The sequence below is a fragment of the Blautia sp. AF14-40 genome (assembly GCF_003479665.1).
GTDB classification, from domain to species: Bacteria; Bacillota; Clostridia; order Lachnospirales; family Lachnospiraceae; genus Fusicatenibacter; species Fusicatenibacter saccharivorans.
Genome location: NZ_QUHK01000001.1, coordinates 351,742 through 409,412, shown reverse-complemented (window position 1 = coordinate 409,412; position 57,671 = coordinate 351,742). Strand labels below are relative to the sequence as shown.

General features: G+C 45.9%; 45 protein-coding genes and 1 pseudogene (2 of these 46 only partly in view). 5 read left to right on the top strand and 41 right to left on the bottom strand.

What is annotated here, in order from left to right:
• The 22 genes from DWW13_RS01910 to DWW13_RS01795 form a co-directional block, all read right to left on the bottom strand.
• On the bottom strand, nucleotides 1–153 hold the beginning of the coding sequence (locus tag DWW13_RS01910) for a HipA protein (protein ID WP_118719058.1). It extends 1,029 nt beyond the left edge of the window; the window shows 153 of its 1,182 coding nt (coding positions 1–153); its start codon is at nucleotides 151–153; its stop codon lies beyond the left edge, outside the window.
• Nucleotides 154–239: 86 nt separating this feature from the next.
• Complete coding sequence (locus DWW13_RS01905; RefSeq protein ID WP_330425584.1) at nucleotides 240–6,221, bottom strand: DUF3849 domain-containing protein; 5,982 nt, start codon at nucleotides 6,219–6,221, stop codon at nucleotides 240–242.
• Between the two features lie 15 nt (nucleotides 6,222–6,236).
• The gene (locus tag DWW13_RS01895; RefSeq protein WP_158579733.1) at nucleotides 6,237–8,981 is read right to left on the bottom strand and encodes a C40 family peptidase; all 2,745 of its coding nucleotides are present in this window, start codon (nucleotides 8,979–8,981) and stop codon (nucleotides 6,237–6,239) included.
• Between the two features lie 83 nt (nucleotides 8,982–9,064).
• Entirely contained in the window at nucleotides 9,065–11,812 is a 2,748-nt protein-coding gene (locus DWW13_RS01890) for a VirB4-like conjugal transfer ATPase, CD1110 family (protein ID WP_118719052.1), read from the bottom strand.
• A gap of 51 nt (nucleotides 11,813–11,863) precedes the next feature.
• Nucleotides 11,864–12,202 carry a PrgI family mobile element protein gene (locus DWW13_RS01885; RefSeq protein WP_117805197.1) on the bottom strand — a complete coding sequence of 113 codons (339 nt, stop codon included), beginning with the start codon at nucleotides 12,200–12,202 and terminating at the stop codon, nucleotides 11,864–11,866.
• A 20-nt stretch (nucleotides 12,203–12,222) separates the two neighbouring features.
• Nucleotides 12,223–13,083, bottom strand: coding sequence for a hypothetical protein (locus DWW13_RS01880; protein WP_117805198.1), 861 nt, complete (start codon nucleotides 13,081–13,083; stop codon nucleotides 12,223–12,225).
• A gap of 42 nt (nucleotides 13,084–13,125) precedes the next feature.
• On the bottom strand, nucleotides 13,126–13,461 hold the full coding sequence (locus DWW13_RS01875; protein WP_117805199.1) for a hypothetical protein: 336 nt from the start codon (nucleotides 13,459–13,461) through the stop codon (nucleotides 13,126–13,128).
• A 202-nt stretch (nucleotides 13,462–13,663) separates the two neighbouring features.
• A complete protein-coding gene (locus tag DWW13_RS01870; RefSeq protein WP_117805200.1) occupies nucleotides 13,664–14,053 on the bottom strand; it encodes a single-stranded DNA-binding protein in 390 nt (129 codons plus the stop codon).
• 11 nt (nucleotides 14,054–14,064) lie between these two features.
• Complete coding sequence (locus tag DWW13_RS01865) at nucleotides 14,065–14,697, bottom strand: hypothetical protein (protein ID WP_117812932.1); 633 nt, start codon at nucleotides 14,695–14,697, stop codon at nucleotides 14,065–14,067.
• 12 nt (nucleotides 14,698–14,709) lie between these two features.
• The gene (locus DWW13_RS01860; protein ID WP_118719050.1) at nucleotides 14,710–15,855 is read right to left on the bottom strand and encodes a hypothetical protein; all 1,146 of its coding nucleotides are present in this window, start codon (nucleotides 15,853–15,855) and stop codon (nucleotides 14,710–14,712) included.
• Nucleotides 15,837–16,781: a hypothetical protein gene (locus DWW13_RS01855; RefSeq protein WP_147398306.1), complete on the bottom strand. Its 945-nt coding sequence runs from the start codon at nucleotides 16,779–16,781 to the stop codon at nucleotides 15,837–15,839. The genes DWW13_RS01860 and DWW13_RS01855 overlap by 19 nt, the downstream gene beginning before the upstream one ends.
• Nucleotides 16,782–16,806: 25 nt before the next feature.
• On the bottom strand, nucleotides 16,807–17,604 hold the full coding sequence (gene srtB, locus DWW13_RS01850) for a class B sortase (RefSeq protein ID WP_118640426.1): 798 nt from the start codon (nucleotides 17,602–17,604) through the stop codon (nucleotides 16,807–16,809).
• Nucleotides 17,605–17,677: 73 nt separating this feature from the next.
• Nucleotides 17,678–20,347 carry a SpaA isopeptide-forming pilin-related protein gene (locus DWW13_RS01845; RefSeq protein ID WP_118719046.1) on the bottom strand — a complete coding sequence of 890 codons (2,670 nt, stop codon included), beginning with the start codon at nucleotides 20,345–20,347 and terminating at the stop codon, nucleotides 17,678–17,680.
• Complete coding sequence (locus DWW13_RS01840; protein WP_118719044.1) at nucleotides 20,344–21,753, bottom strand: hypothetical protein; 1,410 nt, start codon at nucleotides 21,751–21,753, stop codon at nucleotides 20,344–20,346. The genes DWW13_RS01845 and DWW13_RS01840 overlap by 4 nt, the downstream gene beginning before the upstream one ends.
• Complete coding sequence (locus DWW13_RS01835; RefSeq protein ID WP_022461030.1) at nucleotides 21,753–22,283, bottom strand: hypothetical protein; 531 nt, start codon at nucleotides 22,281–22,283, stop codon at nucleotides 21,753–21,755. The genes DWW13_RS01840 and DWW13_RS01835 overlap by 1 nt, the downstream gene beginning before the upstream one ends.
• Before the next feature lie 63 nt (nucleotides 22,284–22,346).
• Nucleotides 22,347–23,147: a TasA family protein gene (locus DWW13_RS01830; protein WP_022461031.1), complete on the bottom strand. Its 801-nt coding sequence runs from the start codon at nucleotides 23,145–23,147 to the stop codon at nucleotides 22,347–22,349.
• On the bottom strand, nucleotides 23,144–23,650 hold the full coding sequence (locus DWW13_RS01825; protein ID WP_118594771.1) for a signal peptidase I: 507 nt from the start codon (nucleotides 23,648–23,650) through the stop codon (nucleotides 23,144–23,146). The genes DWW13_RS01830 and DWW13_RS01825 overlap by 4 nt, the downstream gene beginning before the upstream one ends.
• 928 nt (nucleotides 23,651–24,578) lie before the next feature.
• Nucleotides 24,579–26,765 carry an Ig-like domain-containing protein gene (locus DWW13_RS01815; RefSeq protein WP_158579732.1) on the bottom strand — a complete coding sequence of 729 codons (2,187 nt, stop codon included), beginning with the start codon at nucleotides 26,763–26,765 and terminating at the stop codon, nucleotides 24,579–24,581.
• 99 nt (nucleotides 26,766–26,864) lie between these two features.
• Nucleotides 26,865–27,194, bottom strand: a complete 330-nt coding sequence (locus DWW13_RS01810; RefSeq protein WP_117812925.1) for a hypothetical protein — start codon at nucleotides 27,192–27,194, stop codon at nucleotides 26,865–26,867.
• 114 nt (nucleotides 27,195–27,308) lie between these two features.
• Nucleotides 27,309–28,565: a leucine-rich repeat protein gene (locus DWW13_RS01805; RefSeq protein ID WP_158579731.1), complete on the bottom strand. Its 1,257-nt coding sequence runs from the start codon at nucleotides 28,563–28,565 to the stop codon at nucleotides 27,309–27,311.
• A 113-nt stretch (nucleotides 28,566–28,678) separates the two neighbouring features.
• Nucleotides 28,679–28,951, bottom strand: coding sequence for a DUF6017 domain-containing protein (locus DWW13_RS01800; protein WP_118719038.1), 273 nt, complete (start codon nucleotides 28,949–28,951; stop codon nucleotides 28,679–28,681).
• A gap of 463 nt (nucleotides 28,952–29,414) precedes the next feature.
• Nucleotides 29,415–30,704 carry a transposase gene (locus DWW13_RS01795; protein WP_226906315.1) on the bottom strand — a complete coding sequence of 430 codons (1,290 nt, stop codon included), beginning with the start codon at nucleotides 30,702–30,704 and terminating at the stop codon, nucleotides 29,415–29,417.
• Between the two features lie 203 nt (nucleotides 30,705–30,907).
• Here DWW13_RS01795 and DWW13_RS19705 point away from each other — a divergent pair, with 203 nt between their 5' ends.
• A complete protein-coding gene (locus DWW13_RS19705) occupies nucleotides 30,908–31,033 on the top strand; it encodes a hypothetical protein (RefSeq protein ID WP_256359687.1) in 126 nt (41 codons plus the stop codon).
• A gap of 59 nt (nucleotides 31,034–31,092) precedes the next feature.
• Nucleotides 31,093–31,539 (top strand): hypothetical protein, encoded by a 447-nt coding sequence (locus DWW13_RS01790; protein WP_117760316.1) that lies wholly within the window; start codon nucleotides 31,093–31,095, stop codon nucleotides 31,537–31,539.
• A gap of 88 nt (nucleotides 31,540–31,627) precedes the next feature.
• Here DWW13_RS01790 and DWW13_RS01785 read toward each other — a convergent pair whose 3' ends face one another.
• The 5 genes from DWW13_RS01785 to pfkB all read right to left on the bottom strand — a co-directional run bounded on the left by DWW13_RS01785 (nucleotide 31,628) and on the right by pfkB (nucleotide 37,453).
• Entirely contained in the window at nucleotides 31,628–32,383 is a 756-nt protein-coding gene (locus DWW13_RS01785; protein ID WP_055265168.1) for a DeoR/GlpR family DNA-binding transcription regulator, read from the bottom strand.
• Nucleotides 32,377–34,026, bottom strand: coding sequence for a phosphoenolpyruvate--protein phosphotransferase (gene ptsP / locus DWW13_RS01780; protein ID WP_118719036.1), 1,650 nt, complete (start codon nucleotides 34,024–34,026; stop codon nucleotides 32,377–32,379). Before ptsP ends, DWW13_RS01785 begins: the two co-directional genes overlap by 7 nt.
• 263 nt (nucleotides 34,027–34,289) lie before the next feature.
• Entirely contained in the window at nucleotides 34,290–34,547 is a 258-nt protein-coding gene (locus DWW13_RS01775) for an HPr family phosphocarrier protein (protein ID WP_022463097.1), read from the bottom strand.
• Nucleotides 34,548–34,615: 68 nt separating this feature from the next.
• Nucleotides 34,616–36,529, bottom strand: coding sequence for a PTS fructose transporter subunit IIABC (locus DWW13_RS01770; RefSeq protein ID WP_118719034.1), 1,914 nt, complete (start codon nucleotides 36,527–36,529; stop codon nucleotides 34,616–34,618).
• A gap of 15 nt (nucleotides 36,530–36,544) precedes the next feature.
• The gene (gene pfkB, locus DWW13_RS01765) at nucleotides 36,545–37,453 is read right to left on the bottom strand and encodes a 1-phosphofructokinase (protein WP_118666254.1); all 909 of its coding nucleotides are present in this window, start codon (nucleotides 37,451–37,453) and stop codon (nucleotides 36,545–36,547) included.
• A gap of 354 nt (nucleotides 37,454–37,807) precedes the next feature.
• Between pfkB and DWW13_RS01760 the strand changes: the two genes are divergently transcribed.
• Nucleotides 37,808–38,599 (top strand): hypothetical protein, encoded by a 792-nt coding sequence (locus DWW13_RS01760; RefSeq protein ID WP_118719032.1) that lies wholly within the window; start codon nucleotides 37,808–37,810, stop codon nucleotides 38,597–38,599.
• 96 nt (nucleotides 38,600–38,695) lie between these two features.
• Here DWW13_RS01760 and feoB read toward each other — a convergent pair whose 3' ends face one another.
• Together feoB and DWW13_RS01750 are read right to left on the bottom strand one after the other, a co-directional pair.
• Complete coding sequence (gene feoB, locus DWW13_RS01755) at nucleotides 38,696–41,041, bottom strand: ferrous iron transport protein B (protein WP_118719030.1); 2,346 nt, start codon at nucleotides 41,039–41,041, stop codon at nucleotides 38,696–38,698.
• 76 nt (nucleotides 41,042–41,117) lie between these two features.
• Nucleotides 41,118–42,647 carry an ASKHA domain-containing protein gene (locus DWW13_RS01750; RefSeq protein ID WP_117508985.1) on the bottom strand — a complete coding sequence of 510 codons (1,530 nt, stop codon included), beginning with the start codon at nucleotides 42,645–42,647 and terminating at the stop codon, nucleotides 41,118–41,120.
• Between the two features lie 213 nt (nucleotides 42,648–42,860).
• Between DWW13_RS01750 and DWW13_RS01745 the strand changes: the two genes are divergently transcribed.
• Nucleotides 42,861–44,339: a S1C family serine protease gene (locus DWW13_RS01745; protein ID WP_118594762.1), complete on the top strand. Its 1,479-nt coding sequence runs from the start codon at nucleotides 42,861–42,863 to the stop codon at nucleotides 44,337–44,339.
• Nucleotides 44,340–44,457: 118 nt separating this feature from the next.
• Here DWW13_RS01745 and DWW13_RS01740 read toward each other — a convergent pair whose 3' ends face one another.
• Nucleotides 44,458–46,119 (bottom strand): Na/Pi cotransporter family protein, encoded by a 1,662-nt coding sequence (locus tag DWW13_RS01740; protein WP_055265183.1) that lies wholly within the window; start codon nucleotides 46,117–46,119, stop codon nucleotides 44,458–44,460.
• Between the two features lie 313 nt (nucleotides 46,120–46,432).
• Between DWW13_RS01740 and DWW13_RS01735 the strand changes: the two genes are divergently transcribed.
• Nucleotides 46,433–47,848: an NCS2 family permease gene (locus tag DWW13_RS01735; RefSeq protein WP_117509154.1), complete on the top strand. Its 1,416-nt coding sequence runs from the start codon at nucleotides 46,433–46,435 to the stop codon at nucleotides 47,846–47,848.
• 101 nt (nucleotides 47,849–47,949) lie between these two features.
• Here the strand turns inward: DWW13_RS01735 and hisI are convergent.
• The 11 genes and pseudogenes from hisI to DWW13_RS01680 form a co-directional block, all read right to left on the bottom strand.
• A pseudogene (gene hisI, locus DWW13_RS01730) lies at nucleotides 47,950–48,261 on the bottom strand (phosphoribosyl-AMP cyclohydrolase); the annotation flags it as partial.
• A 55-nt stretch (nucleotides 48,262–48,316) separates the two neighbouring features.
• Entirely contained in the window at nucleotides 48,317–48,853 is a 537-nt protein-coding gene (gene hisB / locus DWW13_RS01725) for an imidazoleglycerol-phosphate dehydratase HisB (RefSeq protein ID WP_055218350.1), read from the bottom strand.
• Between the two features lie 54 nt (nucleotides 48,854–48,907).
• On the bottom strand, nucleotides 48,908–50,206 hold the full coding sequence (gene hisD / locus DWW13_RS01720) for a histidinol dehydrogenase (protein WP_055226357.1): 1,299 nt from the start codon (nucleotides 50,204–50,206) through the stop codon (nucleotides 48,908–48,910).
• The gene (gene hisG / locus DWW13_RS01715) at nucleotides 50,203–50,841 is read right to left on the bottom strand and encodes an ATP phosphoribosyltransferase (protein WP_022461875.1); all 639 of its coding nucleotides are present in this window, start codon (nucleotides 50,839–50,841) and stop codon (nucleotides 50,203–50,205) included. Before hisG ends, hisD begins: the two co-directional genes overlap by 4 nt.
• A gap of 21 nt (nucleotides 50,842–50,862) precedes the next feature.
• Complete coding sequence (hisZ, locus tag DWW13_RS01710; RefSeq protein WP_055226358.1) at nucleotides 50,863–52,104, bottom strand: ATP phosphoribosyltransferase regulatory subunit; 1,242 nt, start codon at nucleotides 52,102–52,104, stop codon at nucleotides 50,863–50,865.
• Between the two features lie 107 nt (nucleotides 52,105–52,211).
• Entirely contained in the window at nucleotides 52,212–52,760 is a 549-nt protein-coding gene (locus DWW13_RS01705; protein ID WP_117509155.1) for a Holliday junction resolvase RecU, read from the bottom strand.
• 25 nt (nucleotides 52,761–52,785) lie between these two features.
• Nucleotides 52,786–53,364: a signal peptidase I gene (gene lepB, locus DWW13_RS01700; protein WP_022461878.1), complete on the bottom strand. Its 579-nt coding sequence runs from the start codon at nucleotides 53,362–53,364 to the stop codon at nucleotides 52,786–52,788.
• Nucleotides 53,361–54,347 carry an RluA family pseudouridine synthase gene (locus DWW13_RS01695; RefSeq protein WP_055218012.1) on the bottom strand — a complete coding sequence of 329 codons (987 nt, stop codon included), beginning with the start codon at nucleotides 54,345–54,347 and terminating at the stop codon, nucleotides 53,361–53,363. Before DWW13_RS01695 ends, lepB begins: the two co-directional genes overlap by 4 nt.
• Nucleotides 54,348–54,359: 12 nt before the next feature.
• Nucleotides 54,360–54,977 (bottom strand): DUF4191 family protein, encoded by a 618-nt coding sequence (locus DWW13_RS01690; RefSeq protein WP_022461880.1) that lies wholly within the window; start codon nucleotides 54,975–54,977, stop codon nucleotides 54,360–54,362.
• A gap of 51 nt (nucleotides 54,978–55,028) precedes the next feature.
• Nucleotides 55,029–56,972 carry a YgiQ family radical SAM protein gene (locus tag DWW13_RS01685; RefSeq protein ID WP_118699854.1) on the bottom strand — a complete coding sequence of 648 codons (1,944 nt, stop codon included), beginning with the start codon at nucleotides 56,970–56,972 and terminating at the stop codon, nucleotides 55,029–55,031.
• Nucleotides 56,973–56,975: 3 nt separating this feature from the next.
• Nucleotides 56,976–57,671, bottom strand: the 3' portion of a protein-coding gene (locus DWW13_RS01680) for a pseudouridine synthase (protein WP_117801045.1). The gene runs 63 nt beyond the window's last position; 696 of the gene's 759 nt are visible here — the last part of the coding sequence; its start codon lies off the right edge, out of view; the stop codon is at nucleotides 56,976–56,978.

The following is a 57,671-nucleotide window of genomic DNA, read 5'->3' as shown; positions in this document are numbered from 1 at the left end:
AAATGTTTTGAAACCAATTGGTAATTGTGAAAATATATGATGAATTTCAAAATATAAGTCATTAAATTCATCTCTTGTACAGCTTACAGTTGCAACAATATTATCTTTATTCATTAATTCATATTCGTTTGTATTAAAATATGATACTGACATTTTTAAATCACCTCCGTAGTAATGGAACTATATTAATTTTATCATTTTCCTCAAAATAAAACAACAACTGTAAATGTGGAAGAAAGCTATTTATTATTTTTTTTCTGTGAAGCTTTATGCAGCTGTTCTATTTTACGCTGTAATATTTTCATGCTGTCAATATCTGATTGTGCAGCAAGTGTTCGAAGATCTTCTAAGGTCCACTCTTCTGTTCCTGCTGCATCGAGAAAAAGCGCAGCCTGTTCTTCAGAATGGGATGGATCATAAATGTATTCCTTTGCAAGTCTCTCACGTTCAGCCTGTTCTTGAATGTCTAGTTCTTCTTTGCGTTTTATTTTAGAGTCATGAAAAAAAGATGACCAGCTTATTCGACGTTTAACGGGAATCTGTTCAAGCTGCTTCTCTTCTTCCTGGGCAATTTCATTTTCTTTAGCTTGATATACTTCCAACTGCTTTTCAAGTAATGTATTGTTACCGTATAAAATATGGGCTATTGCATTTTTCTGGTGCGGCTTTAATTCAATATCTGGCGTCATGCCAGGAAATGTCAAATGAGAGCCTTCATATTCCCGTGGACGAACAGAATTGAATAGTTCGTTATACGTTTCTACAATCGTATGTCTTCGTTCCAGATCACGGAATATCCAGTCTTTAAACGCTTCTTTTATGTTTTCCTGCTTTTGACTTGCAATAGTCGTTTCTTCCTTATTCAGTACCCTCCTTTCATCAAAGGTATCATAAATTTTTATGTCTTTCAAATTTAAGGTATCTTCCAGCAACTTATACGCAGTTACTCTTGTGGTTCCAAATGTGGTATTTGCAAAAGAGCGGGAAGTTTCAGCATTTTTTCCGGCAATGTTCCATGTACTTGTTATATTCGAAAAACTTGTTTTTACAGCACCAGGATCTAATAGATAATGTGGTGTTTGAAAGACTTCCCCCATGAAGTCATCTATATACTTCGGATCAATCCATGTGGCACCAATCCTGATCTCTATCTCTGAGGCATCGAGATTTTGGGGCTGTATCTGTTTAAGTGCCTGCACATTAATGCTAAACTCAGGTTTTGTTTCTGCGTAAGATATTGCAATTTTGAGTTTTTCCCGGACATTACCGCTTAAATATTCATCTGCAGTCTCCCATTTTCCGGTGATTGGGTCTTCAAATATGACACCGCGAAGTTCTTCCACAATTTCTTTGGTATCTTTTCCGGAAAGTTCACTCATATACGGAAGATCAACAACAGCCTTTTCTGAAAGAGATACGGTCAATGCTTCACTGGCTGTGTCAACGCTTGTAACAACTTTCTCCTGCTTAATTGTACGCTTTTGGAATATAGCAGCCTTTTCCTTGAAATTTCCTTCTTCATCAAGGTTTTCTAATGAGCAAATCAGAGAATAACTGGAATCCTGATCAAATGCGATTCTGTTTGCACGCGAATTCAGTATACCGAATTTTGCTGTATATCCATCATACAACGCACTCAGTTCTTCCTGCTTTTGTTTAATGTCTGCATCGGAATACTCATTCAGCTGCAAATTAATTAACGCACGAGTACAATCCCGGATGCCGATCATTCCCTTGATCCGCTCTTTTGCTGTGGCCGAAACGTCAACAGGACGCATAACAGAATTTTCCCGGTAATAAATTTCCTTTCCAACAACCGTAAAGCTATAATTTTTGACGTTCGGATCTGCAGAAAGTAGCTCTTCTAAGTCCTCCGTAAGAATCTCTTCCGGATCAATCGCATCAAATTCTCCATTGATATTTTGCAGAGACTCCTGTAATTGTTCTTCAAACGGTTGCGAATCATCTGCTGTGCAGGTACTTTCCATTCCATAAGGACCGGATACCATTTCCATTTTTCCAACAATTTGTTCTGGATGTTCAACAAAATAATTGTTCATGGTAATGTCTGATCCATCTTTTCCAAGATAGACCCAATCCGGATCAGAAACAATCATATGATCCCGTTTTTTCAAAAACAAAATATCGGATGTTACTTCTGTTCCTGCATTCGATTTAAAGGCTTTATTTGGAAGCCTGACAGCACCAAGTAACTCGGCCCGTTGTGCCAGGTATTTCCGCACTTCCGGATTGGACTTGTCCAGTGTTCCTTTGCTTGTGATAAAGGCAACAATACCACCGGGACGTACTTTATCCAGTGTTTTTGCAAAGAAGTAATCATGGATCAGGAATTTGTTCCGATCGTATTTCTTATCTACCACCTTGTATTGTCCAAACGGAACATTTCCAATGGCAAGATCAAAAAAGTTATCTGGATATGTAGTTTTTTCAAAACCACATATCTGTATGTTGGCATGTGGATACAGCTGTTTGGCAATCCGTCCGGAAATACTGTCCAGTTCAACTCCATATAAGTTGCTTTCTTTCATGGAGTCCGGCATCATGCCCAAAAAGTTTCCAACTCCCATTGCCGGTTCCAGAACGTTTCCTTTGGAAAAACCCATTCGTTCCAAAGCACTGTAAATTTGCCGGATAATCACTGGACTGGTATAATGTGCGTTTAAAGTGCTTTCCCTGGCCATACGGTATTCATCCGGCGATAATGCAGCCTTTAATTGCTGATATTCTTCAGACCAGTTTGGTTTGCTTTCGTCAAAGGCATCCGCCAGTCCACCCCATCCAATATATTGACTGAGAACCTGCTGTTCTTCTGCTGTAGCGTATCTGTTTTCCGATTCGATCCGGTTAAGCAGCACAATGGCAGCAAGATTCCTTCTGAATTTCTCTTTTGGAGATCCTTCCCCCAAATGGTCATCACTGATCTGAAAATTGGAAGCTGCACTTTTATCCGGTGCAGCTTTACTTTCTTCTTGTTTTTCTTCGGTATCTGGCGTCGTTTCGTCTGGAATAGAATTTTCAATGTCTCTTCCATCTGCAGCAAGTTCATCGGCCCATGCCATGGCATCTTCCAAAGATTCAAAAGTTTCCAATGGCGGATAACCTTCTGCATCATAAATGGAATATACGGCATTTCCTTTGTTGATCCACAAAAAGACATCCGAAAAAAGCCTTGCGCTCCATTTTGTTGGATTTCCAAACGCATCATCTGCCTCATGTACCACCTGCCAGGATAACCGTTGCAGTTCTTCCCCATCAAGTTTGGCACCAACTTCCGCTTCATGTCGATCAATGTCTTCTTCAGCAAGAATGTCGATATAATAGTCCTCTACTTCAACTTTATCTGGCTTATGGTCAAATTCAAAGACTCGATTTTTACACTGAACATAATAAAAGTCCGGATCATCAACACAATTTCCGATCAGATATTTAACGTTTCCAGATTCCCACTGGTTAATCAGAATGCAGAGATGGCCATCCAGTGTAAGCTGTTCCTGTACTACCTGTTCTTTTTCATGCTGCAGGTTTCTGACTTGGTTTGTAAATCCATCCAAAATAGTTGGGTGGGTGTTTAAGATCAGTGTATTGCTCCATTCTCCTTCTGTAAGGATGGAACTCGCCCATTCTTTGTTTCTTAGAGAAAACCGACCTTCCTTCCATGCCTGCACAATGGTATTGGCCAAAACAAATTGTACACAGTCTATGCCGTATTTTTCTACAATTTCAGATACCGTATTTTGTGGAACGGAAAATCCATTGTATTTTTCGGCAATCTGTTTTTCGATCTCCTGTTTGCACTCTAACCGGATTCCGTTATTCAGCCGGGTAATTTCGGCTTCTTTTGCCTTTTTTTCCTGTTCTTTTTTATAATTCTTATACTCTTCTTTTTCCTGTGGTGAAAAGTATTTGTCTGCATAAATCAGCTCGCAGATTCTTTCTTCTACGACATTCCAATTTAAAAGGACTTTTGTATATGGATTTAAAAGGCTTCCTTTCTCCAGGAGAATACCTTTCGCATCATGTTCACTGTTGGAACTACTATTGCCAGGTAACGCACCGGATTGGCCACCAATCCCATATTCTTTTTTCAGAAAGTCTGCATTTTCTTTCTGGTTATGCAGGTCCATGAAATATTCGTAGATTCGAAATTTTCCATCTGCAAAACCACTTCCAATGCAAAGGGCATAGTCGATTTCGTCCTGTGTGATGAAATCTTCCTGTCTGACATCTACCGTATCATGAAGTGGAAAATGAATTCTCTCCCTGTCAAGATCCGCGATTTCGGATAATAGATATCCTGGAGATTTCACAGTTTTCGGCTTTAATTCTCCATAGGAAATCCGTGCATCGACATCTTCCAAAAAGCTTTCCAGCTGTTCTCTTCCTTCATGCGTAGAAAGAAGAGTTTCTATTTTTTCTATACTGTTAAGTTCTTCCGGTACATCATCTATCCAATCACGGAGAAAATAGCCGATCTGATAAGATACCCTCTCCATCTCTGTTTTGTCTACGAGTGCTGCCTCGTTCGCATCCATATACAAGCCATACGTAATCATGGCGTGAATGTACTTTTCGATTTGATCCCAGCTTAATGTTGTAACTACAGATTCCGCTGCCTGCATACCATAACCGGCAGTCATTCCGTTTTCATCAAACCATACAGATATTGGATGACCGTGTAATTCAAAACCTTTGCCGACCTGACTATATTCTTTTTTCAGGAAAGCAATTATTTCATCGGTACTTTTTCCTTCGGTATATTTGGCGTAAATCCGTTTCCGGCTATCTTTTTGCCCGCCACCACTTCGGATGATTACTTCAAGATCGGTTTCCGGCAAATAGAAAGCAGCGGGCATAGTATATTTTTTACTTGCTTCCGCTGCTGTAATTGATCCTCTCTGTTCCTCTGCTGATGGAAACAGACTTAATTGTGTGTATGATTCCTCTGGTTTTACAAAATTGGTCGGCTGTAAATCAGTTCTTTCAGTACGACTTCCTCCGCCCGGCTCTGGATGCTGTTCATCTTCTTCACCCAAAGCATCTGATCCTGTGCTTTGAGCTGTTCGTTTACTCCTTCTTTCTCCGCCATCTGGGATGTCAGGACTTCCATCCTCTCTCTTGCCTGTTCCTGAATCTCGAGAAGATGTGCTTTCAGCGTTCCTTCCAGAAACATTGCTGTTCTCGCCCCATCGTATCTCTCCCTCAGAAATTTGTCCCTCAGAAGTCCGTATTTCGTTACCATTCCCTCCGGTTCCGGATTTGCTTTCAGTTTCGGAATCAGATAATCTCCCATCTGTTCGTATTCCAGGTCCATTTTGTTTTCCTCCTTCAATATTATCTTTATCTTTGGAATTACCCTCTTGCAAACTTTCACGCTTTAAAGCATTATATCGCGGTTGTGGTGCATTTGCAAGTTCTTTTTTGGAGATTTCTTTTTCCTGTTCTTTCTCGCGAAGTTTATCATAAATGCGTACTGTTTTTCCGATTTCTGCAAGAACACCTCTGGCAGAATCATTAATTTTTGTTCCTAATACTGACAATGTTTTAATAGAAACAAACTGATTGATATAATCAAATGAAAATTCATGATCGGAAATTTCTATTTCACAGGCCGATAAAATTGTAAAAGAAACACTTTCCGATATAAGTTTTTTTAAGCAAAGAGCAAAGTCCTGTTCGCTCAGTTTATCAAATCCTATCCTATCCTGTAAATCCGGATAATCAATTTGAAGTTCTGTATAGGCATCCGCCGCGAGCTGATCTGAAATTTCAATAATTCTTTCTTCAAAGGGTTTTGTGCTGTCTGTACTGCCATATATTTGTTCGAGCCTATGCAGTACATCACTTTTATGTTCTTCCCGCAGTTTCCACGCCTTCGGATAACGTCCATTTGGCTTTACAGCATGAACATTCGAAACATCAAATACATATTTAAGCTTATGACCGTATGTTGCAGTATCATCCGGAAGTGCAATTCCTGAAGATCCTTTATTTACCCAGCAGTTCATACGTTTATTCCATATCTCGATGGAAGCACACGCTGTTGCATCCGGATTCTGTGCATAAATCAGAAGCTGTTCTTTAAACGGATATTTATAAATCCGTGCAGCGGAGGTCAGGAACTTCATCCAGGATTCCCGGTTCTGTGAAACCCTTTTAGCTGTTTTTTCTGCAAGATTCACTATGTATTCATATTTATCCATCTTATTTTCCTTCTACTATTGTGGCCGACAATATAATTGCGGCGAAAGATTTGATTGTGACATTGCCTGTTTACATACCCCTCTGGATTCATCTGCAGCATGAACCATTTCACCATTTCCAAGATATATGGCAACATGGGATATATTCCTGTATTTTCCGTTGGCCGAATAAGAATAAAAGATCAAGTCTCCCGGCTGCAGTTCACCATAGCTGACAGTCATTCCTTTGTTTACCAGGCATTCTGCTTCGCTTGCTGCATCCATTCCATTCAGATAAGTAATACCAGCTGCAGCATAACTCCGGTAAACCAGGGAAGAACAATCATACCATCCCGGATCATCTCTTCTGCTTTGGGAATAACCACTTCCTACAGCATTCAGAGCTGCCTGCACGGCAGCATTTCCGGACTCTCCGGCACCTATGCTTTTTTTCCAGGACCAGTCAATCCCACCGGCACCATTTTCGGATGGTGCATAAATGTCAAGCGTCCCATCAAGCTGCGCCAGGCAATCCGCTTTCTCATAGCTCCACCTGGATACGTTCGGTCTGCGGGCGATCATGGCATCATATGCCCTTTCAATAATTTCCCGGTCCGTTGATGCAGATGTTGTTCCATCAAAATATCTTTTCAGGCTTACAACATATTTTCCATCTCTGTTGCCAAAAGAAAGAACGCAGCCTTTCAAAGCATCAGACGCGTTTGTAAAATCAAAACCATAATATTCTGTCAGTGATGTAAGAAGTGGCTGCAGTGTTTGTGTATAGACGTATTCGCACTGGGCTGCCTCAAATGCAATCTTATGTTCTATGCAGATCGAATGCCATGCCCCGTAAAATCCGGCGTTATTTTTTAGTTCTGTGGTCATGCCAAGATATGGTTCAAACGGACCATATGTAGTTGGATCTTTTTCATAGCACCACCGAACAAACGGCCCAAGCTCATAACGATTGTCGAACTGAAATTCACCACATGCATTTCCGCCATCGCCACCAACCTGATCCGGGTTTCCGCCGGATTCATATTTTGCCGCCAGATAACAGGCTCCATCATAAGCGGAAGAAGCACTTTGACGTTCAGCCTTTACCCCAAGAAACAGAAGACTCAAAAGAAGAAAAAGCGAAATAATAGGAAGCAGCAACAAAACATTGGATGCTATAATTTTAATGATGCCTGCGGATATTTTCGCCGTATTAATGACTCCATGCCGAAGTAGCATCCGCTGTTGATAATCAGCCCTTTTTTTTATCTCTTCTTCGTTCCCGGATAACCGGAGGGATTGAACGGTTGTATGGAAGTTCTTTGTTCTCCGAAACCATTTTAAGGATGCTCTAATTTTTCCCTCTTTACGAGAACTTTTTTCATCCTTTTTTCTTTTGCGGTCATTAGAATCTTTTTCATTCTTTCCTGACTTTTCTGTATCACTTTCTTTCCGATTTTTCTTTTTGGCTTTCCGTTTTTTACTTCCGGAATCATCCTCTGAGTCCTCTTCCTCAGCATGATCCATTTCTTTATTCCATTCCTCTACCGCCTGGGACGGTTTTATTTCCTGCCTATCTTTATCTTCTGCCGGATTTTTTTCAGATGTTTTTTCTGTATGTTCCTTATTTTTTATTTCCTTCTTCTGATTGGACGTTTTCTCCTCATCTTCACCAAGAGTTTCCTTTTTCTCTTCTGTTGAAGATTCTTCTGAAATTTCACTATCTTCCGAAGTATTTTTACTCGTGATTTTTTCTTTTTTTCGATTCTTTTTTAATTTTGTCAGATATATAAGTGTTTTTGATTTTTTTAAATCATTCTGGGAGTCCGGCTCATCATCTTCAACCTCTTTTTCTACATTCGCTGCTGTCATACCATGCAGCATGGATGCAGTATTCAAACTTTGATGCTGCTGTCTGAAAGTTTTACTCTGGTTGGATGATAATTCTTCCCCTTTAGAATCTTGTACTGTGGATGATTGTATCCTGCCAATCGTATATTTTCGGCTGAAATCCTTCTTTTTTTCTCTCTCATCCGTATTACTTTCTTCCTCTTCTTGTTGAAAAAGTGTCGGTTTTCCAGACAACGGATTTCCGTTTCGCTTCTCCTCTATTCCAATGCCCTGTGTGTTTTCTGTATCTTGCCGCCGCAGATATTTCCACATGGCCAGACGCATACTTTGTCGTTTTTCTTCTTTTATGTCATTATTTTCCGACATTTCCAGCTGTTCAGTATTCGGGATGGAAGCTCTCATCTTGGCTGCAGCATATTTTTTACCGTGATTTTCCTGAATCCGATTCTCTGATGCAGCCTCAATATTATCTTCCCGTTCTGAACCTGTACTTTTTAAAATAAAATGGGTTGTTTGTTGCTTCTCTTCTGCATGGGAACGTCCCGCTTCTGTTTGCACATATTTCTGTGTTGCCAGTCGTATACTTTTCAACTGCTGTTCCCGGGCAACTTGTCTGTCCGGTTTTTCTGGTATTTTATACGTCTCTGAAACAGGTGCATGGAACTGTGCAGCTTTCGCCTCATATTTTTCACTGGAGCCATTATATACAGGCTGTTCCGTATGTCCAGTGTTTTCCGGCAAGATACTTTGTGTATTTACTTGATTTTCCGGCTGCAAATATTTCTGCGTCGCCAGACGCATATTTTGCAGCTGTTGTTCCCGCGTAATATGGTTTCCTGTTATTTCCTGCGTTTCAGAGTGGCTCATAACAGATCGTATCTCTGACGCAGTATAGATTGCAGAAGTAGCACTGTGTACCGTCTTTTCCACAGATCCTGTTTTAACTTCCCGCTGTTTTGCCTGCCATGCAACTTCCGTGTGCTTGTCTTTTGGTGTCATGCGTTATCCTTCCTTTAGTTTTCCGGCATACGGTAACAACCTTGGATCTTTTCGATATATCCTTTTTTCACAAGAGATTCCAGTATCTCTTCTGCCTGTTTATTGGAAACACCGCATAAAATTCCGGCACCATAGCAATCCAGCCATTCATCACATTCGTCAGCTTCTTCTACTTTATGGTACATGAACAGCTCTTCTTCACTGATTGGCTCTTCTACTTCGCCATTTAAAAGCTCAACAGACTCTTTGTCTGGATCAGTGTCAAATGTTGACACCGAGTCTCTGTTTTCATCCGTGTCAATCTTTGACACGGATTCCAGATCATCTTCATGTTCATCTTGATCCGCTTCCTGGCTGTAAAATACGTTCCGATTTTCGGCAGCGGCTTCATGGAAGTTTGTACTGTAGAAATGATACAGCGGATTGTCCCGGCTAATCGTCGAATCACACTGCAAAATATGCCCGCCCCAGACAATCAAACTCTGGCCCGGTGTCGGATCAGAAAGCGCTTCAAACTCTTTCTGTGATAACTCCATAATCTGCAGCAATTCGTTCCGATCATCACCGGCTTGGTCAAGCAGCACCTTGAAATCGGAGTTTGATACAATCTCCATAATTTTCCGGTTGGCCGTTGCTGCTGAAACGTTCTGCAGACAGATCGTACAGATACCACCAAGTTTACGGTACGTCAGATACGCCTTTTCCAGCTCATTACAACTTGTCTCATGGCGGCAGACATATTGAGCCTCGTCAACGATAAAATGCGTTGCCCTTTGCTGTTCAACGTTGTAGGAAAAACGCTGCGTTAAAACATGCATGATTGTTATCATCAGCGGTTCCCACATCAATTCAGGGATATTTTTCATTCCAAATGCAACAAACCGGCTGCTGGTAGACAGTGTACTTTGTCCTTCCAATGTCAAAAAGCTATGCTTTGTATAAGCCTCCAGTGATCCATACAAATCACGCGCTTCCGGTTCCCGCTGTTTCTGGAAAATTGCTTCCAAATCAGAAAGCACCGGGGATATCGGTTTCTTTTTTGAAAACGTATTCTGATATAATTCCTCAACGCACCGGTAAATCAACGATTTATGGATACCGTTTGGACGTATACCGGTCATGATACTGTACAGAAATGCTTCCATATACTGCAGCTGGGAAAGGATATATTCTTCACGGCCCTTTGCATTCTTTTGCAGCAAAGATTCCGGAATCTCAAGAGGGTTCAGGCGCAGATCCGGATCAGAAAGATCAAAATACTGACCGCGGAATCTCTGGGTGATTCCCTTCATCTCATTCTGCGGATCAATCAGGAAAATATCATCTGTACTGTTAATCAATGTTTGTCCGATTTCCGTAATTTTCAGCAGCATGGACTTTCCAGAACCAGTGTGGCCAAAAATAACACCATTACTGTTTTTCAATGTCTTTCGGTTTCCAATGATCGGATTTCTGGTTTTTTTATTTATACCATACCATGTTCCGCCAGGCTGGATCAGATCCCAGGAATAGAATGGCTGGAATGCCAGATAAGAACTTGTCAGGACGGAACGCATATTATTTACACGCCTCGCTCCGATCGGAAGCAACGTATTCAGTGCCTGAATTTGCTGATCGTAGTAAGGAACAATCTGTATAGAATGTTTCCGGCAGCGGCGTCTGACTTCTGCCGTGTTTGCATCCAGTTCCTCTTTATTTGCTCCACGCACTGCCAACAGGATTCCTACATAGAAGCCATTTTCATCATCTTCCTCGATCTGATCCATATATTTTTTCAGATTGGCCTGCTTCTTTTTCTTTGCATAGGACGGCTCACTATAGAAGTTACCCATACTTGCATTGGCCTGTACTTCCTGCCCGATCGCATTTTCATTGTAGAAATTCGTGTTGCTGATTTTTCCACGTAACACTTCCCGTGGGATATATGCCGTATCTATGGTAAGGCAGGTATAAAACGGAAAATCTGTCAGTTCAAAAATCAACTTTTCTTCATTCAATCTGGTTGGCAGAACCGCAGCAAAAAGAATCCGCATACACTCTTCATCAAATTCCATGTAGCTTTTGTGATTCCGCACAGAATGTGGAAGGATTGAATTGCGAAAATCTCTTCCGGCCTGTACCATATCCTGAAACGGGAGAATAAAACTTTCCTCTCCATCATCTGTGAAAAAGTAATTTCTGATTTTCTGAAACCGCTGCACAGCGTTTAAAGGAACCAATTCCGAACCCATTGCATAAAAGATTGGAAGTGCTGTATGCTCGAATGTATCAAACCATCCTTCCGCTTCTTCTATTGACCGGCAATTTGCACTCACAGTCAAATAACGCTGTTTTCGAACGTTTTCCTGTCCCTTTTCAAGAGATTTTTTAATCATTTCGTTATTGTAGCGGGCCAGCTCTGGATACTCACTTTTATTTTCATCCTGCAACAGAGATTTCTGGAAATTTGTTACGTCCCGTGGTTCACACTGTATTGTGATCTTGAAATCTGTGTCCATGGAATTTAGAAATTTCCGTAGTTGAAACAGGATGCCGTCTTTTTGCTGCTTGTCCTGATCCACATAGTTTAAGTCTGAAAAAGAATACACACGATCAAATTTTCTCCGCTTTTTCCCTGCCCCGTTATTCGGTTCTATTTCAAATATTCCATTTTCGTGTACACCTGCAATATCCAGCATTTGTTGAATACTGGCCGGTGTCTGGTAAACTGGCTGTGTACATTTTTTATATCGGATAAATTCCTCATTCGAAAAAAATCCCATTCTGTTCCATCCTTTCCAAGTATATAAAAAAGTCGGGATTTTTCCCGATCATTATTTTTCTTTTTTCAAATAATTTTTTCTTGCCTGGTTATATTCGTCACTTTTCCAAACAAGTTTGGCTGTGGACTTTCTGTATTTTCTTGCCCGGTAAAACTCTATTGCAGAAAGCCCGCTACGTGACTTCCATACCTGACTGAAAATGATAGCTGCAGCAACAGCAGTTCCAATCAAAAATGATATATATAAGTTCCATCCAAGTATAAAATACAACAAGATAATGATAATACCACAGGAGACAGCAGAAACGGCCATCACACCTAACTCTCTTGCTGTAAGTCCTTTCCAGATGCTATCCTTATATGCACCAAAATCTTCATTCATGTTTACCATAAGCTATGTCCTTCCTACTATTAAAATCCAAATGCTCTTCGAACCATCGCATCCGTACCAGATACTGATCCCGTTATAATAAGGATACCAAGAATAGCTTGAAGTCCTTCCCATCCTTGTGATCCCAACATTCCGCCCAATATATCTTCTGATGCAGTAGGGAACAGCCCACCAGCATTTATTAAAATTGTTCCAAGTCGCATCATTAGCATGATTCCTGTCATTTCAAACAATGCACAAAGAAATGTACGGACCCAGCTTGATCCGGTATGTCCAATTTCATGTGGGCCTGCATAAGTGGAAAGTGCAAGTGGTGCAACAGCCATATAAAAAAACAATTTAAGGAAAACCCTATAAACCGTCCATAATGTAATAACTGCGCCACCCAGGCAGATAAACAAAAACACAAGGCCAAACAGATTTCCAAAAATAAGTCCGGATCCACTCATTTCCCAGTCATCCCCTACTCTTATAACCAGTGAAGCGGCATCTTCCGGAACAATAATCCCAAAAAATGCTTGTTCAATTTCAATCAAAAAAACGAGTATATTCGTGAGATTTAAAAAAACAGCATCCACAAGTGCCAGCTTGATAAAAAACTGGATGCTTGCTTCCATGGTCATTCCGTGTTTAATATCCGTTGTTTCTTTGAAAAAATTAATCATAAAGAAAACACTTACAAGTGTCGCACCTAGAATCTGTAGTGCCAGGAAAATCCGGTATGCTTCATCCCAAAGTTCACCATCTGCCAAACTTTTTGGATTCGTTTGCAGCATATCAAACGCATATGCAATTAATGAATTCCAAACATTGCACCCAAGGGAAAAGAAACCACTTCCCGAAAAAACCGTTTTGAAAAAATCTAATATCTCATTTATCATATTTTCTCCATAAGAAAAAGGAGGATATTCCCTCCCTTTTCATTATCCCTTCAGAGCAGTTGTAATTACCGGAGCAACCAGCATAACTAACGCACCGCCAACCCCTTTTAAAGATCTTGTAATAGCACCTCCGCCTTCCTGTGCCTGCATGGAAGCTCCAAATTCAAATGCGTGCCATAATAAAATAACACCACCCACAGATTGTACCACAGCGCTGATCAGATTCCATAAAATTTCAAATTTCGCATTTATTGCGGCCGTTGCATCTGCAAAAACCATTGGCGCACCTACTCCCTGCAGGAACATCAAAAACGCAAAGCAAGCCGTATATTCCGTGACTTTTTTCAGTTTCTTTTTTACTTCGATTGGCTTTTTCATATCTTTTACCTCTTTTTGATCTAAAAATAGCCCGCACCAAATTTTGGTGCAGGTCTTATTTTCGTTTGTTCTTTCGTGTCAATCCTTCACACGACATTTTTTAATCGTCATCATCATCATGTTTGTGAAATCTTCCAATTAAAAATGCAATAACACATCCTACCACCGCTATAATCGGGATAATATACTGAATCGGCATTCTCTATTTTCCTCCTTTTTCTTCCTGTTTCAGAACCGGAAACTGGGGCAATCCAGTACACAATTCCAGTCCATTAAATTCTTGTTTTTCAATTATCTGCTGATAATCTACCGTCACAGTAACGAAATATACTTTTTGATTGTTGGCATCCCGGCCTTCCTCTGTATGAAGATGTCCCTGGACAAACACTGTCGTTCCTTTTTTTATTTTCTGAAATGCTATCATTGCCCGTTCTCCAAAGGCAACACAGTACATGTAATCGGAGTAAGAACTTTTCGGTCGCTGCACGGCCAGGATGTACCGGCATGTTGGAACTGATCTCCCTCTCCTGTCTTTTTCATAGGAAAATTGTGGGACGCAGGTGCAAACACCCTGGATTTTAATCTGATTCATGTTTGCCCTCCTTATACCAGATTACCAGTTGTATTTTCTTGACGGTAAGGCAGCCTCCGGTATCGCAGAACTTCCATCCGCAGTAAATCATCCCGCAGGGTTTCTGCATCCATGCCCTCAAATAAAATGTCAAGGGTTGTCTCAAAATCCCGGTAACGACTGCGCTGGCTGTACATAAGTGCCTTTTCAATCCTTTCCAGAATCGGACCATTTTCATAAAGTTCCTGCAATTCTAAAAGGGATTGCTGCAGTGTGTCTTTTCGCCGGAAATGTTCTATCATCCGGCTTTTAAATTCTGCCACATCAGCCGGGTTTAACACTTCCGGTTCCGTGTCAATGTTTGACACGGGAACTTCTTCTTTATCATTCGGAAGTTCTTCCGGCGCATTTTCCGTTTTTTCCTCTTCTATGACAGGTATATTCTTTTTTCGTTTTAAATCTGGAACATTTAAAACATTTTTCAGCTTTTTGGTATCAACCCCAAGCTTTTTTTCCAACGGCTCTTCTTGAGTTTCTTCCTTTTTCTGTTTTCGCTCTTGTATTAAACTGATTACAGCTGTTGCTGCAAAACCAAACGCTGCGATCGCAAGCACCGCGGTCATCAAGTAATATGGATTTCCCAAAAATGACTTTATACTTTCCATGGCCGATCTCCTTTACTTGAAATTCCGTGATGCATCTACCGCAAGTTCTACCAGCTCCTCTGCCGAGATTCTTCTGTCATACCATCCGGTCAGAACTGCCGCTTTTTCGTATTCATCATAAGATGCCTTATATTCCGGCATTTCTGCGTTCATCTGGTAGATGACTTCTTTTAAGTTCTTGGTTTCGCGGCGTGGAACACTGATTTCATAGCATGGAAGGGAATCAAAGCGGAAATGATAATTCTTTTCGCCACATACCGCATCTACAATAATTCCATCCGTATTATGGCGGGTTGTCACATTTTCGAACTCTGGCAGTGTCAGCAAGTAATTCTGCAGTTCTTCTGCACTTAAATCGTGGCTTTCCGGCTGATTACTGTTTTCTTCCAGCTGTCTCTGTAATTCTTCCTTGTCTTTTGCCTGATCATCCAGATCTCTCCGCAAAGATTTTACCTGCTTATTTAGTTCAATGACTTTTCCTTGGAGTTCTCCATTCCGTTTTCGCAACTTTTCTTCTACTTCCGGATCAGTGCTGCTATCCTCTGCTTTTAACTGCAGGTTCGCAAGTTCAGCTTCCTTTGCATCAAAATCTTTCTGTAATTTTTCCATCTGTTCCGTTTTGGAATCACGTTCTTTTTCTGCCATGGAAAGACGGCTCTGCAATGTTTCAATTTTCGCCTGCAGTTCTGTTTCCTTATCCGTTGGAAGTGACATATCCGGATACAGTTTTAAATTTTCCTGCATCATCTTGAGGTTATCCCTCTCTGCCTGCAGCTCAATACTTAAGTTCTGTGCCTGCAGCTTTTCCATTTGCAGTTCCTGCCGTTTCTTAATCAGCTCATTTTCCTGTTCCTGCTTTGCTTTCGCCAGGGATTCCTTTGTTTCCTGTTCCCAGTTTTTTAAAGCAGTTTCCTGTTTTTCCATGTCCTCTACTTTAGCTGCAAGAGCATCCTGGATCTGGTCCAGTTCTTTTTCCCGGTTATCCAGATCTGTTGCTTTCTGTTCCTGGCTATTTTTCTGCTTTTCCAATGCATTTGCAAGAGACTGCAGCTGCTTGGAACGGTCATCGAACAGCTTTTCACGTTTTTTATATTGCTCTTCTCGTTCCTGATACAGCTGATTCATTTTTTCGGCCATACTTAATGTATTTTCATCCATGACGTATCCTTTCTTCGGGCGCTTAGCCCAATATCTTTCTTACTCTTTTTTCGTATTGCAGTAAGAAACATCAATACACTCCAACTGCCGATAAAAAAAACGGCAAAAAAACAGATATGATTCCTATCTGCCGTATCCACCGGATCAGCCTTTAAAATCATACCTTCTGTATCTGTGTCAATGTTTGACACCTGTTTTGTGGTTTCCATATCGGTGTCAACGTTTGACACCGCTTGTGGCTTTTCCGTACTCGTGTCAACGTTTGACACCGCTTGTGGCTTTTCCGTACTCGTGTCAACGTTTGACACCGCTTGTGGCTTTTCCGTACTCGTGTCAACGTTTGACACCGCTTGTGGCTTTTCCGTACTCGTGTCAACGTTTGACACCGCTTGTGGCTTTTCCGTACTCGTGTCAACGTTTGACACCGCTTGTGGCTTTTCCGTACTCGTGTCAACGTTTGACACCGCTTGTGGCTTTTCCGTACTCGTGTCAACGTTTGACACCGCTTGTGGCTTTTCCGTACTCGTGTCAACGTTTGACACCGCTTGTGGCTTTTCCGTACTCGTGTCAACGTTTGACACCGCTTGTGGCTTTTCCGTACTCGTGTCAACGTTTGACACCGCTTGTGGCTTTTCCGTACTCGTGTCAACGTTTGACACCGCTTGTGGCTTTTCCGTACTCGTGTCAACGTTTGACACCGCTTGTGGCTTTTCCGTACTCGTGTCAACGTTTGACACCGCTTGTGGCTTTTCCGTACTCGTGTCAACGTTTGACACCGCTTGTGGCTTTTCCGTACTCGTGTCAACGTTTGACACCGTTTTGCTGCTTTTCTGTCCCGTGTCAATGTTTGACACGGATTTTTCAGCCCGTTTTCCATTCCATAAGGAAACTCCGGTTCCGCAGAGCAGCAGGCAAGCCAAAATCATACAAATTCTGGCTCTTACTTTTGCTTTAAGACGCTTCCTTTTCCGCATTCGCGACCTCTTTCTGGGCAACCGTAACGGCGTGTATAACCAATCTGTAAGGATTGGAGCCATCACCTACGCAGGTGGATAAAGTAAAAACTTTCTCCTTTCCGGTCGGGGCAATATTACAGTCATATTCCGCATTCTGTACGGTTTCTGCAATCCATTGTTTCCATTCCTCGCTGTCACCTTTATATCCCAGTGTAAAAACATCACTGTCATACCGGGTGCTGTATACGCTGTATATCGCACAGGTATAAGTAGTTTCCGGTGTATAAACATATACATAAGGATAAGTGTTCCGGAAGTCCTTATCATGGTACTTTTTCAGGCTTCCAAACATTTTCCCGGATGCCATGTTATGCCCATATAAAATAATGTGGCTTTCTTCGAAATCTGTTCCGGCAGTTGCAAAAATGGAACCAAGAATATTGCTTTCTCCTGTTACGGTATGGTTCAGGTAATAACTGTTGTCCTCTCCTAAAGCAACCGGATAATCAATGGGTGTTCCGGGAACTGTGATCCATGCCAAAATCTCAGGATTGATCTGCTGTAAATTCTGAAAATCAACTATTCTTTCCATATTCGGATCTGTTTCCTCTTCCGGCTCATCTGTAGTTGATTCTGTGTTTTCTTCATCTGTTGTATCCGGATTTTGGATATAGCCACTGATAAGGTTCTGCTGTTCCCGGTCGGTTTGTGCTTCCTGCAAAATCCGTGGAAGATAAGACGCACCCAGCAGACATAAAATTGCCAGCAGGACACACCCAGCAGCTTTTCGCATTTTCACACCTCCCTGTTCTTTAATGAAATACCCGTGTCAAACATTGACACGGGTATAAATCCGGTTTTGCTGGTTACTTTAACGGAATGATGTTCTTAACAGAAGTATCATGCGTTGTAGTTCCCCAGTCATCTTTCTGGTTTTCAAATGTGATGGATGTACCGGTTGGTTTCGCCTTTAAATTTGCATGTACGGAGAAAATTTTATCCGGAGCAACGCCCTTCGCCGGTTCCTGTAATTTTGAAATCTTTACATTCTCTGTTCCGGTAACGTTCACCAGATGATACCGCAGCACATCCTGTTCTGTTACTGTGTAGTCTTCTCCTACCGGGATTTTGTTCCAGGTGACAGAAAGTTCTACATATCCCTGTCCATCGGTATGTGAATTTACGTAATTTTCCGTGAACTCTACATAATTCTGGAAGGTACGGTCTTTTCCATTAATATCTTTTCCTTTTACGGTGAAGATAAAGGTTGGGTTTCCATGCGCCCAGGTAATATCGCTTGCTTTAATTTTCTTTACTATGGTAAGGTCTGCATAGCGCATATCCTTCATGGTGATAGTCTGCGTATCTGCTTTGCTTTCCAGCGTAAAGGTAATTGGATCAGCAAGTTTATAATGATCCGGGGCCTGATCCTCACGTAAAGTATACTGACCCGGTTTCAGTTTTTCGATCCGGTGCGGTGTGCTTCCGGATGTCCAGCTTTCTACCAGACGGCCATTGCTATCCAGAAGAGAAAGTTTCGCTCCGGAAATGTTCTCTCCGGTACCGGAATCTACTTTTGCAAGATCCAGTTTTGTATAATCATTTTCTACCGTGATTGTCAGGTTTGACTGCCCATTGACTTTTCCGTCGGATACTGTGAAATCTTTCACTGCATTATCCAGTACGTATCCATCTTTGGTTGCCGTTTCCTGGTAATGCCAGGTTCCATCCTTCACACCATCAATCGTGATCCGTCCATTGCTATCTGTTTTCTGCGTTTTATCATAGCTCTTGTCATCATTCCAGATATGGAACGTAACACCTTCCATGACTGTGCCATCGTTTTTGCTTACTTTCTGCAGAACAAGCGCATTTTTCTGGTTCTGTACAGCTACATTGACGCTGGTATGGCTATCATCCAGGGTAACTGCATGTTCTGTAGTATCCAGGACGTATCCATCCGGGGCTGTTATTTCTTTGACAATGTACTGACCAAGTTCCAGCTGTTTGCTGGCTGCTGATCCATTGCCATCTGTAGTTACGGTATCAACTACCGTATTGGCAGCAACCAGGGTTGTGCCTCCGGCTGTCTTAATATCCTTTGCAGCTTTGATTTCAAATACCGCACCGGAAAGTTTTTTATTATTCTCACCGGTTTTTGTGATTGTGATCTGACCGGTTTTTCTGGCATTTGTCGCATCCAGTGTTAAAGTAACAACACCTTCTTTTTCTGCTGTAAACTCATGTTCCCAAGTTCCGGTATATCCTGCAGGATTTTTTGTTTCCACTACTTTGAAACTACGATTCTCTGTATCCGTTTCTTTAAGATTCAGTGCCATATATTCTTTATACTGATCGTTCCATGTTGCCTTTGTATATGTAACCCATTGGCCACCTTGCATCTTATAAACAGTGAACTCTGCACCTTTCAAAGCTTCTCCTGTTGTTTCATCTTTCTTTTTGATAACAAGATCTACATTTCTAGTCTGTCCCATAACCATTTCTGATGTATAACCAAACTCAGAAGTATTCCATACGTGCCAATCTGTTGCCTCGGTCCGGCTTGATCCTTTCCATCCATTAAATATGGCATCCTTACCAGTAAATGTAAAGTCTTTTGGATATGATTGCACTGTGGTAAGTCCCTTACCTGGACCGTCCACATTTTGTATGGTTCCTCCATTATAAAAGACCATAGTCTGAGAATCGCCTTCATATGTGTAAGTAACCCATCCTTCCGGGTTATCCGGTGAAGTACCATCATCTGCATTTGAACCCTTTTTTGCTGACCAGATTGCATCCGTTCTTGCATCATAGATTAGACGATCATCAGCTTCCTTCGTGACATAAATGCCATCGACTTTTCCATCAATATAAAATCCCTGGGAATAGTCCAGATCAGATAAAGTGAAATGTCCCTTAACCTTAAGTGGATTTCCATTTTCATCGTAATATGAAAATCTTACCTTAATCCATTTTAAGCCTTTAATATCAATGACAGGAGTTGCACCGCCTTTTGTATTGTCTACAGAAACAACAACATTGTCTACATCTTCATATCCCGGATACCCGCTGATATCAGTATTCTGCCAGTCCAAAAACCAGATTCGCATGGTAACTGGTAAGCCATTGGCATTACCCACATTGGTGTACTCTGCATACATCTTTCCTTTTAAGTTCTCATATGGAACAAAGGAACGTATATTTGACCACCTCGATGTATCAGCCAGTTTCCACCACGAAGAGCATGCTTTCGCATATCTTTCTGCATTTTGGCAAAAATAGTTATCCCATGATCCACTTCTATCACTGCATCCAAATGTAATTTTTGTTTCTGATCCAATGACTGGTGTAAAGTTATAAGACCCATCAATAACAGAATCTTTGTTTACAATTTTTCCAATACCAGAATTAACTACAGATGGTAACCCATCCATGCCTGTGCTGACAGCAAAAACATTTTCCGGGAAAGAAATTCCAGTTACCATCAAGGCTGCCATAAGCAGCCCTGACAGTGCCTTTTTCCATCGTTTCACAGTTTTTTCCTCCTCTCTTTCTTCTCTTTACGGGACAGTTTCACGGTTCCAAGAGCCGTTACCGCCGCAATTCCAAGAGGAACAAAAACGTATGGATCTGCAAGACCGGTTTTTGGTGCCGTAGTCTGCGAAATGGCAGGGGACGGTTCGTTTTTGCCCGGTTCTTCAGCACCCTGTACACGGAAAATCCAGTTTACCATGCTTTCCCGTTTTGCATATGCATTTTTCAGTTCTGCCGGTAACTGCAGCGTAAACTGTACCCGCGAATTTTTCCCTGTTTCCAGTGTTCCAAGACTGATTTCCTGATTCAGGGATGCAGCCTGCAAATCACCGTTATACAGGGTTTTTCCGTTTTGCGTGATCGTCAATTTAAACTGTTTTAAAAGGTCAAGTTCTTCATCCGTTAAATTTCTAGGCGTTTCCGTATGGAAGAAAAATTCGGCACTGGTTGCTGTCGTATTGGAAAGCTGAAAACTATCACTGATCGTATCGCCAGGCATTGCCGTCTGTAAATTTCTAAAGAAATCTTCCGGCGCAGCCACCAGCTTTCTGGCAGCCCCTTCATAAGTGACGGACATAGCGGTATACTGTTTTGTCACTTCTGTGATGCTGTTATCCGTCTCATGTACGCACTGTTCAATTTCCGTATCGCCCCATGGGGATTCCGAATTAAAATCCGGTGTAAAGTTTGCTGCCTGCACCGCTTCTGCGGTCACAGTAAGTCCAAGAACCCTGTCCTGTGCTTTTGATGTCCACGCTGCAGGAATCGTTACGTTCTGGAAAAAGTCTGCGGATTCTCCGTTTTTCAACGGCTGCGTATAGTAATAATACTCACCCTGTTTTACCCATTCATCGGAAATTCCATCCAGTTCTTCATCACTCAGAACATACTCCGCAGGCGTTTCCTTATCCTGATCCACCGAAGGTGTTTCTGTAGGTTCAGGCGTTATTTCCGGTTTTTCTGGCTCTTCCGGTGCTGGTGTTACTTCCGTTTCGGCATTTTCTGTCGTTTCCTGTGCTGTCTCTTCTGTTGCTTCCGGCGTTTCATTCGGATCTGCATCCGTTTTGGAATCTTCCTCTGGCTTTTCCGTGTCAACGTTTGACACGGAATCCGATGCCTCTCCGGAATAAGTGGTTTTCACCCGGATATAGCAGGTTTCTGCGTAATTTGTGATTCTCGGAATTTTCGAAATGGTCTGGGAAGGAAGAACAATTCCCTCTTTCGGTCCTGCATAAACTTTTTCCGTATCACCATCTTTTTCGTATTCCTGGATTCCAATGTTTACATCACCGGTACTGATGTGGTTTGTAACGGTAACGCTGTCCTGATAGTAAGCATATGATCCACTGATGGTACTTACTGCCGTGACCAGAATTCCGGCTGCTATTGCAATTTTCCTTTTCATTACTGGCCACCTCCTCCAAACCGTTTCCATGCGTCCTGATAAGAAGTGTATTCCTTCTGACCATCTGTTGTCTGAACGGATTCCTCGTAAACTGTTACTTCCAGGTTATCCTGCTCATATTCATCTGCAACAGTAACCCCCGTAAACAGATAAGTTGTTGTTCCTCCAACCGGAACAGCTTTTTTATAATAGTAATAGCCATCATTTCCCTTGACCCAGTTTGTGGTATCAAGTCCCGTGAACTCTTTTACAGGTTCACTGCATGTAATATATGCCCGGACATAGCAAGGTACATCTCCTGTATTTTTTGCCCTGACTTTTTTTACTACTGATCCGCTGGATGGAACCGGTGTCGGTGTCGGAAAATCCTCATCCGGAATAATGGTGTTATTTCCGGTTCTGATAATGTTTACTACTTCATCATGGTCCGTCTGGTAAGCAGAAGATCCCGATATTGCGGTGGCTGCTGCAAGAAAACCGCAGCAGCACATTCCGGCAATGGACAGCATTCGTTTTTTCTTTTTTTTCATGCTGTTTTCCCTTCTTTTTCAGAATAGTCCGGATGGCTTTCCGGACTGTTCTGAAAAGTATTCTTATGATAAAGTGTTGTTTCCATCCTGTTCCGGCTCAACCTGAACATCATCTGGGGTATTTGTTTTGTTTTCATCCGATGCTGCATTTCCGTTTCCATCAACGGTTGTAACCCCATTATTTCCGCTTTCGTCAGACTGCGGAGTCGTGATCTGTCCTGCCTGGCCCTGGTTCTGCAGTTCATATTTTTTCCATGCGGAAGCTGCTTTCTGTGGAATCGTGGTTCCTTCTCCGGTGTTGAGTTCCTGGATTGCATAGTAATGTACCGGCACATTCAGATCTTTTCCATCCAGCTGTCCCTCTACAATATTGGCAGCTGTCAGGCTTGTAAAGATCGGATCTGTTGTTTTTCCCGGTGCAAGTATTTCGTTATAGCTGTAGGTGTAAACCATATTATCTCCTACACGCTTGTTGTACATCAGAGTCCATTTCTTAGAAACATTGTTCATGGAGAACAGCTCTGTATCTTTTGCAACGCCTCCATTCAAACGGTTACCTGCAGCATTAACAGTAATCACCTTTGCAATCGGGATAGAAACATCCAGATATACATAAGCATCATTTTTTCCAACATTTTCGATCTGCGGGTCTTTTTTGATCACCTGGGTCGGAACGATATTGTTGGTTTTTCCATCATTATCCGGTGTGTAGTTCGGCTCATGGCCAACGATGTCTACTTTACCTACAGAAAATTTGTTGGTTACAGAATCATGATCTGTCAGATATGCCATGGATGATCCAACGGCCAGTGCGCCGCATAGTGCTGCTGCTGTAAAAAATGCTGCTACTTTTTTCTTTGTCATAATCGTAATTCTCCTTTTTTTCTTTTTGTTTTTTTTACCTGTTCCCGTTCCTTTGGTTCAGGTCTTTTCTCCGGAAAACAGAAAACCAGAAGCATGAACAGCGCCAGAAAACCTACGGTAAGAAACATGTGATTTTTCGCCCACATAAATCCGTATCCAAGATGTGGAATGCAGAACAGGTATGTTCCACGTATATTTTCTGCCGGAATGGTTCCGGAATCCGGATCTGTGTTTGCATCCCCTTTTGTCTGGTATCCCTCTTCTGTTTTTGACAGAATCCGGTGAGTCACCAGATCCCCGTGCCTCTCAAACGTAGCAATATTTCCTGGACGTACATCCCTCTTCGATGAATCCACAACTGCCACTGATCCTGTGGGAATCACAGGTTCCATAGAACCTGACAGAATCACATAACCCCTTAAATCACGGCACTGATAACAGGTAATACCAAGCACCATACAAACCAGAATCCATAGGAATGCGTGTATTACTTTTGTTTTCATTTTTCCTCTCTCTCCTTTTTTACTTTTTGTTGCCACTTCTTCCGGGCAACGGCGTCACCCCCTAAAAATGGGCATAAAAAATGCACCAGCCCATGAAAACCATGTTCTGATGCATGAAAGCCCATATTCCTTTTTTTCGTGTCAATCATTGACACGAGCAATTGAAAGATTTTTTTGTCCTACCTGCTGTCCCTTCTGTTTTCCTTCTTTTGCAAGTATAACATAGCATACCTTTTGATGACGTGCAAGGGTACATTTTTTCAGAAAAGGGTACATTTCTTTGAAAAAGGGTACATTTTCATCTAAAAAGGGTACATTTTCTCGAAAAATTTTATAAAAAAATTAGCGAATCTGAAATATCGTTTCAAAAACGCTGCCTTGGCTTCTTATTTTCTACAGATCATATGTATTAATGCCTATGGCAATCATAGCTCCACACACTACAATCCTGTTTATTATTTTTTTCGTAGTATTCATTTTTTCACCTTTCTTTCGAAAAAGGGATGCGCAAAGTTCTGCGCATCCCCCATGCTGCTTGACTTTTTCCGTCTGGCAGCTTATAATCAAATCAGAAGCAATCAAGGATATACCAGTGTCGGTGGTTGCCTTTCTGAAATAATCTAAATTATTACAAAGAGCAACAAGAGACATAGGCTATCCCCTATTTGCGGTAGGGAATAGCCTTCTTTCTACTTGCGATGGTTATCTATGTGGGACAATGCCTCTAAGACAACCAATAAAAGCGTCAACACTTCCATTGTATTCATTGGCATTACCCCCTTTCTGTTTCCAGAAAAGACAACCACCTGACTATCCCTATCACGTTCTGACCTGATTAGATTCAGTATAACATACCATCGACTATTTTACTACCTCTTCGACATACAAATCCCCTCTCGTAATTCGTCTACGAGAGGGGATTCTTTTTTTATCGGATAAAGTAGTTTGTGATCAAATTATAATCGTTCTCTGTCATACCAAGGACTTCGCCCATTCCCATATCTTGATTCTCCCAAGTAGCTGGAAAGTCAAGATCCTGATTTGCAAATGAGAATACAGCTGAGAAATTCACAATTTTTCTTCCGTTATACTCCTGCGGTTGTCCATACATTACAGCGATTGCTCCATATGCATTATAATCATCCATCTGGTTTGCTTTATGACCTGGAGAGGACATCCAAAGGTTGAAGATCTGGCGGGCAAGATCATCGGAATCTGTATATGACAGACCACCGCCGCAGCCGTTCTGTCTGCCACCATGCAGGGCCAGATTATCAGAAGTTCCGTATCCTGGCTGTGTGATTGATCTCATGATGTGGTATCCGGCAGCGGCAACGCTTCTCGGATAACAATGTTTTTCATCCCAAATCATAGCTGCATGTCCTTCTTTGACACGTTCTTCATTTACCAGGTCGAAAATCTTTCTGGAAACTTCCTGATCGTAAACGGTCATTCCAAGAGCCTCTTCATTGGTGTAGGGGATCTTTACTTGAACAGGGATAGATGTTGTTGCATATTCATCCCCACCATTTGCATGAGCCACAATATATGTAGATCCACGACCAACTGCTGTTACAAGACCGTTCTGATCTACTGTTGCCACAGATTCATCATCAGAACTCCACGTTACCGATTTATCTGTTGCGTTTTCAGGAATAACTTTTGCTGTTAACTGAAGTGTTTCGCCGACTGCAGTTAATTTCCCACTGCTTTGGCTGATATAAATGTTTTCCGCTTTTACAACTGGTATTTCTGTTGGTTTCGGTGTCTCTGTTGGTTTCGGCGTTTCCGTTGGTTTCGGCGTTTCCGTTGGTTTTGGCGTTTCCGTTGGTTTTGGCGTTTCCGTTGGCTTCGGTGTCTCTGTTGGTTTCGGCGTTTCCGTTGGTTTTGGCGTTTCCGTCGGTTTTGGTGTCTCCGTTGGTTTCGGTGTTTCTGTCGGTTTTGCTGCTGGTTTTGTTGTAAGCGCACCGTCTTTTCCGTAGTAATTTCCGTTTACCGTCTGATCCGTTACCATCTTACAGTCTGATCGGAAATAATATGTCTTTCCGGAAATTTTCATCTGCATATCCTTGCAGGCTCCGCCCCAGCTCCGGATATAGTATTTTGCTCCGTTTTCTTCTTTCCAGCATCCGGAAAGCATAACTCCGTTTCCGTCCACAAAATACAGGTTATCTTTGTATGTAAAGCTTGTGTTCACTGCCATGGTGCTGTCTGCCTGGAACCAGTACCATTTTCCTCCGGTTTTCAGCCACTCATTCTGATAGGCTGCACCGTTATCATGCAGGTAATATTTTTTTCCGTTCCAGGTCTGCCAGCAGTTTTTATAAGCTCCGCCCCAGCTGCAGAAGAAATAGGTTTTTCCCCCGTCCGTGAAAGATTCATTTGCTTTCATGGTTCCGTCTGCGTTCAGATAGTAACGGTTATTGTCCCAGGTCTGCCAGCCCGTTGCAATTTTTCCATCTTTTGCCAGTTTCCACTGTCCATCCATCACGATCCACTGCATGTTGGTTACATTAGCATTACCATCAAAAGTGTAGGAGCGTCCGTTGATTTTGGCAGATCTGTTCTTATATGCGCCGCCCCAGCTGCACAGATAGCGGATTTTCCCTGTATCATCCAGTCTCCACTCATTGGAGCGCATACTTCCATCACTATTCATGTAGTATTTATTTCCATCCCAGGTCTGCCAGCCCGTTGCAATTTTTCCGTCTTTCACCAGATACCATTTTCCACCTTTTACAACCCACTGGGAACCCTGTACCTTACTGTCTGCACCGAATGTATAACTTCTGCCGTTGATTCTTGCCTTGCAGTTCAGGTAAGCTCCACCCCAGCTGCGGAAGTAGTAAACCGATCCATCCGTATCAATCATCCACTCATTTGCTTTCATGGTTCCGTCTGCATTCAGATAATATTTTTTTCCGTCCCAGGTCTGCCAGCCGGTCTGTTTTACACCGTCTTTATAAAAATACCAGGTTCCGGACTCCTGCGTCCATCCGGTTTTTCCAGCTGCCTGTACTGTCTGGGCAGAAACGGTTGGGAACATATTTGTTGCGGCCGGTGTACCTACTGCCAGGCTCAGGCCAAGAAGTACCATTGCGATTCTTTTTCTCATACTTTTTCCTCCGTCCGTGTCAAACATTGACACCGATTTTTCTGTTTGAATTCCATGTCAACGTTTGACACGGGATTCCTTGTTTTGTTATTTCACTTTTTACTCCGGAATTTCTTCCAGAAGTTCCCCGGTATAATCTTCCCGTTTTCCAAGTTTTACGGCATCGTCCAGTTCGGACTGTTCCATGCATACACTTCCGATCGGGTGGATTCCTGGATCACAAAGAACCAGATACAGATTTCCCTGGTAATCTTCCGCTACATCACCATCCTGCCGGTAGCCAATAAACTCATGCTCAATCGGTATTTCTTCCGGATGCTCCAGATAGAATGGATCAAGCTCTCCCCAGTCCAGTGTGGAAAAATTGAAATTCGGAAAACGTTCTGCTATTACTTTCTCTGCATTTTTTCGAAGCTCTTTCATGTCCATATGGTTTCTCCCCCTTTTTTATTTCTTTGGATCATATTATCATATTACCTTTCCAATTCCGTAATTACAAGAGTCTTTTGCTATTTTTCATATTGCATTTTTATTACATTCTAATCACCCCTCTGTTTTATTTGCATTTGTTGTTATTGTAATATGGCTTCCGCTGCTGAATGCGACTTCCATAGATGCCTTTAATGCGTTCAGGATTTCATCTGCACTTTTTGTTCCCCCGTAGAAGCCCGTATTGGCCGTTTCCTGCGATTTTTCTGCATCGTACCGTAAAATGATGATCGTAAGTCCTGTTCCAGCCGTTGCAGCGTCCGAAAACGAGCTTGAAAGGGTTGTCCTGGATGTACAGGAAACGGTAAGTGTTCCACTCAGGAACTTACAGCCGGAAAACAGGTTCCCGCTATCCGTACAGGAAGATGGGATTTCACCGGTTATGGATTCCAGTGCGGTACATCCGAAAAAACTGCTGTTCATTTTCTGTGCAGCTGATGGGATATGCACTTCTTTCAGGTTGACGCAGCCATTGCAGATATTCGAGAGTTCCTTCGCACTGTCCGGAATCTGGACAGATGCCAGGGCCACACAGCCGTAATACATAGAATCCATGTTCTCCAGCTGCATACAGGCTGTTGTATCGGCTCCATCGATCAGCGCCGTATCACCGTAAAATGCTTTTTTTGCCTGTTTTATATTCCCTGGAAGTTCCATGGCCTTTTCCAGTGCAATACACCCTTCTGCGCAGGATGTAATATCTTCCAGCCGGACCGCACCAGACATATCCGGCATACTGGTCATCGCTGTGGCATTTTTGAATGTTTCCACCATGCTTCTCACTGTGTCCGGAATGCGGCACAATGTTTCCAGGTATTCGTCATTTCCTGTAAACCAGTAGTCCATGCTTTCCACTTCTGCCTCCGGATCAATCCAGGTCAGCCGTTTAACAGAATCTTTCTTCCATGGCGCAGAATCTGATTTGAAATTCCGGACGCTTCCTTTTCCGGATATTTCTAGATCCCCGTTGGAATACAGGATAGCCTCCACATCATCTGGATTTTCTCTGCCGATTTTATACCTAACACTTTCATCACGGTCAATAAGCACTGTTATCTCTGCCTTGATATCCGGATATGCCTTGGAGGAAACCTCTACGGTAACACTGTGGCCATGTGCCGGCACTTTAGCCGGTGACACGCTGTATGTATCTGCATCCAGAAGCTGTTTCTGTTTCCCGGATATTCCGTATACGCGGAAATTTTTTTCTGAAAGCCGACTTCCGGCAGCATAGCTTTTCTCTGCAGCTTCCACCTTGATCGTTTCCGGTTTTTCCGGTGCAGCTTCTTTTCGAAATTTTGGCAGTACCAAAAATACGACTCCAACAAGAATCAGCAAAATAACAGCAATCAACGATATGATCCACAAGCTGCTTTTCTTTTTCTGCCTTTTTTTCGCTGGCTGTTTTTTTGATACGGCCATTTTTACTCTTTTTTCTTTTCCGTATTGTGCAGGCACTTCAGGATATAACAGATGTGATCTTTATCCAGCTTCAGGAACATGCTTTTTACAATCGGAACAGGACGTTCCTTTCCTCCAATCCGGATTGTTCCTGTATCCGGCAGCATTAGGGTTTCTACAATCAGATCGACCAGTTCATCCACTTCCTGCTTGTTATAGATCGGCGGGTAGTTCTCGTAATCAATATTTTTCCGAATCAGTTCCCGGTAGGCAGATATCCGATCCATCATATCCATCCCACCTCTTTTTGTTCCCCGCTTTATATTATGATGTTAGGGTCAAAACCATAAATAACTTTGTCCTCTATTTCTATAGCACCTTGAAAAATTCATATTTTGTAGTGTAATACCGGATTTCTTCGGATATACGCTGGTATTCCCTTCCTTGATTTTATACAAGTACCGGATTTTGAGCGTAATGTCCTAAACCCTTCACATAGTTGAAGAGTTTTCTGAAATTCAATGCTACTATCTTGGAACCGAAAAAGAACTTGCCCCGCTGTTTCCCACGAGGTATCTTTTCCAAGTGGTAATTCTTGCGTATATTCAATGGAACAGTTTCCACTCCATTACGCAGCCTTGCATAATTTTTGAATTCTTTGCTATTCATGTTCCGTTGGATTTTCGCACGTTCATGCGCTGCTTTGGATGTTACTATTTTTGCAACCTTCTTAAAGATCTTCGGCTTGCATTGATCCTGCTACGGACAGTTGGCACACTGCTCATGCAGAGAGGAAACGGCACACTGATTGCTTGGTTTCATATAAGAACAGCTTTTCGGTGCATGGCCGGCTGGACATCGGAGGACTTTTGTTCCCTCTTCGTTGAATTCAAAATCAGCAAGGATATCCGGAGCCGGTTTCCCCGTCAGACTTGTGGTAATCAGTTCTACGTTTTTATGAGCTGCAAGTTGTGTGTTTTCTGTTCCACTATATGCTCCATCCGTGACTATAACAGTCCGTTCTTCCTGGTTATCCATCTGCGCAAGGTGCTCCTGGATAAACTGACTGTCACTATGGTTGTTTTGCTCATACTGGTACTCTGTTACAACAGAACCATCGGCTCCAACGGATTCTTCAAGATTAGCAGCATATCCTCGATGCTCTTTTCCTGCTTTATTCCGGAATGTCGCTTCAGGGTCAGAAGGATTCTGCAGCATGGTTGATTTCATGCCGCCGTCTTCTTTCGTGCGGAGTCTTCGGTTTTCATTTTCAACAATGGTCTGTTCTGACAGGCATCTGACAAACAGATCATACTCTGTTGAATCATTGTAATCAGACTCACACAGGGCAAGAAGTTTATCCGCATCCGTTAAGAGTTGCTTCATGCGCTCATCTGCATCGGTACTGCGCTGATGATAAATCACTCTGTTAAAATCGTTAGGATCGATATAATGTTTTAAATCGTCAGACAGAACGGAACCATTGATTTTATTCACATACATCGCCAGCTTTACAATGCAGGTGTATATCAGTTCCATTCGGCTGAGCCTGCGGACGTTGGATTCGATCATCATGGAATCCATACGTCTGACTTTACCGCTGATTCCCATCAGTTTTGCAATGGAAGCACTTAAATCTTTCACACAATCATGGTAAAGATCCTTGTTGTGAAGTGTTTCATAATCATAGCACCTCTTGCGGAAACGGCTTAAGGTCTTGTCACTCAAAGGCTGTTCTTCAAAACTTGTTGTGTGCAGTGCGTACTGAATTCGAAAATCCAGCATAAGATTTTCGACCATCTCGTCATCGGAATAATCAAAAAGCTCTTTGATAATGAGCGCACCAACAATCACGTTGACCGGAGTATTCGGTCTGGATGCCTTATCGCTGTATAAGACAGAAAAACGCTTTTCATCAATGGCAGGAAATATTTCATCGGCAAAGACTTTTGCCCAGGATTTTTCCAATGCTTTTTGTTCTCTGGCAGTTAATCCAGAAAAACTATCTGTAAATGACATTTGCTGGTAAGTATTTTCTTTGAATGACATAGAGATTGCCTTCTTTCCTACTAAGATATCTCTATTATACAGCAAGTAAACCATTTAGGCTTGTATTTACTACAAAATATATGAACTTTTCAAGGTACTATAGAGGGGCTTTTGACCCCAACATCATAGTTTTAAAATAATATAAAGCAAACGGATAAAAATATTTTCTCCGTCATAAACTTCAAAAAGAGAGGGAAAAACTTATGATTTTTTATTTTACCGGAACTGGTAATTCGCTTTGGGCTGCAAAAGAAATTGGAAAAGAGCTGAATCAGCCTGTTGAGAATATTATAAAACAGAAAGCAATTTTTTCTGCAAAAACGATATAATCGGTTTTGTCTTTCCTACCTACATGAGCGATCTGCCATGGATTGTAAAAGAATTTTTATTGAAGTTAACGGTCAATCCTGACTGCTATACTTTTGTCGTCATGACTTCTAACAATGGAAAAAGCGGAAATTCTTTTGTCAGCCTAAGTCAGGCACTTTCCCGCAGCGGTGCAAACCTGTCGGCTGTCTTTGATCTGCAGATGCCAGGCAACTGTTTAATCAGCTCAGAGCAGGAAAATCTGGAACGACTGAAAAAAGCACCGGAACGGTTAAAATCTATCATATCTTTTATAAAAGAACAAAAAACAAACTTTACATCTGACGGAAGTCTGCCAAAAGAAGATTTTGTTACTGCATCGTATTTTTATGGAGGACATTCCTGTGCAGCCTGTTATGCCTGTCTTCACTGGTGTCCCAAGAATGCTACCCTGCTTAAAGTTCCATTTTTGAAACATCGTCCGCAGTATCATCATCCAGATGTAACGCTGGCGGAAATCAAAGAATAAGTCTGTAAACGGCGCCCCGGTCCTGCATCCAAATGATCTGCAGGGCCGGGGCGCTTTGCAATTTATGTGCGTGTAAGATGTTGGCTTTTTATTTTCGCTCCGTCTCGCATACGATGATATGTTTGCTCTTCTCATACCCGGGAACTTTCCGGTCCGTGATAAAAATCGGTTTTTCAAAGTCTGCGAAGGTAACGGAACTGATGCTGTTAAATTTGCTTGCGTCACAGAGGACGTAGCACTGGCGGCACTGCTCCATGGCGGTCTTTTTGATTACTGCTTCATTGACATCCGGCGTTGTGCAGCCGCTTCTTCTTGTGACACCGTTGGTGCCGAAAAAGCCTTTGGTGAAATGATACTCCTGGATCGTGCGGATTGCCTGGTTTCCGACGACGGCTTCTGTGGAGCTTTTGAGCTCGCCGCCTACCAGAATGACCTTAAACCCGCGTGATGCCAGCCGCCGTGCGTGGTCAACGGCGTTTGTCACGAAAACGGCGGAGGTTGCCCGGATGAAATCGATCATATGCGCCGTTGTCGTTCCCGCGTCGAGAAAGACGAAATCGTCCGGCTCGATGAGGGATGCCGCATATTCTGCGATTTTCCGTTTGGCATCGCAGTTCAGCTCATTTTTCTGTGCAACGGTGTACTCGTGTGCCGTCACCTTCTGGCCGGCTTCCACGGCGCCGCCGAATACCTTTTCCAGCTTGCCCTCCTTGTCGAGCGCTGTGATATCGCGGCGTACCGTGGACTCCGATGTATCGAGAAGATCCCGGACTTCCGTCACGGTGATGCTTCCCTTTTCCTTTAACAGTTTCAAAATTATCTCATGTCTCTGCTGTGTTAACATTTCTTTCCTGCCTTATATTCTGCCACGTTTGTTTCCAGAATGATCTTGCGGAGCGGAAGGATGCTTCCCGGAGAAACGGAAAGTTCATCTACGCCCATCGCAAGGAACTCTTTTGTCAGCTCCTGGTCAGCGCCGAGTTCGCCGCAGATACCGGCCCAGATGCCGGCTTTGTGTGCATTCTCCACAACCATCTGAATCATGCGCAGGATCGCCGGGTGATGCGGATCAAAGAACGGATCCAGCTTTGTGTTCTGGCGGTCGATCGCGAGGGTGTACTGACTGAGGTCGTTCGTTCCGATACTGAAGAAATCAACCTCTTTTGCCAGCTCATCGCTGATGATGGCAGCCGCCGGGGTCTCGATCATGATACCCTGCTCTGGATTTCCGTACTCAATGCCCTGCTCAGCGAGAGAAGCTTTTACTTCCTCCACAATCGCTTTGATCTGGCGAACCTCGCCGACACTTGTGATCATTGGATACATAATGGCAATTTTTCCATATGCGCTTGCGCGGAACAGCGCGCGAAGCTGTGTCTTGAAGATCTCCGGCCGCGTCAGGCAGATGCGGATCGCACGGCAGCCAAGTGCCGGGTTCTCCTCTTTTTCCATCTCGAAATAATCGCACTGTTTATCGGCACCGATATCGAGGGTACGGATGATGACGCGTTTTCCCGCCATCGTCTCTGCTGCCTGTTTGTAGATACGGAACTGCTCCTCCTCTGTTGGATAGTGATCCTGCTCAAGATAGATAAACTCGCTTCGGAACAGGCCGATGCCGCCCGCGTCGTTCTGCATGACAGCCGCAAGGTCTTTGATGTTTCCGATATTAGCATACAGCAGAATTTTCTGTCCATCCAGTGTAATATTTTCTTTTCCCTTTAAGGTGAGGAGCAGTTTTTTCTTTTCCTCCTCCTCGGTGCGGCGCTTCTGCATGGCAGCAAGAGTCTCCTCGTCCGGATCAACATAGATGGTTCCATCGGATCCGTCCACGATGCCGAGCTTTCCGTCTACGCTCTCATCCAGCGGAAGCGGTGTTCCGACCAGTGCCGGAATCGCCATGGTTCTTGCAAGGATAGCGGTGTGGGAATTTAAAGAACCGTGTACGGTAACAAAAGAAAGAACTTTGTCCTTATCCATCTGTACCGTCTCAGACGGCGCAAGGTCATCTGCCACGATGATCGCCGGTTCGTCGTTTAAGGATGCGTCGGTGTCGTCTCCGTTTAAGATGGAGATCAGACGCTCGGAAATATCCTTTACGTCTGCCGCGCGCTCTCTCATGTAATCATCGTCCATGGCAGAAAACATCTGCGCAAAGTTGTCGCCTGTCGTTGCAACGGCATACTCAGCGTTGACGCCCTGGCTCTTGATAATATTCTCGACGGACTCGTTGTAGCCGTCGTCCTCCATCATCATCTGATGTACCTCGAAGATCGCTGCATTGGCCTCGCCAACCTCTTTGCATGCTTTTTCATACAGAACGCTAAGCTGTGCGATTCCTTTTGCCTTTGCTTCCTCAAACCGTGCCATCTCCGCATCCGGATTTTCTACTTTCACACGTTTTACCTGACGCTCATTCTTTTTGTATACGCGGATCTTTCCGATCGCAATGCCGGAAAATACGCTTTTTCCCTGATAAATCTGCATAAGTTTTCTCCACCTTTGTTCTCGATATCCGAATTTTCTGTCCAGACAGCCGGAGCGTGTTCAAAAAGGATTTCTTAGTTTCAGAAAGTTTTTCAAACACGCTCCTGCCGATTACTATATTGTAATTCTCCAGAGCCCCATCTCAATTCCGCTTACGCTCCATTTCGATGTGGCTTCTCGCCATATGGAATTCCAGAAAAAAGCACTCATTCATGCAAGCATGATTCGCACTTTTTTCTTCCATTCCGCATGGCTCTGTAGAATTACAAGTTCTCTTTCATGAAATTGCTGATTGCTTCGTATGCAGCATCTTCATCTGCTCCATCGAAGGTCAGGGTAACTTCTTCGCCCTGTTTTACAGCCAGTCCCATGATGCCGAAGATGGCTTTGCAGTTCATGGCTTTTCCGTCTTTTGCGATCTTGATATCACAGGAAAATTCTTTGACTGCTTTTACCAGCATTCCTGCCGGACGAGCGTGGATTCCTTCTGGATCTGTTACAACATACTTAAATTCTTTCATGATTTTTTCCTCCCATAGGATCTTTGATATTTTTATTTTACTTTGTTTTCTGTCTTTTTTCTACTCTTTTATGCAACTTTTTTCTTTAAAACTCCAAGCAGAACTGCGGATACCACTGTTCCGATGACAACTGCCACCAGATAAAGCAGCGCATTTCCCATAACCGGTACAACGAAGATGCCGCCGTGCGGTGCCATTAAGGTACAGCCAAATGCCATGGAGAGCGCACCTGCGAGGCCAGAGCCGATGATGCAGGCCGGAAGAACGTGGATCGGGTCTGCTGCTGCGAATGGAATCGCACCCTCGGTGATGAAGGCGAGTCCCATGATGAAGTTGGTCGGACCGGATTCTCTTTCTTCTTTTGTAAATTTATCTTTGAACAGCAGGGTTGCAAGTGCAATCGCACACGGAGGAACCATACCGCCGATCATAACGGATGCCATAATGTCGTAGTTTCCTGCTGCGATGGCTGCTGTTCCGAATACGTAAGCTGCTTTGTTGAACGGGCCGCCCATGTCGATGGCCATCATGCCGCCGAGGATCATGCCAAGGATCAGCTTGCTGGATCCGCCCATGGAAGCAAGACCATTGTTCAGTACCGTGTTGACGGTTCCCATGATCGGCTCTACAATGAAGAGCATCAGAAGTCCCATCGCAAGGATGCCGACTACCGGGTAAATCAGAACCGGCGCAATCTTTTCGAGTGCTTCCGGAAGTTTCTCACATGCTTTGCGGAGGACAAGGATAATGTAGCCTGCTGCAAAACCGGCAACAAGTGCTCCAAGGAAACCGGAGGTTCCGCTCGATGCCATCATACCGCCGACAAAACCAAGGGCAAGTGCCGGCCGGTCGCCGATTGCCATGGCGATGTAGCCTGCAAGAACCGGGAGCATGAAGCCGAATGCCACGCCGCCGATCTGTTTGAACATCGCTGCAGCCGGGGTAATCGTACCGAAGTTTGATCTGGCTGCGGCATCAAGGGAGTTCATATCAACAAGAAGTCCGTCGATCAGGAATGCGATTGCGATCAGAATACCGCCGCCGACAACGAACGGAAGCATATGGGAAACACCATTCATCAGCTGGGTGTACAGCTGGTGGCCGATACCGCCGCTGTTCTTCTTCGTGCTTGCTGCGGCTGTCTGCGCATTGCCGCTCTTGTAAACCGGTGCGTTTCCGGACATCGCAAGCTCGATCAGCTCATCTGCTTTGCTGATACCGTCGGATACCTGGCGCTGGATGACTTTCTTTCCGTCGAAACGATCCATCGGAACCTGTGCGTCGGCTGCAACGATGATGCAGTCCGCATCGGCGATTTCCTGTGCAGTCAGCACGTTTTTCGCTCCGCCGGAGCCTCGTGTCTCGACTTTTACGAAGCATCCTTTTGCTTTCGCTGCTTTCTCGATTCCCTCGGCTGCCATGTAAGTGTGGGCAATACCGGTCGGGCAGGAAGTAACGGCGAGAATCTTCACCTGGTTTTCTTTTGCTTCCACCGGCTCTGCAAGACGCTCATCTACGCTCTTTTTCTCTTCATCGGCGCGGTCGATAATGGCAAGGAACTCTTCCGGTGTCCTTGCGTTTCGAAGGCTCTTGGTGAACTCTTCATCCATCAGCATCATGGAAAGTTTACTTAAGACATCGAGGTGAACGTTGTCTTTTGTGTTCGGCGCTGCGATGAGGAACAGCAGGGTGACCGGCTCTCCATCGAGAGAATCAAAATCAACACCGTTCGGGATCACCATGGCTGCAAGGCCCGGTTTGTTTACTGCATCACATTTTCCGTGCGGAATCGCAATTCCCTCTCCGATTCCTGTGGTGCTCTCTTCTTCTCTTGCGTAAACCTGTGCGCGGTACGCATCTTCGTCTGTGATCTTTCCGCTTTTGACCATCAGCGCTACGGCTGCGTCAAGCGTTTCCTGTTTGCTTTTCGGTGCGGCATCCAGCGCAATACTGCGGATGTCCAGCAAATCTGTGATTCTCATGAGACGTCCTCCCTTTTATTTTGTAATCTGTTCGTAGACAGATGCAATTTCCTCCCGGGTTGCAAGGTTTTCAGAAAAAGCACTTGCACTTCCCGCTGCGATTCCCATATGGAACGCATGGAGGTAATCTTCTTTTTCCATGTAGCCTGCCATGAATCCGGCTACCATCGAGTCTCCTGCGCCGACGCCGTTGATAAGCTTTCCTTTCGGGGCCGGAGCTTCAAAGACCTCACCGGATGCGGCAACGAGAACGGCTCCTTCGCCTGCCATGGAAACCAGAACGTTCTGTGCGCCCTTTTTCTGCAGCTGTTTTGCATACGGAACAACCGACTCTCTTGTCTTTAATTCCACACCGAAAATCTCGCCGAGTTCGTGATTGTTCGGTTTGATGAGGAACGGGTGGTACGGCAGAACCTTCATCAGCAGATCACGGGTCGCGTCTACGACGATGCGGACGCCCTTGCCGTCGAGCATTTCCATAATTTTCTGATAGGCATCATCTGCCATGGATGACGGGATGCTGCCTGCGAGGAAGAGAACGTCGCCCTCGCCGAGTGCGGAAAGCTGTTTCATCAGCTCTTCCACTTTTTTCTCCGGGATTTCGGGTCCCTGTCCGTTGATTTCAGTTCCGTCAATACTCTTTAATTTGACGTTGATGCGGGAATATCCTTCTTCCAGCCAGATGCAGCCGTTTTTAATTCCCATCTGGTCGAGCCGTCCCGCGATTTCTTTTCCGGTAAAGCCTGCCAGAAATCCGAGCGCTGTGCTCTCAATTCCAAGGTTTCCAAGTACGGTCGATACGTTGATTCCTTTTCCGCCCGGAAGCATCAGCTCGGAGCTTGTGCGGTTGGTAAGGCCGAGCTTGAAGTCTTCCACCGATACAATGTAGTCCAGAGACGGATTGAATGTCACTGTGTAAATCATATTTCCCTCCTGCTTTATTTTGATCGTGTTTGCTTTGATGAGCTTATTATATCGTCATATTCATTCAAAATCAATCATTAATATTTCATGAATTTTACCTTCTCTTTTTGTCGTATTTGCATAAGTTTAGAGTTTTATGACGGATTTCCCCGTTTTATCGCCCTGTTTTAACCGAGTTTGACTGATTGTCATCTTTTCTACCCTGTCACGCATCGATCACTTTATTCTCTCCATTTCGGTTATTTTTTATCAGACACTTTCTTTCTGTTCTCATTTTTGTACTTTACTTTTTCCGGATTTGGTACTAAAGTGAAGAGAAATCAAAAAAAGAATTTTCAGAAGAGGTGATTTTATTTGAAACGATACTATATTCTTCACTATTTTGATCCCGCCAATGTGGGCAGTTTTCTGCTTGTCTCACTGCTCGGCCTGATTCTGGTGCTTGCCCTTGTGCTTCTGATTGCAAAATTGCAGATTCAGCGGCAGCTAAAAGAGGAGACAGAGGAAAAAGCAAAAAAAATACGCCGGAAAAAACACCAACGCAGGCAGTATCAGATTGTGGAAAGCTTTTATGAGCTGGTTTTCTCCGGCACTTCGATTCTTCTCTTCCTCTCCCTCTATTACATTATCGATGAGCGTCTGCCGCAGATTTCGATGTACTGGGAGAAATATCAGGATGTGGTGCTTCTTGTCTTTATCGTGCTCTCCGTCTTTCTGACGAGCTGGCTCGATGTGGTTCTGGTAAAGCTCACGCACCTTGACCCGGAGCAGAAGGCGTCGGTGCGGCTGATTTCGGTCTTCTATATTGTACTGATTCTTCTGTACATCCGCTTTATCTACGAGGACACGAATTACGACGGCCTGATTCTCTATTTCCTGACACTGACGGTCGGCCGCTTCCTGTATTTCGACTTTACGGTCAAGAGTTTTCTTGAAACGATGCGGGGCGTGTTGGAAAATCTACCGCTTCTTGTCATCATGAGCGCCTACTCCGGTTTCGTGTGCTGGTATGGGTTCCATGTCGGCTTTCTGCTGAAATCAAATGGTGTCATTTTGAGCACCTTTCTTGCCCATCTGTTTATGGACTGCTCGATCTTTCTGCTCCACAAAACAGAAATTTTAAAGCATGTGATACGAAAAATTTAAAACCGGCATTTTTTTACCAGCCATATATCAAAAGCTCTGCAGATCAGAATTTTGCATTTTCTGTTCTGCAGAGCTTTTCTTATTTAACGTTCTTTTTTACATGCCAAACAGCAGTGCAAAGCCATGTACGACAAAAGCTGCCAGCCAGGCGATCACACACTGTGAAACGACAACACCGGCTGCCCATCTGCCGCCAAGCTCCCGCTTGATGGAAGCGACTGCCGCCACACACGGCGTATAGAGGAGGCAGAAAACCAGAAGGCTTAATGCGGAAACCGGTGTCAGGATTTCGGTCAGCTGCGCGGTCGTGCCGAACAGTACGGAAAGTGTCGAGACGACACTCTCCTTTGCCATAAATCCGGTTAGAAGGGCGGTCGATACTCTCCAGTCTCCAAATCCAAGCGGCCGAAAAACCGGGGCGAGACGGCCGGAGACAACGGCGAGAATGCTGTCCTTGGAGTCCTCCACGACATTGAGATGCGTTCCAAAGGTCTGTAAAAACCAGATCACAATCGTGGCAACAAAAATGACGGTGAATGCCCGCTGCAGGAAGTCTTTTGCCTTATCCCACAAAAGCTGTCCGACATTTTTTGCCCCCGGCATGCGGTAGTTTGGAAGCTCCATGACAAACGGAACGGCTTCCCCCTGGAATAAAGTTCCCTGCATCAGCATCGCCATCAGGACAGCCATGAAGATACCACCGAAATACAGAAGAACCATCACAAGGGCACTGTATTTCGGGAAGAATGCGGCGGTAAAGAACGCGTAAATCGGAAGTTTTGCCGAACAGCTCATAAACGGAGTTAATAGGATCGTCATTTTCCGGTCACGCTCGGAAGGCAGGGTGCGGCTCGCCATGACGCCCGGCACGGTACAGCCAAAACCGACCAGCATCGGCACGATACTGCGGCCGGAGAGGCCGATTTTCCGGAGCAGCTTATCCATCACAAATGCCACGCGCGCCATATAGCCGCTGTCTTCCAGAATGGACAGGAAGAAAAACAGGGTGACGATGATCGGAAGGAAGCTTAAGACACTTCCGACGCCGTTAAAAATACCGTCAATCACAAGGGAATGAAGCACCGGATTGACGCCCCATGCTGTCATGGCGCTGTCCACGAGCTCGGTCAGTTTTCCGATCAGAATCTCCAGCACACTCTGCAGCGATGCTCCGATCACATGGAAGGTCAGGAAAAAGACAGCCGCCATAATCCCGGCAAAACATGGCAGAGCCGTATATTTTCCGGTCAGCACACGGTCAATTTCTGTGCTCCGCACATGCTCGCGGCTCTCTTTTGGTTTTACCACGGTCTCACGGCAGACTTTTTCAATAAAATTAAAACGCATATCCGCAATCGCCGCCGCGCGGTCCAGGCCGCGCTCCGTCTCCATCTGACAGACGATATGCTCGAGCATCTCTTTCTCGTTTTCATCGAGGGCCAGCTGCTCCAGGATCAGCGCATCGCCCTCTGCCAGCTTGCTCGCCGCAAACCGCACCGGAATATCCGCCCTTGCGGCGTGATCCTCGATCAGATGCATGATCGCATGCAACGCACGGTGGACGGCACCGCCGTGGTCATTCGCCTCACAGAAGTCCTTTCTGCCCGGTTTTTCCTGGTATTTGGCCACATGGACAGCATGGGCAACCAGTTCATCGATTCCCTCGTTTTTTGCAGCGGAAATCGGGATAACCGGGATGCCAAGTCTCTCTTCCATCTGGTTCACGAGCACAGAACCGCCGTTTTCGCGTACCTCATCCATCATGTTGAGGGCCAGTACCATCGGAACGTCGAGTTCCATCAGCTGCATCGTCAGATACAGGTTTCGTTCGATATTTGTCGCATCTACAATATTGATGATGCCGCGCGGATGCTCGTTCAGAACGAAATTCCGGGTGACGATCTCTTCGCTTGAATACGGCGACATCGAATAAATGCCGGGAAGATCGGTGACCAGCGTGTTTTTCTGGCCGCGGATTTCACCGTCCTTCCGGTCTACGGTCACGCCGGGGAAGTTTCCGACGTGCTGGTTGGATCCCGTTAATTGGTTGAACAGGGTGGTCTTGCCGCAGTTCTGGTTTCCGGCCAGCGCAAAGGACAACAGCTCTCCTTCCGGCAGCGGATGCTCCTCTGCCTTATTGTGGTACTTTCCGCCCTCTCCAAAGCCGGGATGCGGAATTGCTTTCGCATCCGGCTGCTCTTTTTCTTTTACAGCGTCCCGCATCTCATCAATGGCAATCCGTCCGGCATCGGCGAGGCGGAGTGTCAGTTCATAGCTGTGAATCCGCACTTCCACAGGGTCTCCCATCGGTGCATACTTTACCATCGTCACTTCCGCCCCCGGAATGATTCCCATATCTAGGAAGTGCTGCCGCAGCGCGCCCTCTCCTCCTACCGTGCGGACGGTCGCTGTTTTGCCGATCGGCAGTTCTTTCAGTGTCATATATTTCACTCCTTATTGATTCTCATTATCAATAGTAAGTATATGACACAATTCGACTGCGGTCAAGCAATTGCCATTATTTCTCTTTTTGTTTTTCTTCGAGCTTCTTCTGTACACTCGGAAACAGCTCCAGATCCGTGTGTGGGATTGCCTGGGCCGCTTTCATCATAGAGATGAAAGCGGCGACCTGGCCGAACTGGATGTAGACCATCTCGTCCAGAATGCGGTCAATATCGTCGATGCAGGTCCGATCCAGCAGGATTTTTTCTGCTCCCGCAAGCGACGTATTTCCGGCGCAGATCAGGCGGCTGCGGTCCATATCCGGGTACATGCCGATCGTGATGGCGGATTCCTTTGAAACGTGCTTTCCAAATGCACCAGCCGCGTAAAACCGGTCAATTTCTTCCATGGAAATGCCGGATTCACGCATCATGTACTCAACCATCGTGTAGGCCGCTGACTTTGTACGAAGGAATTCGGCGATATCACTCTGATAGAAGCACAGCCCTTCACTATATTCAACGCACCACTCTCCCGTCTCCGGGTCTTCCTTGATCTTTTCGGACCGCTCCGGCTGCAGGGTACCGAACAGGTTGATCCAGCCATTTAGGAATAATTCCGCGAGCAGATCGATAATGCCGGAACCGCAGATGCCCTTTGGCTTACCCTCTCCGATTACATGGCACTGGATTTTCCCGTCTTCTATTTTTACCGTATCAACAGCGCCTTCTGCAGCTCGCATGCCGGTTTTGACCACGCCGCCCTCGAGCGCCGGACCGGCAGCGCCTGCGCCGCAGAGCAGAAATTCCCGGTTTCCGACGACAAGCTCGCCGTTCGTTCCGATATCAAAAAAAACGCTGATCGTTTCTTTTTTATAGAGTTCCGTTGCGATCATACCGCTTAATATATCACCGCCCAGGTAATTGGATTTTCCCGGCACGCAGTAGACACATCCCTTCATGGGAAATCCCATCTCTTTCGCCGGAAGGAATCCGACGCGGTCTGCGCGCACGGCGTACGGGGATGAAAAGACGCAGAACGGATCCAGTCCCAGCAGGAAATGGATCATCGTTGTGTTGCCGGATACGACCATTGAGAGAACATCCGACGGCGCAATTCCTGTCTTTTGGCGAAGTTTTTCAAAGAGCAGTGTAAATGTCTCCATCGTACACGCACGGATGTCCTGCAGTACCTCCGGTTTATCCTTACAGGCAAAGATTCTCGTCAGAATATCGGTTCCATAGGCAGTCTGGCGGTTGTATTCGCTCTCCTCGGCAAGCACAGTACCGTCGCTGCAGTTTACCAGGCGCACAACGACGGTCGTACTTCCAAGATCAGCGGCATAGCCGTAATGCTCTGCTGCTGTATCGCCCGCTTCCAGATCAACCACCTGCCAGATGCTTCCATTCCATGCGAGGGAAACCGTTATGTTATAGTCTGCCTCATCGCAGATGGGATACAGTTTCTGCAGCGCTGGAAGGGTAAATGATGCGGTGATTCCTTTCTCTTTTAATGCATCCAGTATCCGCATCTGGCTGGAGCGGGCGTCCTCCTCCGTCGGCGGGACCAACCCCAGATACTGTTTCTGTGTTATTCCTCTATTCATTATTACTTCCTCATTTCCTGATCATTTTTCTGTTTCTTATTGTAGCACTTTTCTCTTTTCCAGAGAACTTATTTTTTTCACATTTTTACTACATTTCCATCACAGATTCCCATTATACTGCAAAGCATAGAAACAAAAAAGGAAGCAAACAAAACCGGAAGCCGATTCCGGAACACAGTTTAAAATACAGATACCAGAAAGGAAGCATTTATTATGATGGACTACAGAAACAACTACAATAACGAAAACGAAACCAATAATGAGAACATGATGGCAGCAGAGCAGAACAGCTTCAACGGAAAGAAACCTTCTTCCAAAAACAAAAAAGCTGCTAAGCTTGCAAAAAAAATCGGAGCCATCGCCTTAAGCGCAGTTCTGTTCGGCGGTGTTGCCGGCGGTACCTTCCAGGCAGTCAACCACTTTGCCGGAAGCACGACAGCCACTGCAACAACAACCACTGCACAGCAGACGACTTCCAACAGCAGCCTCTTAAAAGCCGCTGCCACATCCTCAAGCTCCACTTCCACCGGAACGATGGATGTTTCCACGATTGCGAAAAACGCAATGCCGTCGATCGTCTCCATCACAAACCAGTCCGTACAGGAAGTACAGAACTACTTCAGCATGTTCGGTTACGGTGCCCAGACTCCGCAGACCGAGGAGACCACAAGCTGCGGTTCCGGTATCATCATCGGAAAGAATGACACCGAGCTTCTGATCGTCACCAATAACCATGTAGTAGAAGATGCCGATACTCTTTCTGTTAGTTTTGTAAACAATCAGGTCTGCAAGGCAAATATCAAAGGTACCGATGCCGATAACGATCTTGCCGTCATCGCCGTTCCGCTCTCCGAGATCCCGGATGACACGATGAGCAGCATCGCTGTTGCCACGATGGGCGATTCTGATTCCGTTGAGGTCGGCGAGCAGGTCGTTGCGATCGGCAACGCACTCGGCTACGGCCAGTCCGTTACGACCGGTATCATCAGTGCTGCAAACCGTGTGATCGACAGCGATTCCTCTTCTGACGGAAGCTCCGATGGAACAACGGCAGATACTTCTTCCACTGATACAACCGGAAAGACCTACTTACAGACCGATGCAGCCATCAACCCTGGCAACAGCGGCGGCGCTCTTCTGAACATGAACGGAGAGGTCATCGGTATCAACTCCGCAAAACTTGCTTCTACAGAGGTAGAGGGCATGGGCTATGCAATCCCGGTCTCCCGTGTTTCCGATATCATTGAAAATCTGATGAATGAGCAGACCAGAACAAAGGTTGCCGCAGAAGATCAGGGAACGATCGGCATCAAATGCCTCGATGTCAGCAGCCAGATCCAGCAGGCATACAATATGCCGGCCGGCATCTATATCTCCGAAGTAACCTCCGGCGGTGCCGCTGAAAATGCAGGTCTGAAATCCGGATACGTTCTGACCAGCTTTGACGGACATTCCATCACCTCCACCAGCGAGCTGAAATCCCTGCTGCAGTATTACTCTGCCGGCGAAACCGTCGAGGTGGAAGTACAGGTTCCAGACAACGGATCCTATGAGACAAAGACCTTCTCCCTGACCCTCGGAACGAGCATCAGCTCTTCAGATGATCAGCAGAGCGATTCCCAGCAGAATGCGGGTTCATCCCGCTCTGCAGAGGGAGGAAATACCCTGACCTCCGCTACTCCTTCGATCTGACTGCCCGCTCTCCCGTGAAAGAAATCCATAAATAAAAAACATCATAAGCATGAAAGAAAGGCCCCGAAACATAACTCCAATGTTTCGGGGCCTTTCTCCTATTCTCTTAATCCATTTCTTATTTTTCTGCTCCTGCAACTGCCTCGCGGGCTGCTTTCTCTTCCGGATCTTCATCCAGAATGGAGAATGCAATATTGGTTGCATGGTCCGCGACACGCTCGAGTCCGGATACAAGATCGGAGAAGATCATGCCGGCTTCCGGCGTACATTCGTTGCGGGTCAGACGCTCTACATGCTTCTGCTGCAGATCCCGCTCCTCCTGATCAATGGAATTTTCAATATCAATGATCTCCTGCAGGTGCTGCAGATCATTCTTTGCAAACATTTCGATCGACTCATCGAGAATTTTTAATACCATATCCAGCATCTCGGAAAGATCCAGTTCGCCCTGTTTGCTGAAGGTCACATTGTCATTCGTCATCTGCACAGCAGAATCTGCGACATTTTCGGCATGATCACCAATCCGCTCGATATCATTGACCACATGGAACAGCGCACCGATGCGCATAACGTCTGATGTCGGCAGCGATGCCTGATTTAAGTGAACCAGATAGTTCGTAATCTCTTTGTTCAGGAAATTAATATTTTCCTCGACACGGTAGACCTCGTCGATTTCTTTCTGATCGCGGGTCACCAGCGTATTCATCGCGCGAATCAGGTTGGTCTCTGCCATCTGTGCCATACGCTCCATCTCACGGACAGCCTGCAGAACTGCAGTCGTCGGGGACATCGCATGTTTCGAGCTGATGTAGGCAAGCTCGAACTTTTTGTCTTCCTCGTCATTTCCGCGGATGATAAAGTACGTTGCCTTCACCAGAAGCGGGGTAAACGGCAGCATCAGGAGTACCTGGCATACTTTGATGATCGAGTTTGCATTTGCGATCATACGGCCTGCTTCGTTTCCGGAAATACCCATAAAGAAGTCAACTACCTGTTTTCCAAACAGCAGGAAAATAATGGAGCAGACAATCGTTCCGGAGATGTTGAACAGCAGGTGGACACATGCCGCACGTTTTGCATCTTTTTTGCAGCCGAAGCTGGCAAGAATCGCGGACATCGTACATCCGATGTTGCATCCAAGCATCATAAACAGACAGATCGGAAGTCCCATCAAGCCCTCTCTTGCAAGAAGCATGATGATTCCGACCGTTGCAGAGTTACTCTGCAGAATCGCGGTAGCCACCCAGCCGACTAAGAACGCAAGAAACGGATTCGTCAGGGATCCGAGGGCGTTAACGACTGCCGGGATCTCTTTTGCTTCGTTCAGGGCTCCTGAGATACCGGAGATACCCATAAACAGAATACCAAATCCCAAGATAACCTCGCCGAGACGGCTGATCGTCAGATTGTTCTTTACGAACATAACCATCAGAACACCGATGATGACAAACAGCGGCGCGATATCCGCAAGGTCAAACGCAATCAGCTGTCCGGTAACTGTCGTACCGATGTTTGCTCCGAGGATAATTCCAGGAGCCTGTGCCAGTTTCATCAGACCGGAGTTTACGAAGCTGACCACCATAACGGTTGTAGCGTTGGAGGACTGAATCAGCGCGGTAAAGAAAATACCGACCAGAAGACCGATCACACGGTTCTTCGTAAATACCTCCAGAATGCTTCTCATCTTGGATCCGGCAACCTTCTGCAGTCCTTCACTCATCAGCTTCATTCCATATAAGAAGAAGCCCAGACCGCCCATCAAAGACACTATTACACTCATATTCTTTTTTCTTCCTTGTCTTTTTCTGATGTCTCTTTCCAAATCTCCGCCAAGTAGTTTCGCATTTTTTATCTCGATATTTTACATTTCCTTAACGCAGATTTTACAAGACACCTTTTTTATCATAAAAGAAATCATGACATTTGTCTATAGAAAAATTAAAAATTTCGACAAGAAATTTTCAGATTCTTTTCGTTTCTTTCTTGCATTCTACTTGATAATATTGTAACATTTAGGATGTTTCCATATTATGAGGCGACATTTCCGCCTACAAAATTCAAAAGGAGAGAAAACTATGGAAAAGTTTAGCAAGCTGATGGAAAACACATTCAAGCTGCGGGAAAATGGAACAACGGTCAAAACCGAGATCATCGCCGGTGTCACCACGTTCATGACGATGGCGTACATTCTTGCCGTCAACCCGAACATCCTTTCCTCCACCGGCATGGACCACGGCGCTGTCTTTACCGCAACGGCTCTGGCAGCCTTCCTTGGCACCCTGCTCATGGCACTTTTCGCCAATTATCCATTCGCTCTGGCACCAGGAATGGGCCTCAACGCCTATTTTGCCTACACCGTTGTTCTCGGCTACGGATATAGCTGGCAGGCAGCCCTGACCGCCGTTTTTGCAGAAGGTATCATCTTTATTGTACTTTCTCTGACCAACGTCCGTGAGGCGATCTTCAACTCCATTCCGGTCAGCCTGAAATCTGCAGTCAGCGTCGGCATCGGTCTGTTCATCGCATTCATCGGACTTCAGAATGCAAAAATTGTACTGCCGAACTCTTCAACCGTGGCAGGCCTCTATTCCCTGTCTTCCTACAATGCCAACCTGCAGTCTGCAGCCACATTAAACGGAACAGAGTATGTGGCAGGAACGTTTAACGATGTCGGAATCACCGTTCTGCTCGCAGTCATCGGTGTTATCCTCACCGCCGTTCTTGTCGTACGCAATGTAAAGGGAAACATCCTCTGGGGAATTCTTGCAACCTGGATCCTCGGCATGATCTGCCAGGCATGCGGTCTCTACGTTCCGAACCCGGCAAACGGCTTCTACAGCCTGTTCCCGGATTTTTCCAACGGACTTTCCATTCCAAGCCTTGCCCCGATTTTCGGAAAACTGGATTTCTCCATTCTGAAAACAGGCGAGTTCTTCGTGATCATGTTTGCATTCCTGTTTGTCGATATGTTTGATACCATCGGAACTCTGATCGGTGTATCTTCCAAGGCAAACATGCTCGACAAAAACGGAAAACTTCCGCGCATCAAGGGCGCGCTGATGGCAGATGCTGTTGCTACCTGCGCAGGTGCTGTTCTTGGTACTTCTACCACAACAACTTTCGTTGAGAGTGCTTCCGGCGTTTCCGAAGGCGGCCGTACCGGTCTTACCGCTGTTACCACTGCAATCCTCTTCGGCCTCGCTCTGTTCCTCTCCCCGATCTTCCTTGCCATCCCGTCCTTTGCAACGGCTCCGGCACTGATCGTGGTAGGCTTCTACATGCTGACCAACGTAGTCAACATTGATTTCAGTGATCTTTCCGAGGCGATTCCGTGCTACATCTGCATCGGAGCTATGCCGTTCTTCTACAGCATTTCCGAAGGTATTGCCATGGGAGTTATCTCCTACGTTGCAATCCAGATCCTGAGCGGAAAAGCAAAAGAAAAAAAGATCAGCGTGATCATGTACATCCTGGCTGTTCTGTTTATCTTAAAATACCTTCTTCTGTAATGGCTTTTTAACGATACAGAACCGCATAAAAAGGCTCCTGTCCCACAGATTTTATTCTGTGAAACAGGAGCTCTTTTTATGCTCTGAATCAAAAATTTTTATTCTGCCAGGGTCCGGTAAAAGCAGGTGCGGTTTCCGGTGTGGCACGCTGCGCCGACCTGTTCTACTTTGGCAAGGATTGTATCGTTGTCGCAGTCGATCAGAAGCTGTTTTACATACTGCACATGGCCGGAGCTCAGTCCCTTCGTCCAGAGCTCATTGCGGCTTCTGCTCCAGTACGTCATTTTTCCAAGGCGCAGTGTCGTCTCAAACGCTTCTTCATTCATGTAGGCGAGCATCAGCACTTCGTCATTTTCCGCATCCTGTACAACAACCGGAACCATGCCGTCGCTGTTTGTCTTAAAATCCGCCCAGGTAAAATCACATTTTAATGCTTGTTTCATCTCTTGTTCTCCTCTTTTTCTGCTCTTACAGGCTGCCCTTGGTCGAGAGCACGCCGGCAATTCTCGGATCGAAGGAAGTTGCCTCATCGAGTGCCTTCGCAAATGCTTTGAACATCGCCTCGATGATGTGGTGGTTATTTCCGCCGTCAAGCACTTTGATATGCAGATTCATCTGCGCCGCATAGGAAACGGCGTAGAAGAATTCTTTTACCATCTCGGTCTCCATCTCTCCTACTTTCTCCCGTGTAAATTCTGCCTGGAAAGAGAGATACGGTCTGCCGCAGAGGTCAACGGCCGAGAGCACCAGTGTCTCGTCCATCGGAAGGATTCTGTCGCCGTAGCGGCGGATGCCCTGTTTGTCGCCGACTGCCTCGCGGATTGCAGTTCCGAGCACGATACCGGTGTCCTCGATCGTGTGGTGGCCGTCTACATCAAGATCTCCGTCTACAGAAACGGAAAGGTCGAAAAGACCGTGGCGGGCAAAGCCGTCGAGCATATGGTCAAAAAAGCCGATGCCGGTGTGGATGTCGCTCTTTCCCGTTCCATCCAGATTTAATGTCATGCGGATCTTTGTTTCTTTTGTCACGCGTTCTACGCTGGCTGTTCTGTTCTCCACTTACTCTTCCCCCTCAAAACGGACGGCAATCGAATTGGCGTGTGCCGTCAAGCTCTCTGATTTTGCAAAGCTCTCGATATCCTCGTGGATCTCGGAAAGGGCTTCTCTGGAATAATAGATGATGCTGGATTTCTTCACGAAATCGTCTACGGACAGCGGTGAGAAGAATTTTGCGGTTCCGTTCGTCGGCAGGATATGGTTCGGGCCGGCAAAATAGTCACCGAGAGGCTCGCTGGAGTTCTCGCCGAGGAAAATAGCACCGGCGTTATGTACCTTCATCATATCCTCAAACGGGTTCTTCGTCACGATCTCGAGGTGCTCCGGTGCGATGGCATCTACGGTGTCGATCGCTTCCTGATGCGAATCGGTGACAAGGATGTAGCCGAAGTTGTCCAGTGATTTGGAGATGATGTCGCTTCTGGAGAGGACTTTTAAGAAACCGTCTACCTCTTCACTTACCTTCTCTGCCAGTTCCTGGGAGGTGGTAATGAGGATCGCACTTGCAAGCTCATCATGCTCAGCCTGGCTTAAGAGATCGGCTGCCACGAACCGCGGATTTGCAGTCTCATCAGCAAGGACAAGAATCTCACTTGGGCCTGCGATGGAGTCGATGCTGACATTTCCGTATACGGCTTTCTTTGCAAGGGCAACGTAGATGTTTCCAGGTCCTACGATTTTATCGACTTTCGGAATGCTCTCGGTTCCGTAAGCAAGGGCTGCAATTGCCTGTGCACCGCCGATTTTAAAGACGCGGTCCGCACCGGCTTCTTTTGCTGCCGCAAGGACAACCGGGTTGACTTTTCCGTCTCTGCCGCACGGCGTTGTCATGCAGATTTCTTTGACTCCTGCCACTTTTGCCGGAAGAATGTTCATCAGAACGGAGGACGGATACGCTGCCTTTCCTCCCGGAACGTATACGCCGACACGGTTCAGGGCGGTCAGCTTCTGGCCAAGCATCGTTCCGTTCTCGGTAGAGGTGAACCAGCTGTTCTGTTTCTGTTTTTCGTGGAACTCACGGATATTTTTCATGGATCTGCGGATGACACCGATCAGCTCTGGATCTACGATGTTGTACGCTTCATCAATCTCTTCCTGTGTTACTTCTACGGTAGAAGCATCGAGTACCGCGTGGTCGAATTTCTCGGTATATTCGAAAACGGCTGCGTCTTTTCTTGTTTTTACATTCTCAATGATCTCCTGCACGGAAGCCTCGTACGTTCCGTACTGTGTCGGGCTTCGTTTCAGCATATTCTCCAGAATATTTTCTGTAGTCTCTTTTGTCAGTTTTACGATTCTCATACCAGTGCTCCTTTCAGATCCTGAATTAATTTAGTAATTCTCTCATTTTCCATCCGCATGCTCACCTGGTTGACAACCATGCGCGCAGACAGCGGGCAGACCTCCTCGAGAACGGTCAGGCCGTTTTCCCGTAAAGTGCTTCCTGTCTCTACAATATCCACAATCACTTCGGAAAGTCCGACAATCGGTGCCAGCTCGATCGAGCCGTTCAGCTTGATCATCTCAACGGTCTGGTGCTTGCGGTTGTAGAAGTAATCCTTGGCAATGTTTGGGTACTTCGTTGCCACACGGATCTGCTGGTTGTGCTGCAGCAGCTCACGCGCGGATTCCGGTCCGCAGACACACATGCGGCACTTGCCGTAGCCAAGGTCCAATACCTCGTAGAGGCGTCTTCCTTCCTCCAGAATCGTGTCCTTTCCGACGATTCCGATATCCGCTGCGCCGTACTCCACATAGGTCGGCACATCCGGACCTTTGGCGAGGAAGAAACGGAGCTTATGCTCTTCGTCCGTGAAAATCAGCTTTCTCGTATCTTTATTTTTCATTTCATCGCAGGTGATGCCGACTTTTTCCAGCAGCTCCAGCGTCTGGTACGCCAGGCGTCCTTTTGTCAGTGCAATGGTCAAATATCTCATCTTTTTCGTACCCTTCCTCTCCTACAGCTCCACCGGCTGTACTTCTCCTGTCGACAAATCGATAGCAAGCACCGAATCGCTCTTCTGAATATAGACAATGCCGCCGAACTGGTTCTTTCTGCCGTATTCTTCATAATCTGCAAGAACCTTGTCCCTTGCAAAGCAGACCAGCGCGACATCCATGCCCTTGCTTCTGTGCTCGTTAGCAAGTTTTACGGCCAGCGGCTGAAGAAAATCCGGGTAGAGTAGCATCGTTTTCGTATTGGCAATCGGAAGAGAAATTTTCTGGCGCTCCAGTGCATTCATCAGAGATTCCATGACAGTACAGAATCCGATCGCCGGCGCTTTCTTTCCGAAGTGCTGCAGCAGTGCATCGTAGCGGCCGCCTTTTACGATCGGCTCGCCGGTGCCGTAGGTGTAGGCCTGGAAAATAATACCGGTGTAGTAATGGAATTTGCTTAAAAGGCCGAGATCGAAGAAGACGTATTTTTCATAGCCGTAATCTTTAACGATCTCATAGATCGTAGCCAGACGATCGAGTGCCTCTCTTGCCGCCGGATTTCTTGTAAGGCCTTTTGCCTTTTCGAGAATCTCTGCATTTCCGAACAGCTGCGGAACATCACGGAGTGCTTCAAACAGATCACTTCGAAGGTTCTGTTTTGCCAGCAGCTCCTCGGCGCCAAAATGATTTTTAATGGAAATCAGTTCTTTTAATTCGTTCAGAACATCCTCGGCGAGCGCAGCTTCCTCGGAGAGCGCCTGGAAGAAACCTACGTGGCCGATGCTGATCTGGAAATCGGTAAGACCGGCATCCAGCATAACTTTTACGGTCATCGCAATGATCTCTGCGTCTGCCATTGCGGAATCATCGTTTAAGAGCTCGACGCCCATCTGGGTGGACTCTTTTAAGCGGCCCTGATAGCTGCTGCTGTTGACGAAGCTGCTTCCTCTGTAGCAAAGGCGGATCGGCATCGTCTCTTCCATGAAATACATGGAGGCTGCGCGTGCAATCGACGGGGTAAAGTCCGGACGGAGCACAAGGGTGTTGCCGTCGCGGTCAAAGAATTTGTAGAGCTCGCGGGACGGTGTTGTTCCCACTTCTCTTCCGAATACATCAAAAAACTCGAACGTCGGTGTTTCAATATCCTGATATCCAAACGCATGAAATACCTGCTCAATCTGATTCTCCAGGTATAATTTTTTCGTACATTCCTGATTGTAGACATCCCGGACGCCTTCCGGGGTATGAATTAATCGATCCATGTTTTGTTGTCCTCACTTTTTCGCTTTAGTTCACTACCATATTACCATATTGAATTTAAAACTATGGTTAGTATATCGGAAAACATTTTCCCTGTCAACTCAAAATTTTAATCCGCTTTCGAATCCCGTATCTCCAGATCCTTCTGGATTCCGTTCAGGTACGGGACGAGAACGCTGCTTCCCGTTCTGGGAAGGAAGAATGACGTTTCAAGCTCGGTGTAGGAAAAATGCTTCTTTCCGCCGTTCTGTCCGCGGTCCCAGAAGGTTTTCATCGTCTCATACCGCAGGTAATAATATTCGTCCCGCGCCGTAAAATACAGCAGCAGGAAGGAAATCCCCCCCTGCTGCTCGAAATCTTTCATAAACGTGACCTGGTGCTCGTGGATGTTTGCGAGCGGAAAGGAATCCGTTTTGCACTCTTTGGCATCGAAGCAGACGGGAATGCCCTGTACAGCGCCGATGTAATCAACGGTACTCTTCTTTTCAAAATAAGCCAGCGTGATGTGTCTGCTCTCCTTATCTATTTTGATCGGGGTGATCGGCGTCGGCACCTTCTGGATCAGTGCCAGATGCTTGTCACGGTACTGCTCGTTTGTGCGGTTGATCATTTCCTCCAACGTTGATCCGCGGAGTCCCCTCGATGTCCATGCCATAATTCCTGTCCTCGTCTTCGTTCTGTTCTTATTCAATCAGAGAAATTTTGTTCAGCGGCCAGTAGCGCAGAAAGGCCTTGCCGATGATCTTGTCTTTCTCTACGTACGGATTCAGCCAGTAGCGGGAATCCTTTGATACGTTCCGGTTGTCGCCGAGCATAAAGTAGCAGCCCTCCGGCACCTCATACGGTCCGAAATCGCCGACCGGTGTTTCCGGGCAGAAATCATCGCGCAGCGGCTCGGTGGAATCGTTGATATACACCTTTCCGTCGCGGATCGTAACCGTCTCTCCCGGCAGTCCGATGACGCGCTTGATAAACTTCTGCTTCTCGTCGTCCGGATAATAGAAAATAACGATGTCATACCGCTGCGGATCGCTCTTTACATAAGCAAGGCGGTTACCGAAGATCTGGTCTCCGGTCATAATCGTGTTTTCCATGGAAGGAGATGGGATTCTTGCGTTGATGACAATGACCTGCTCCACAAAAACAACGACTGCCACGACAATGGCGATCATTTTTACATATTCCCAGATTTCCCGTCCGATGCTCGTCTCCTCCGTTTTTCTTGGTTTTGTTTCTTTCTTTTCGTTGTCTTTTCGGCTCATAATCCTTCTCCCGTCAAATGTTCTCCCTGTAAAATCCGGCGCACGGATGATGGCAGGGGCGCTGTAAAGGTTTTTCCGGACAGATCCGATAAGGTGCCCGTAAGCTCTGGAAATACCGCCTTCCACGAATGGAGAAGTTGGTATTTCAGTCCGTATTTTTCCCGGAAGCGGCGGTTAAACTCCGCATCCCCGTATTTCGTATCTCCCGCAAGCGGATGACCGATGCTCGCGAGATGGCTGCGGATCTGATGGCTCTTTCCGGTCACCAGCTCAACCTCCAGCAGCGTACAGCCTCTTCCGGCACAGAGCGGCCGGTATGCGGTTTCTATGTAAACAGCATCTCCCTGCTGCTCTCGCTGAATCGAAACACGGTTTGTCCTCTCATTTTTTGTGAGGTATCCGCGGATCCGCTCTGTCTCTGTCACGGTTCCTTTTACAACCGCCAGATAGTATTTTCCAACAGCCCGCTCTGCGATCAGTTCTGAAAGCTGCTGCGTCGCCGCAACGGTTTTTCCGGCAAGAATCAGACCGCTGGTGTTCCGGTCCAGACGATTGCAGAGTCCGGCGCGGAACATGGTCTCCTCCCCGGCATTTTTTTCCGAAAGATAGGCGCCGAGCGCTTCGGTAAGGCTCACATCCGTCTCTTTCGCCTTCTGTGAGAGGACACCTGCCGGCTTGTTCAGGAAAATTACTTTTTCGTCTTCATAGACGATATCCAGCTTCGGATACTTTACCTGTTTTCCAGCCGCCGGTTTTTCCGGTGTTTTCCGAAATTTTTCGATGGTCTCTTCCGCCAGATACAGCCGGATCGTATCGCCTGTTTTCAGCTTTTCACTGCCGTCCGCCTTTTTCTGGTTCAGCACAATGTTTTTCTTTCGCAGCATTTTATAGAAGAAACTCTTTGGCGCCTCCTCCATATATTTGGACAGATATTTGATGAGCTGCTGCGCGCAGTCTTTTTCTGTCACGGTCAGTTCTCTCATAGCAATGGTCTCCTACAGTGCCAGCGCCAGCATCGTGTGTTTCACCAGTTCCGTGCGGGACAGATCCGGGTACCGCTCATCCGGTTTGAAGTTTTCACTGGCGCTCTTTTCCAGCTCATCGTAGTTGCGGTTCAGGGAATCGAGGCGCTCCAGAAATGCTTTTTCCCGATCAAAAATCTTCACATGGCATTTGTAGCCGTTGGCACGGATGATCTTGTTCAGATACGTAGTGCAGTCCTCGATCTGTTTCTGGTCTTTGGCGCGCGTGGTGTAGCATGCGATCTCCTCACCGCAGAACGCCGCTGCTTCGATCATCAGACTCGATTTTTCCTGTGTGATATACATTTCATATCCCATCAGCAGTTTTCCTTTTTTTGCCTCAATGGCATCGTACACTGCTTTGTCCACTGGCTTTTGCATAACCATCATGATAAAACCGACGGCGGCGCGGCAGCCCGGCAGACAGCCTACTACGGCGACAACCGTAAAAATGTTGCTCTTGTTTCCGTCTGCAAGCACAAGCCCGACAATAAAAACGATGGCCGGAAGGACGAACAGTCCCAGTGTCACAAGCAGTCTTTTTTTCTTTTCCCGGCGGATATAGCCGTAATCCCCTTTTCTGATCTTCATTCTTCTGTCATTTCCCTTCTTCGATAAGATCCCCGCTCATCTTCTGCGTGTTTATTTCTTTTTGTGCACGTTGCGGAGCGTCTTTTTCAGCCGTCCGCCTGTTTTTGCTTTTCCCTGTCCGGAACGGTCATTCGCCGTCTTCTGGCCAAAGCCTTTTCCGTTGGACCCTTTTCCTCTTGACGGTTTTCCTGCCTCCCCGGCCATCTTTCTCGGCCGTACGAGACATTTCGGTCCGAATCCGATCAGATCCTCCCGGTGTGTCCGGCGCAGTGCCTCGCAGACGAGCTCATAGTTCTCCGGATTCCGGTACTGAATCAGCGCACGCTGCATCGCCTTCTCATGCGGCGATTTCGGCACGTAAACCGGATTCATCGTCCGCGGGTCAAGACCGGTATAGTACATACAGGTGGAAAGTGTGGAAGGCGTCGGATAGAAGTCCTGTGCCTGCTCCGGGATAAATCCCATATCGCGGATGTACTCGGCAAGCTCCACCGCATCCTCCAAGTCACACCCCGGATGGGACGACATAAAATACGGAAGTGCGTACTGCTGCTTCCCCGTCTTTTTGTTGCACGCATCGAAGCGGCGGATAAATTCCTGATATACTTCGTGGCGCGGTTTTCCCATATAGGAAAGCACACGGTTCGAAACGTGCTCCGGCGCAACGCGGAGCTGACCGCTGACGTGATCCTTTACCAGCTCGGAAAGGAACGTCTGGTCTTTATCGGCCAGGACATAGTCAAAACGGATGCCAGAGCGGATAAAGACTTTCTTCACGCCCGGAATGTCTTTTAATTCCCGCAGCAGCTTCACATAATCTCTGTGATCTGCCACCATATTTTTACACGGCTCCGGGAAGAGACAGTTCCGGTTCGGGCAGGCGCCTTTGGTGAGCTGCTTTTTGCATGCCGGACCGCGGAAATCCGCCGTCGGGCCGCCGACATCGTGAATATAGCCTTTAAATTCTTTTTCCTGAACCATCTGCCGCGCTTCCGCCAGAATGGATTCGTGGCTTCTTGTCTGCACAACACGTCCCTCGTGGAACGTCAACGCGCAGAAACTGCAGGATCCAAAGCAGCCGCGATTGCTCGTCAGACTGTATTTGATTTCTCCAAGCGCCGGCACACCGCCGTCTTTTTCATAGCTTGGGTGATAGGCGCGCATGTATGGAAGCGCATAGACATCATCCATCTCCTGCTCTGTCAAAGGACGGGAAGGCGGATTCTGTACAATGTAGCCCTGGCCCTCATACGGCTCTGCCATCGGCTTCGCATTGATGGCATCGGTATTTTTATACTGAATCGCAAAGCTCTCCGCATACGTCCGCTTGCTCTCCCGCACCTCCTCGAATGACGGCAGCACCACCGGGTCAATCAGGTGATCCAGCGTTTTGCTCCGATAAACGGTTCCCGGAATAAAGGTGATATCATGAACGTCAATGCCGGCCGCAAGTGCATCTGCAATCGCTACGATCGAAAGTTCTCCCATTCCGTACGAAATCAGATCCGCACCGGAATCGAGAAGGACGGAGCGGCGCACCTGGTCAGACCAGTAATCGTAATGCGAAAGGCGCCGGAGCGATGCCTCGATGCCGCCGAGGATCATCGGTGTATGTTTATACGTTCTCCGGATCAGATTGCCGTACACGGTAACCGCGCGGTCCGGCCGTTTTCCCATGACACCGCCCGGCGTAAAGGCATCTGTTTTTCGGTGCTTTTTCGCCACGGTATAATGGTTGACCATGGAATCCATATTTCCGGAAGAGACAAGAAAGCCAAGACGCGGTTCACCGAAAATCGAAATGCTGTTCTCGTCCTTCCAGTCCGGCTGTGAGATGATGCCGACGGAATAGCCGTTCGCCTCGAGCACACGGCTGATGATTGCCGGTCCGAACGAGGAATGGTCCACGTAGGCATCTCCGATGACATAGACAAAGTCAAACTGTTCGATTCCCCGTTCCTTCATCTCTTCTCTTGTAATTGGTAAAAAAGGCATGCTTTACTTTCCTTTCTGTGTTTCGGCGTCCGCTATGCCAAGCGCCGCTTTTTCTTTCTGCGTCAGGAGACGGGCACTGCCCTTTGGCAGCGCCGGATCAAGTTCCAGGCTCCCCATCGACAGCCGTTTCAAATAGACGACCGTTTTTCCGACCTTCTCAAACATGCGCTTGATCTGGTGGAAGCGGCCCTCACAGATGGTAATGCGGATCCGGCTTTCAAAAATGCCAGGCTCTTTTTCTGTCGTTTCCAGAATGGTAAGCTCGGCCGGAAGTGTCGGTTTGTCGTCCCCAATGTCGAGCCCTTCGGCAAATGCCTGCCGATCTTCTTCTGTCACTTTTCCGTCAATCACGGCCTCATACACTTTCGAGACATGCGATTTCGGAGAGAGCAGCCGGTGGGAAAGGGCTCCGTCGTTCGTAATCAGCAGCAGCCCTTCGGTGTCCTTGTCGAGCCGTCCGACCGGAAAGAGGTCTTTTCTTGCCGCACCACTTAAAAGATCGAGTACGGTCCGGTCACGGCGGTCCTCCGTCGCAGAGACGACACCCGCCGGTTTGTGGAGCATCCAGTATTCCATTTTCACATAGGAAATGCTGTTTCCGTCCACAGTCACCTGCGCTTCATCCGGGTCGACTTTCAGTTCCGGGGCTTTTGCCGTAATTCCGTCTACGGCCACCCGTCCCTTCCGGACCAGGGCCTT

What these genes read in the sequence shown, in the direction of transcription:
- DWW13_RS01905 (WP_330425584.1), bottom strand. Translation starts at nt 6,221, where the DNA reads ATGGATAAATATGAATACATAGTGAATCTTGCAGAAAAAACAGCTAAA.
- DWW13_RS01890 (WP_118719052.1), bottom strand. Translation starts at nt 11,812, where the DNA reads ATGGGATTTTTTTCGAATGAGGAATTTATCCGATATAAAAAATGTACA.
- DWW13_RS01885 (WP_117805197.1), bottom strand. Translation starts at nt 12,202, where the DNA reads ATGGTAAACATGAATGAAGATTTTGGTGCATATAAGGATAGCATCTGG.
- DWW13_RS01880 (WP_117805198.1), bottom strand. Translation starts at nt 13,083, where the DNA reads ATGATAAATGAGATATTAGATTTTTTCAAAACGGTTTTTTCGGGAAGT.
- DWW13_RS01875 (WP_117805199.1), bottom strand. Translation starts at nt 13,461, where the DNA reads ATGAAAAAGCCAATCGAAGTAAAAAAGAAACTGAAAAAAGTCACGGAA.
- DWW13_RS01870 (WP_117805200.1), bottom strand. Translation starts at nt 14,053, where the DNA reads ATGAATCAGATTAAAATCCAGGGTGTTTGCACCTGCGTCCCACAATTT.
- DWW13_RS01865 (WP_117812932.1), bottom strand. Translation starts at nt 14,697, where the DNA reads ATGGAAAGTATAAAGTCATTTTTGGGAAATCCATATTACTTGATGACC.
- DWW13_RS01860 (WP_118719050.1), bottom strand. Translation starts at nt 15,855, where the DNA reads ATGGATGAAAATACATTAAGTATGGCCGAAAAAATGAATCAGCTGTAT.
- DWW13_RS01855 (WP_147398306.1), bottom strand. Translation starts at nt 16,781, where the DNA reads ATGATTTTGGCTTGCCTGCTGCTCTGCGGAACCGGAGTTTCCTTATGG.
- srtB (WP_118640426.1), bottom strand. Translation starts at nt 17,604, where the DNA reads ATGCGAAAAGCTGCTGGGTGTGTCCTGCTGGCAATTTTATGTCTGCTG.
- DWW13_RS01840 (WP_118719044.1), bottom strand. Translation starts at nt 21,753, where the DNA reads ATGAAAAGGAAAATTGCAATAGCAGCCGGAATTCTGGTCACGGCAGTA.
- DWW13_RS01835 (WP_022461030.1), bottom strand. Translation starts at nt 22,283, where the DNA reads ATGAAAAAAAAGAAAAAACGAATGCTGTCCATTGCCGGAATGTGCTGC.
- DWW13_RS01830 (WP_022461031.1), bottom strand. Translation starts at nt 23,147, where the DNA reads ATGACAAAGAAAAAAGTAGCAGCATTTTTTACAGCAGCAGCACTATGC.
- DWW13_RS01825 (WP_118594771.1), bottom strand. Translation starts at nt 23,650, where the DNA reads ATGAAAACAAAAGTAATACACGCATTCCTATGGATTCTGGTTTGTATG.
- DWW13_RS01815 (WP_158579732.1), bottom strand. Translation starts at nt 26,765, where the DNA reads ATGAGAAAAAGAATCGCAATGGTACTTCTTGGCCTGAGCCTGGCAGTA.
- DWW13_RS01810 (WP_117812925.1), bottom strand. Translation starts at nt 27,194, where the DNA reads ATGGACATGAAAGAGCTTCGAAAAAATGCAGAGAAAGTAATAGCAGAA.
- DWW13_RS01800 (WP_118719038.1), bottom strand. Translation starts at nt 28,951, where the DNA reads ATGGATATGATGGATCGGATATCTGCCTACCGGGAACTGATTCGGAAA.
- DWW13_RS01795 (WP_226906315.1), bottom strand. Translation starts at nt 30,704, where the DNA reads ATGTCATTCAAAGAAAATACTTACCAGCAAATGTCATTTACAGATAGT.
- DWW13_RS19705 (WP_256359687.1), top strand. Translation starts at nt 30,908, where the DNA reads ATGATTTTTTATTTTACCGGAACTGGTAATTCGCTTTGGGCTGCAAAA.
- DWW13_RS01785 (WP_055265168.1), bottom strand. Translation starts at nt 32,383, where the DNA reads ATGTTAACACAGCAGAGACATGAGATAATTTTGAAACTGTTAAAGGAA.
- ptsP (WP_118719036.1), bottom strand. Translation starts at nt 34,026, where the DNA reads ATGCAGATTTATCAGGGAAAAAGCGTATTTTCCGGCATTGCGATCGGA.
- DWW13_RS01775 (WP_022463097.1), bottom strand. Translation starts at nt 34,547, where the DNA reads ATGAAAGAATTTAAGTATGTTGTAACAGATCCAGAAGGAATCCACGCT.
- DWW13_RS01770 (WP_118719034.1), bottom strand. Translation starts at nt 36,529, where the DNA reads ATGAGAATCACAGATTTGCTGGACATCCGCAGTATTGCGCTGGATGCC.
- pfkB (WP_118666254.1), bottom strand. Translation starts at nt 37,453, where the DNA reads ATGATTTACACAGTGACATTCAATCCGTCTCTGGACTACATTGTATCG.
- feoB (WP_118719030.1), bottom strand. Translation starts at nt 41,041, where the DNA reads ATGACACTGAAAGAACTGCCGATCGGCAAAACAGCGACCGTCCGCACG.
- DWW13_RS01750 (WP_117508985.1), bottom strand. Translation starts at nt 42,647, where the DNA reads ATGAATAGAGGAATAACACAGAAACAGTATCTGGGGTTGGTCCCGCCG.
- DWW13_RS01745 (WP_118594762.1), top strand. Translation starts at nt 42,861, where the DNA reads ATGATGGACTACAGAAACAACTACAATAACGAAAACGAAACCAATAAT.
- DWW13_RS01740 (WP_055265183.1), bottom strand. Translation starts at nt 46,119, where the DNA reads ATGAGTGTAATAGTGTCTTTGATGGGCGGTCTGGGCTTCTTCTTATAT.
- hisB (WP_055218350.1), bottom strand. Translation starts at nt 48,853, where the DNA reads ATGACATTAAATCTGGATGGAACGGGAAAGAGCGACATCCACACCGGC.
- hisD (WP_055226357.1), bottom strand. Translation starts at nt 50,206, where the DNA reads ATGAGAATCGTAAAACTGACAAAAGAGACTACAGAAAATATTCTGGAG.
- hisG (WP_022461875.1), bottom strand. Translation starts at nt 50,841, where the DNA reads ATGAGATATTTGACCATTGCACTGACAAAAGGACGCCTGGCGTACCAG.
- hisZ (WP_055226358.1), bottom strand. Translation starts at nt 52,104, where the DNA reads ATGGATCGATTAATTCATACCCCGGAAGGCGTCCGGGATGTCTACAAT.
- lepB (WP_022461878.1), bottom strand. Translation starts at nt 53,364, where the DNA reads ATGAGCCGAAAAGACAACGAAAAGAAAGAAACAAAACCAAGAAAAACG.
- DWW13_RS01695 (WP_055218012.1), bottom strand. Translation starts at nt 54,347, where the DNA reads ATGAGAGAACTGACCGTGACAGAAAAAGACTGCGCGCAGCAGCTCATC.
- DWW13_RS01690 (WP_022461880.1), bottom strand. Translation starts at nt 54,977, where the DNA reads ATGAAGATCAGAAAAGGGGATTACGGCTATATCCGCCGGGAAAAGAAA.
- DWW13_RS01685 (WP_118699854.1), bottom strand. Translation starts at nt 56,972, where the DNA reads ATGCCTTTTTTACCAATTACAAGAGAAGAGATGAAGGAACGGGGAATC.